Below are 45,361 nucleotides of genomic sequence, written 5' to 3'. Positions count from 1 at the left end.
TCGTCGATCACGCCGATGATCTGGCTGATCTGGCTGGAGGAGTTCTCGATCTCGCCCATGGCCGCGATGGCCGAGCCGACGATCTCGCCGGAGCGGGCCGCAACGATTTGGGCGGCGGCCACCGTTTCGCGCGCCTGGGCGGCGCCCGAGGCGGTCCGACGGACGGTGGCGGTGATCTGGTCGAGCGCCGCGGCGGTCTCCTCCAGGCCCGCCGCCTGCTGTTCGGTGCGGCGCGACAGGTCGTTCGCAGCCTGGCTGATCTGGCTGCTTTCGCCGCGCATGCCGACGGCGCCGTTAGCCACCTGGCCGATGGTCGCCTGGAGGGTCTCGATGGCGCGGTTGAAGTCGTCCTTGAGGCGCTGGGCCTTGGGCGCAACCTCGGCGCGGACGCGGTAGGTCAGATCGCCCTGGGCCACGGCCTCCAGACCCTCGCCCAGCGCGGCGAACGCGGCCGCGTCGGCCGCGGCCTCCCGCGACTGCACGGCCGCCGCTTCGGCCCGCTCGGCGTCGGTGGCCGCGCGGAGCTCGGCGGCCTCGCTCTCGAGGCGCGACTTCTCACGGGCCGCTTCCTGGAAGCCGATCACGGCCCGCGACATGGCGCCGATGTCGTCGGCCCGCGCCGCCCAGGGCACCTTGATGTCGGACGCGCCCCGGCCAAGCGCCTCCATGGCCGCGGCCAGACCCTTCAGCGGCGCGAACATCCGGCGACTGATGAACAGGCAGGCGATCACGACGATCAGCGCCGCCACGCCGCTGACGCCTGCCGTCAGCAGGTTGGCCTGAGCGACGCTGGCCAGGAAGTCGGCCTTCGGGATCCCGACGTAGAGGACGCCGATCACCTTGCCGTCCGCCGATCGGATGGGGTCGTAGGCCACGAAATAGGGCGTGCCGAGGATATCCGCCTCGCCGCGATAGGGCTCGCCCCGGCCGAGCACGGCGTCGCGCGCAGGGCCGGCGGCGAGCGTCGTGCCTACAGCGCGCGAGCCATCGGGCTTCTTGACGTTCGTGGCGACCCGCTTGTCGCCGGCGAAGATGGTGGCCGTGCCGCCCACCAGCGCCCGGACGCGGTCCACCGGCGCATAGAAGCCGTTCAGGGCCTGCCGCCCGATGTAGAGCGTCTCGCCTTCGAGCCGATAGCCTTCCCCGTATTCCTGCAGGACGGCCTGGGCCACGCGCATGTTCGATTCCTGCCGCTCGTTGGCCAGCTTGGTGGCCTCGGCCGTCATCAGGCGCATGGTGGTCAGACATAGCGCCACCGCGAGCACGGTCAGGACGACAGCGACCATGACGGCGATCTTCGTGGACAGGGACAGGCGGCTCAAAGGGCGGATCTCCGATGTCGAGACCTCGCCTTACGCACGGGAAACCTTGCAGAAGCGTAGCCCGACCGGCGCGACCGCCCTCAAGCGAGACGAACTGTCGCACGCCGAGGCGGCCCGGAAGGCCGCCTCCCGTTTACGCCGACGCCTTCTGCGGCATGCCGGCCTTGGCTGCGGGGCGGGCGCGCATGGCCTCGGCCCAGCGGGCGAGGTTGCGCAGCTCCTCCGGCGGCCGGAACTTGATCATCCGGCCGAAATCCAGGCCGATGAAGGCCACGATGTCGGCGATGGTCAGGCGGTCGGCGGCGATCCACTCGCGCCCCCCAAGCTGCCGGTCCAGCACCTTCAACGCCCGCGCGCCGCCCTGGAGGCTGTGCTCGCCCACGGCCGGAACCTGCTGCTCCAGGGCCCCCATGGCCGGATGGGTGTGCCGCACGCCGATCATCAGCGGCGTGGCGATCATCATTTCGACGCGACGCAGCCACATCTCGATGACTGCCACCTCTTCGGGTGTGCGGCCGAACAGGTTGGGTTCGGGATAGCGGCTCTCGAGGTAGCGGCAGATGGCGATGGACTCGGTGACGCAGGTCCCATCGTCCATCTCCAGCATGGGCACGTTGGCCAGGCCCGCCTTGGCCAGATAGTCCGGCGTCTTGTGCTGGCCCTCCATGAGGTTGAGCGTGATCACCTCGACGTCGGTGATCCCCTTCTCGGCCATGACCCAGCGGACCCGCCGCGGATTGGGCGCGAGCGGCGTATCGTAGACCTTCATGGGCGTCCTCCTGCCTTTCCGGAAGGCTAGCGCCCTTCCCCTCCCGTGAGGCAAGCGGCGCCGACCCGCCTAGCCGAACAGGCTGGCGGGCAACAGGCCGACGATCGAGGCGGTGAGGCAGGTCGCCAGGAAGCCGGCCATCATGGCCTTCCAGACCATGCCCACGATCTCGTTGCGCCGCTCGGGCACCAGCACCGAGAAGCCGGCCAGGTTGATGCCCACCGAGGCGATGTTGGCGAAGCCGCACAGCGCATAGGTCATCAGCACGCGGGTGCGTGGGTCCATGGCGTCCACCGGGATCGCGCCCATCTTGATGAAGGCGGTGAACTCGGTCAGCACCAGCTTCACGCCCAGCAGCGAGCCGGCGGCCGGCGCGTCGTGCCAGGGCACGCCGATGGCCCAGGCCAGCGGGGCGAAGACCACGCCCAGGCCCCGCTCCACCGACAGCGGCGCGCCCGCCACGTCGCCGAACGCGCCCAGGATGTTGTTGACCATGGCGGTCAGGGCCACGAACACGATCAGCGTCGCGCCGACGTTGAGCATGATCTGCAGCCCGTCGGTGGTGCCCTTGATCAGGGCGTCGATCGAGCTGTCGTACTTCTTGGCGGCCAGCGGATCGTAGGCCTGGGCCTGCTCGATGGCGGCGTCACGCGGCACGATGATCCGCGCCAGCAGCACGCCGGCCGGAGCTGAGACGATGGAGGCGGTCAGGACGTGGGCGGCGGCGCCTGGCAGCACGCCGGCAAGGATCGTCGCATAGGCCACCATGGTCGAGCCGGACACGCAGGCCATGCCGACGGCGATCAGCATGAACAGCTCCGAGCGCGACAGGCTGGGCAGGTAGCTGCGGATGAAGATCGGCCCTTCGACCTGACCCATGAAGACGGTGGCGGCGGTGGCCAGGGCGGGCGGGCCGCGCAGGCCCATGGTGCGCTCGAAGACAAAACCGAAGGCCTGGGTGATCCAGACCAGGATCTTCCAGTGCCAAAGCAGGGCCGCCAGGGCGCAGACCACCAGGATCACCGGCAGCACGCGGAAGGCGAACACGAACAGCGAGCCGGCGTCGGTCAGCGGATAGGGCTGGTTCGGCGTGCCGGCGAGGAAGCCGAACACGAAGGCGACGCCCGCCTGGGTGGACGAGGCCAGCCCGTCGACGGCGACACCCACGCCCTGGAGGCCCGACCGCAGGGCCGGCAGGCCGAAGAGCGCGAGGACCAGAAGGCCCTGCACCAGCATGGCGCCGATGGCCAGTTTCCACGGGAACTTCGCCCGGTTCTCCGACAGCGCCCAGCAGACCGACAGTATGACCGCCACGCCGACGAGGCTCTGGGCGTTTTCCGGACCGAACATGCATCCCCCGATGCGCCGCCGATTCAGCGGCCTAGCCGGGCAATCCACGCCGAAAGCGGTCCGGGCGCAAGCGCGGCGTCGCGCCAGCGCCCTGCAGAGCTAGAGGTTGACCATCGAAAGTCCGCGTTCGTCGTAGCGGGCGCCCTCGACCGCCGTCTCGGGCACGGCCGCCTCGATGGCGGCCAGGTCGTCCGGACCAAGGACGATATCCGCGGCGGCCACGTTCTCTTCCAGCCGCGGGATCTTGGTGGTCCCGGGGATGGGCGCGATATCGTCGCCGCGGCTCAGCAGCCAGGCGAGCGCCAGCTGGGCCGGGGTGCGCCCCTTCTCGGCGGCCAGGGCGGTCAGGGTCTCCACGAGGCCTAGGTTCTTCTGCAGCGCCTCGCCCTGGAAGCGCGGCATGAAGCGGCGGAAGTCCGGACCTTCGGCTGTGGGCTTGAAGCCGCCGGCCAGGAACCCGCGGCCCAGGGGGCTGTAGGGCACAAAGCCGATCCCGAGCTCGCGGCAGACCGGCAGGGCCGCCCGCTCCGGATCTCGCGACCACAGGGAATATTCGCTCTGCACAGCACTGACAGGGTGGACGGCATGGGCGCGGCGGATCGTATCGGGGCCGGCTTCCGACAGGCCGAAATACTTCACCTTGCCCGCCTTCACGAGGTCGCGCACGGCGCCGGCCACGTCCTCGATCGGCACGTTGGGGTCGACGCGGTGCTGGTAGAACAGGTCGATGACTTCGACGCCTAGGCGCTTCAGCGATGCGTCGGCCACGGTCCTGATGTTTTCGGGCCGGCTGTTGGTGCCGGCTGGGCGGCCGTTCTTCCTCGCGTCCTCGACATCGAAGCCGAACTTGGTCGCGATCACCACCCGGTCCAGGAAGGGCTTCAGGCCCTTGCCCACCAGCACCTCGTTCGTCTGCAGGCCGTAGATCTCGGCGGTGTCGAAGAACGTGACGCCCAGCTCCACCGCCCGGCCGAGCACGGCCAGCGCCTGCGCCTCCTCGGCGGCGGGCTGGTACACGCCCGAGAGCCCCATGCAGCCGAAGCCGATGGCGGACACCTCCAGGCCCTGGGTTCCAAGCTTGCGCGTCTGCATGGCGATCTCCTTTGCGGCGAGGTGTCCAACAGGTGGCGCGCGCGTGCGGCGGCGAAAACCGCTTGTGGCGTCATCGGTTCATTGAGCAAAATTCAGCAATGGACCGCCGCTCGATCCCCGATCTCGCCGCCTTCGCCCTGTTGGCCGAACTGCGCAGCTTCCGGCGCGCCGGCGAGGCGATGGGGGTCTCGGCCTCGGCGCTCAGCCACCGGCTGCGGCGGATGGAGACGGCCCTGGGCGTGCGGCTGCTCAACCGCTCCACCCGCGCCGTGGCGCCCACCGAGGCCGGCGAGCGGCTGCTGGCGCGCCTGTCTCCGGCGCTGGCCGACATCGAAGCCGGCCTGATGGAGGTGGCCGCGTTCCGCGAGCATCCCGCAGGGCGGTTGCGGCTCAGCGTGCCGCGCTCGGCGGCGCGCCTCGCCATCGCTCCAAGACTGGGCGGGTTCCTCAAGGCCTATCCCGATATCCGGGTGGAGGTGGTGAGCGACAACGCCCTGATCGACATCGTGGCCGGCGGCTTCGACGCCGGCATCCGCTTCGACGAGAACCTACCGGCCGAGATGATCGCCGTGCGCATCGGCAAACCCCTGCGCATGGCGGCGGTGGCCTCGCCGGAGTACCTCGCCCGCCGCGGCGTTCCGAAGACGCCGGACGACCTGGCCGGCCACGCCTGTTTCCGGCTGCGCTGGCCGTCCGGCGCCTTCTACGACTGGGAACTCGAGAAGGGCGACGACGTGCGCCGGGTGGCGGTCGACGGCCCGCTCATCGTGGACGACGCCCAGCTCCTCAAGGACGCCGCAGTGGACGGCGCGGGGATCGCCTTCGTCGCGGAGCCGTCCGTGCGCGAGGAGCTGGAGTCCGGCGCCCTCGTGCGCCTGCTGGAAGACTGGTGCCCGCCCTTTCCCGGCTACAGCATCTACTATCCCAGCCGCCGCCAGGTCTCGCCGGCGCTCCGGGCGTTCATCGACTGGATGCGCGGCGGCCCGCTCGAGCGGATTACGAAGGTTTAATCGGGGCCGCCGCATCCGCCCGATCCCCCTCGCGCCTCCTAGTCAGCGAGCGCCCTAAACGCCCCCGACGGTTGCCGGCCTTACCGCGATTTAACTGGCTCGGCAGGCCGACCGGCGGCGACATCCGCGCTCGAAGGTTGAGGGCTGTTCGTCACAATGTCTCTGGCGCTTGCAACACTGCTGTACGAGTGGCGGCGTTACACGGCCGCCGTCGTGGCGTTGGCCTTTTCCGGCCTGCTGATCCTGGCCCAGGTGGGCATGTTCACCGGCATCGTGAAGGGCGCCACCGCGACCATCGACCGGTCCCGCGCCGACATCATGATCCTGCCCGCCAAGATGGAGAGCCTGATCAACTCCGGCGGCGGCTCCCTGCCGGCGCGTCTCCAGCCGCAGATCTACATGCATCCCGAGGTGGTCGAGGTCGCCGCCTTCGATGGTGATGGCGGCCGCTGGATCAACCGCCCCAAGGACGGCAAGAAGGCCGTCACCACCTATGTGAACGTCAACATGGTCGACACGCGCCCCGGCGCCGTGAACCTGCCGACCGACTTCACCGAGGAGATCCGCACCGCCCTCCTGGAACCCTATTCGGTCGCCATCGACCAGAGCCAATTGGGCCGCCTGGGCGTGAAGCTGGGCGATGCGGCCTCGCTGAACGGCAAGACCGTCTACGTCCGCGCGATCCTCACGGGCTATCCGGACGTGAACAACGCGTCAGTGACCATGTCCCGCGACACGATGCGGATGATGGGCATGCTGACCAAGGGCGGGAAGACCGGCCCCCTGATGGTGCGCATCGCGGACCCCGCCCGGGCGGAGGTCGTCCGCGACCAGCTGAACGCCGACGCCAAGGGCGCCTACAAGGCCTGGACCCGCCAGCAACTGGCCGAGGCCAACGAAGGCGCGCTGATGAAGGAACAGATCATCGGCATCTTCCTGGGCTTCTCGGTCTTCCTGGGCTTCCTGATCGGCGTGGGCATCACCTCGCAGACGCTGCGCGGCGCCATCCTGTCGTCGATCAAGGAGTTCGCCTCGTTGCGCGCCCTGGGCGTCGGCATGGGCTCGCTCCGCCTGATCGTGGTCGAGCTGTCGTTCTGGGTGGGCCTGGTGGGCCTGGCCGCCACGGCGCTCTTCACCGGCGGGGTCTACCTGCTCGCCAGCCGCGGCGGCCTGCCGATGGGCTTTCCCGCACCGTGGGTGATCGGCGTCTCCATCCTGCTGCTCGTGATCTCGGGCGTCTCGGGGCTGCTGGCCCTGGGCGTGCTGAAGAAGAGCCAACCTGCGGACCTGCTGCGATGAGTTCTGCCAAGCCGGCCATCGTGGCCCAGGGGATCTACAAGCGCTTCAAGACCGGGCGCAGCCACATCGAGGTGCTGAAGCGCGTCGACTTCGACGCCCGGCACGGCGAGGTGACCATGGTCATGGGCCCCTCCGGCTCGGGCAAGTCGACCCTGGTGGCGGCGCTCTCAGGCCTGCTGAAGCCCGACGAGGGCAAGGTCACCGCCCTGGAACAGGACATTTGGGGCATGCGCTCCGGCCGGCTGGACCGGTTCCGTCTGGACCACTGCGGCTTCATCTTCCAGGGCTTCAACCTGTTCTCGGCCCTGACCGCCCTGCAGCAGGTCGAGATCATCCTGAAGTACCAAGGGCATTCCAAGGCGGTCGCCCGCGAGAAGGCCGCCAATGCGCTGATGGAAGTGGGCCTCGAGACCCGCATGAACCAGCGCCCGTCCGAACTGTCGGGCGGCGAGAAGCAGCGGGTCGCCATCGCCCGCGCCCTGGCCAAGGATCCCCGCCTGCTGTTCGCCGACGAGCCCACCAGCGCGCTCGACGGCGAGAACGGCCAGGTGGTGATCAAGCTGATCCAGCGGGCGGCCAAGCAGCACGGCGCCGCCGTGATCTGCGTCACCCACGACCCGCGCCTGGAAGCCTACGCCGACCGCGTCATCCATCTGGAAGACGGCCGCATCCTGGACGACCGGCGCGTGCAAACGGCCGCTCCCGCGGCTCCCGCCCAACGACAACCCGAGCTCATCGAGGCCTGACGTCCATGCCCGCCCTCCTCCGCAACCGCTTCGTCTGGATCGCCCTGGTCCTCCTGGTCCTGGGGGGCGGCGGCGCGATGTTCATGTCCAACCAGGCCAAGGCCAAGAAGGCCGAAGAGACCAAGGCCGCCGCCGCGGTGAAGCCCAGCCCCTATGCCGCCATCGCCAACGGCAAGGCCGACGTGGAAGGCGGCATCATCCAGGTGGCCGCCCGCCGGGCCGGCGTCATCCGGGACGTGCTGGTCCAGGAGGGCGACGACGTGGTGAAGGGCCAGGTGCTTGCGCGCCTGGAGGACGACGAGCCTCGCCTGGCCGCCGAACGCGCCTCGGCCGAAGTGCGCCAGGCCCGCGCCGCCCTCGCCCTGCTCCAGGTCCAGCTCTCGGCCGCCCAGCGCGAGCAGCGCCGGCTGGAGGGTCTGGCCCCCTCCAACTTCGTGGCCGCCCAGAAGCTGGACCAGGCCCGCGACGCGGTGCGCGAGGCCGAAGCCCGCATCATGGCCCAACAGGCCGTGGTCGCCACCACCCAGGCCCGGCTGAACGAGTCCCGGTACGACCAGGAGCTGTCGATCATCCGCGCCCCGGCCGACGGCCGCATCGTCCGCCGCTACGCCAATCCGGGCGCCGGGGCCTCGACCCTGAACGTCTCGAACATGTTCGACGTGGAGCCGCGCGCCGGCCGCATCGTGCGCGCCGAGATCGCCGAGGGCTCCCTGCCCTTCGTCGGCGTCGGCCAGACGGTGCAGATGTCGCCCGAGAGCGACCCGACCAAGGTCTATCCGGGCAAGGTCCTGCGGCGGGCGGCAGTGTTCGGCGCGCGCAAACTGCAGTCGGACGACCCCACCGAGCGCACCGACGACCGGGTGGTCGAGGTGGTGGTGGACTCCACCGGCGCCCCGTTCCTCATCGGCCAGCGGGTTCTGGTGAAGTTCGTCCGCGGCCAGCAGCAGGCGCAAGCGGTCGACGCGCCCCGCAGCTGACGTCCGAGGCTTGACCCCATTCCCTGACGTCGCCTTGACGCCATCCCTCCCGCGCCGCACAACGCGCGCCGATTTCGAACACCTGTTCAACGAGGGATCTCATGGCGGACATCCGCTTCGACGGCAAAGTGGCGATCGTGACGGGCGCGGGCGGCGGCCTGGGCCGGCAGCATGCGCTGGAACTGGCGCGGCGCGGCGCCAAGGTCGTGGTCAACGACCTGGGCGGCTCGATGGACGGCTCGGGCGGCGGCTCGGACGCGGCCAACAAGGTCGTGGAAGAGATCAAGGCCCTGGGCGGCGAAGCCATCGCCAACGGCTCGTCGGTGACCGATGACGCCGGCGTCGCCCGGATGGTCAAGGACGCCATGGACGCCTGGGGCCGCATCGACATCCTGATCGCCAACGCCGGCATCCTGCGCGACAAGACCTTCGCCAAAATGGAATTCGGCGACTTCAGCGTCGTGGTCGACGTCCACCTGTTCGGCACGGTCAAGCCGGTGAAGGCGGTCTGGGAGATCATGCGGACCCAGAACTATGGCCGCATCGTCGTGACCACCTCGTCCTCGGGCCTCTACGGCAACTTCGGCCAGTCCAACTATGGCGCGGCCAAGCTGGGCCTCATCGGCCTGATGAACACCCTGAAGCTCGAGGGCCAGAAGAACAACGTCCACGTCAACGCCATCAGCCCGGTGGCCGCCACGCGGATGACCGAGAACCTGGGCATGCCGCCGCAGGTGCTGGAGCAACTGAAGCCCGAGTACGTGACCCCGGGCGTCGTGTTCCTGTGCTCGGAAGAAGCCCCGACCGGCGCGATCCTGACCGCCGGCGCCGGCGCCTTCGCCCTGTCCCGCATCGTCGAGACCGAGGGCGTCTACCTGGGCAACAAGGCTTCGGTGGAAGCGGTCCGCGACAACTGGGCCAAGATCACCGACGAGACCGGCGCCAAGGCCTACATGAACGGCGGCGAGCAGACCCAGAAGTTCTTCCGCAAGATGCAGGGCGGCTAGGTTCGACCTGGCCGTTCAACACGCGCGAGACACCGGGAGGGCCATGCGGCGACGCATGGCCCTCTTTCAGTTTTGTAATCGGAAACCGCTTGCGCGCCCCTGACTGAACGCGCGTAAGTTTGCGCGGCGCCCGGTGAGAGGCGCGGCGGAGGATGGTGCTCGTGTCGGAACCCAAGGCGGCTCTTTCCGGTCATCTCACCCTGCCCGGAGTCCTGGCGTTCGCTTCGGCCAGCATCCCGATCGCCGCGCTGCAACTGGCGCTCTCCGTCCACCTCCCACGCTACTTCGCCTCCAGCATCGGGCTGGAGCTCGCCGTCGTGGGCGCCGCCTTCGGGCTGGTGCGCCTGATCGACATCCCCATCGACGCCGGTATCGGCGTGGCCATGGACCGGACGCGCACCGGGTTTGGCCGCTACCGCATCTGGATGCTGCTCGGTGCGCCGGTGCTGATGGCCGGCTTCTACATGCTGCTGGCGGCGCCGTCCGGCGTAGGCCTGGGTTACCTCGTGGGCTGGCTGCTGGTCATGTACCTCGGCTACTCGGGCGTCTACCTGGCGCACCTGGCCTGGGGCGCGCGGCTCGGACCGACCTACGAGCAGCGGTCGCGCATCTTCGGCGCCATCACCGGCCTGGGCGTGATCGGCGCCATGGCCGTGCTGCTGATCCCGATCCTGATGGGCGTCGCTGGCTACAGCGAGGCTGAGGGCATCCGCGCGATGATCTGGTTCATCATCGGCGCCGTGCCGGTCACGGTGCTGATCGTGCTGGCCTCCACCCGTGAGACCATCGCCAAGGACCACAGCACCGAATTCAGGGCGCGGGACTACCTCACCCTGATCCGCCGCGGGAACGTGCTCCGCCTCCTGGCCGCCGACTTCTTCGTGACGCTCGGGCCTGGCTGGATGGCCGCCCTCTACCTCTTCTATTTCCGCGATAGCCGGGGCTTCTCGATCGCCGAAGCCAACATCCTGCTGATGATCTACATCGCCGCCGGGTTCGCGGGCGCGCCGTTCACCGCCTGGCTCGCCAACCGGATCAGCAAGCACCGCGCGCTGATGTTCAACACCACGCTCTACTCGGTCGGGCTGATGATCCTGCCCTTCCTGCCGGCGGGCAGCTTCGTGATCTTCGCCCCCCTGATGTTCATCGTCGGCGCCATGGCGGCCGGCTTCACCGTCATGATCCGGGCGCTGGCCGGCGACATCGCCGACGAGTTGCGGCTGGACAGCGGGCGCGAGTGGATGGGGCTGGTCTACGCCGTCACCAACGCCACCACTAAGCTGGCGCAAGCCGGGGCCGTGCTGTTCACCTTCAACTTCGCCCTGACCGCGGTGGGCTACCAGGCCAAGGAGGGCGCGGTGAACACGCCCGAGGCGATCCGCGGCCTGGAGCTGGCCTATATCGTCGGCCCCATCGTCTTCGTCATGGCGGCGGGGGCCTGTTTCATCGGCTACAGACTGTCGGCCGACCGGCACGCCGAGATCCGCGAGAAACTGGCCGAACGCGACGCCCTGGCCGAGGGCGGCAGCATCGTCGAGGCGATGGCGGGGGACCCGGAGTTCCCGGCGGTGAGAACCACGACCTGATCCAGACTTAGCGTGACGCGCACGGCGCCCGGCAGTGGCGCCGGCGCAGGGAGGACAGATGACAGCCACCGCCGGGCCCAATGACAGGCGCCTCCCGCTCAGCCTCGCGCTGACCTTCGCGGCGACCAGCCTGCCGTTGCAGGCCCTGATGATCGCGGTGGCGGTGCACCTTCCGGCCTACTTCGCCGCCAGCATCGGAGTGCCGCTGGCGGTGGTCGCCGCAGCCTTCGGCACGGTGCGCCTGATCGACGTGCCCATCGAGGTCATGCTCGGCCTCGGCATGGACCGGACCCGGAGCCGGTTCGGCCGCTACCGCGTGTGGACCCTCGCCGGCGCGCCGCTGATGATGCTGGGCCTCTACATGCTGCTGACCGCCGGCCGCGGCGTCGGCACCGACTACCTCATCACCTGGCTGCTGGTGATGTATCTCGGCGTCTCGATCCTGATGCTGTCGCACCAGGCCTGGGCCTCGACCCTCGCCAAGTCCTACGACGACCGCGCCCGGCTGTTCGGGGTCATGATGGCGGTGGGTGTGCTGGGGGCGGTCAGCGTGCTGGCGATCCCGATCGTCATGGAGAACGCCGGCTACAGCGACGCCGAGGGCGTACGCGCCATGGTCTGGTACCTGATCTTCCTGACCCCCGTCGCCGTCGCGCTCGTGGTCTGGCGCACGCCTGAGACCATCGCCGCAGAGGCGCCAGGCCAGCGCTTCCGCCTGCGGGACTACTGGGAGTTGGTCACGGACCACAGCATGTCCCGCATCCTGCTCGTCGATCTGGTGGTGTCGCTGGGTCCCGGCTGGATGGCCGCGCTCTACCTCTTCTACAGCCGCGACTACATGCAGTTCACCGCCGCCGAGGCGAACATCCTGCTGGCGATCTATATCCTCGCCGGCGTGTTCGGAGCCCCGTTCCTGGCCTGGCTGGCGACGAAGATCAGCAAGCATCGTACGGTGATGCTGACCGCGGTTGGCTATTCGCTTCTGCTCGTCACCCTGCCGTTCCTGCCCAAGGGCTATGTCCTGGCGTCCCTGCCCACCCTCTTCTTCACGGGCTTCCTGGCGGCGGGATTCAACGTCCTGACCCGGGCCATGACCGCCGACGTCGCCGACGAGATCCGTCTGAAGCAGGGCAAGGAGCGCAGCGGCCTGCTGTTCGCCATGACCACCCTCACCACCAAGATCGCGGCCGGCGGCTCGATCTTCCTGACCTTCGGCGTGCTTTCCCGCGTGGGCTACGACCCTCAATTGGGTCAGCGGAACAGTCCCGAGGCGATCAACGCGCTCATGCTGTCGTTCCTCATCGGCCCGATCGTGTTCGTCATGCTGGGAGCGGCGTGCCTGATCGGCTACCGCCTGACGGCCGAGCGCGCGGCCGAGGTGCGCCGCCAGCTCGAGGCGCGGGAAGCGACCACCTTCGACCCCGCCGCCGCCCTGGAAGGTCTCACCGGCGAGGAGTTGCCAAGCCCGGCGTCCACCCGGTGACGCGCGCCGTCTAGGAGAGCTTGCGGGCCAGCTCCAGGAACGCCTGGGCCGCCGCGCTCTCGGTATTGGTCGCCACCAGCGGCCGTCCGGCGTCGCAGGCTTCGCGCAGCGGCACCTCGATCGGAATCTCGGCCAGCAGCGGCACGCCCAGCCGCTCCGCCTCCCGCCGAGCTCCGCCCTCGCCGAAGATCGGCACGCGCGCGCCGGAGCTGTCGGCGAAATAGGCCATGTTCTCGACCACGCCCAGGATCGGCGCGCCCGTCTTCTCGAACATCTGCGCCGCGCGGCGGGCGTCGATCAGGGCGATCTCCTGCGGCGTGGAGACGATCACCACCCCGTCCATCTTCAGCTTCTGCACGAGCGTGAGCTGGATGTCGCCGGTGCCGGGCGGAAGGTCGATGACGAGCACGTCCAGCGGCTCGGCCTCGGTCCCCCAGTTGGAGTTCAGCAGGCTGCGCAGGGCCGAGGAGGCCATGGGGCCGCGCCAGATATTGGCGGTGCCCGGCTCGACGATGAAGCCGATGGACATGACCTTCACGCCCCACGCCTCCATGGGGTTCAGCCGCTTGTCCGCGTCGAAGGTCGGGTCGCCGTCGACGCCCAGCATGGTCGGCGCCGAGGGGCCGTAGATGTCGGCGTCGAGGAGGCCGACCCGCTTGCCCAGCACCGCGAAAGCCGCGGCCAGGTTGGTCGAGACCGTCGACTTGCCCACTCCGCCCTTGCCGCTGGCGACCGCGATGACCTTCTTCACATGCGGCGGCCGCACCGCGTCCACCATCGGGTGGAGCTGGGCCTGAGGGTCCTCCGCGATGCGGGCGCGGCGGGCCGGCGGCGTCTCGCCAGGCTGCGGCCGGCGGGGACTGACCTTCAGTTGCGGCGCCGACGGCGCCTGAAGTTCCGAGGTCAGCACCACCTGCGCCGTCTCGACGCCGTCGGCGAGGGCCAGCACCTCCTCGGCGCGGTCGCGCACCGTGCGGTAGAGGTCGATGTCGGCCGGCGCGACCTCCAGCATGAAGGCGGCGCGGCCGCTACGCAGCACGAGGCCGCGCACCAGGCCTGCGCTGGCCAGCCCCTTCCCCGACTTGGGATCGATGACCTCGTCGAGGGCCTTCAGGATGGCCGTCCGGTCGGGGCCTGCCGCTTCGCTCATGCCGCTTTGTCTTGCTTTGCTCAGGTGGGGGTCTCATATCCGGCTGGAGGCGCCGGTTTACAAGTCCGATGGGGGCTTTAGACACGGGCGTTCAAGGGACTGAGTGAATGTCCCGAGGGAGCATGACGCGAACCACCTGATGCCCTGGAACGACAACGCCAACCCGGGACCCTGGGGTTCGCCGTCCGGCGGCGACGACAAACGCGACCAGCCACGGCGCCCCTCGGGCGGCGGCGGCGGCCCGCGCCGTCCCGGCGGCCCCGACTTCAACGCCAATTTCGATCAGATCGCCCAGCGCCTGCGGGACATGATGGGCGGCCCGGGCGGGCGGCCCAGGCGCGGATTGATCCCCATCATCGCCGGCGGCGTCTTCGCGCTCTGGGCGGCCTCGGGCATCTATCTGGTCCAGCCGGGCGAACAGGCGGTGGTGCTGACCTTCGGCTCCTATTCGCGGTCCGCCTCCCCCGGGCCCAACTACCACCTGCCCTTCCCCATCGAGCGGGTCGAGAAGGTGGCGGTCACCAAGCTCAACAACACGCTGGTCGGCGGGAGCGGCCCCGAGGCCGACTCTCCGGCCGAAAGCCAGATGCTGACGGGCGATGAGCAGATCATCGACATCGACTTCAGCGTCACCTGGCGCGTGTCGGACGCCGCCCGCTATCTGTTCGCCACGCGCGACCCCGAGGCGGCCGTGAAGGCGGTCGCCGAGAGCGCCATGCGCGAGGTGGTCGGCAAGACCCCGCTCCAGCCCATCATCTCGACGGGCCGAGGCCAGGTGCAGCAGCAGACCGCCGAGTTGATGCAGCGGACCCTGGACTCCTGGGGCGCCGGCATCAGCATCGTTGAAGTGCAGATCCGCTCGGCCAACCCGCCGCCGGAAGTGGTCGGCGCGTTCCGCGAGGTGAACAACGCCCAGCAGGACGCCGACAGCGCCGAGAACGAGGCCAACACCTATCGCAACCGCGTGATCAACGAGGCCAAGGGCGACGCCGCGCGCATCACCCAGGCCGCCCAGGCCTATCGCGAGCAGGCCGTGCGCGAAGCCACCGGCGAGGCGGCGCGGTTCAATCAGATCTACACCGAGTACCGCCGCGCCCCGGGTGTGACCCGCGACCGTCTCTACATCGAGACCATGCAGCGGATCCTGCAGTCGTCCAACAAGGTGGTGATCGACGCCAAGGGCGCCACGGCCCCGATCATCCTGCCCCCCGACGTGTTCCGGCCGCGGAGCCAGGCCCTGGCGCCCCCGCCGCAAGTCGAGGCCGCGCCGACCCAGCCCCAGTCGAAGGGCGCCCAATGACCAGCTCCCGCCATGTCGTCTACGGCCTGCTGGCCGCCGCGCTCCTGTTCACCCTGACGCAGACCTTCTTCGTGGTCGACCAGCGCCAGCAGGCGCTGGTGGTGGCCCTCGGCGATCCGGTCCGCGTGATCAACGCGCCCGGCAAGAGTGAGGCGGGCCTGCACCTGAAGGTCCCGTTCTTCCAGCAGGTCTTCAAGATGGACCGGCGCAACATCGCGCTGGAGGCCGACCAGGAGGAGATCATCACCGCGGGCCAGGAGCGGCTCGTGGTGGACGCCTTCATCCGCTACCGCATCTCCGATCCCCTGCAGTTCTACCGCACCCTGCGCGACGAGCAGACGGCGGCGGACCGGATCGAACGACTGGTGAACTCGTCCCTGCGCCAGGTGCTGGGCTCGGCCAGCGCCACCGACATCATCTCCGGCCGCCGCGCCCAGCTGATGCAGCAGGCCCGCGTCGACGTCGATCGCAGAGCCAAGGCCTCCCGCCTCGGGATTGAGGTCATCGATCTGCGCATCCGCCGCGCCGACCTGCCGGCCCAGAACCGCGAGGCGGTCTTCCGCCGCATGTCGACCTCCCGCCAGCAGGTCGCCGCCCAGCTGCGCGCCGAGGGGGAACAGAAGAAGCGCGAGATCATCGCCCAGGCCGACAAGGAGGTGGCGATCACGCTCGCCACCGCCCGTGAGCAGTCGGGCCAGATCACTGGTGAGGGCGACGCCCTGCGCACCCGGATCTTCGCCAACAGCTTCGGCAAGGACCCGTCGTTCGCGGCCTTCTTCCGCTCGATGCAGGCCTATGAGGCAAGCCTCGCCGACGGCGAGACGACCCTGGTCCTGTCCCCCGATAGCGCATTCTTCCGCTACTTCGAACGCGGTCCGACGGGACGATAGGACGCCCGCCACTTCGTGAACGCCGCGCGATGCCGGCTTGACTCAATTTGTTACGCCTGTAGAAAATTACTTGCGTAACAAATGGAGGCGTCGGTGCATCGGATAGGCATGTTGTTGCTAGCCGCCGCCGCTCTGGCGGGCGCGGCGCAAGCAGAGCCCCGTCGCGAACTTCTGATGGCGCGGGTGGTCATCAGCGACCTTGATCTCACCAGCGCGGCGGGTGCGGCTGCAATGCTGGCACGGCTCAACGGCGCCGCACGTGAGCTTTGCACCCAACCGCGATCCCAACTGTTTCCTGGTCGGGAAGGCCGCGAGTGGCGCTGTCGTCGCGAAGCCGTCGCCGCCGCGGTCGCTCGGCTGAAGGCTCCGCCGCTCACGCTCGCCTACGCCCAATGGCTCTCCGCAGAACCGGCCGAGAGGCCCCCAAGCCCATGGGTCCGGTGACTGTCCCTCCTCCCTGGTCCCGGCCGGGAGGAGGGTTTTTCTAGCCCAGCCAGGTCCGAACCTCATGCAGGTCGCGGGCGATGCGAACGCAGAGCGTCTCCATCTCCTCTGTCGGGTCCAGCATGTCCGGCACCATGACCGTCATCATCCCCGCCGCCGAGGCGGCCCGAACGCCATTGTGACTGTCCTCCAGCGCAAGGCAGTCGACAGGATCGATCCCCAGGGCCTCCGCGGCCTTCAGGAAGGGCTCGGGATGCGGCTTGCCGCGAGTCTGGACGTCGCGGGTGATCAGGGCGTGGAAGCGGTCCACCAGGCTGTGCGGCCCCAGGCTGGCGCGGACGCTCTCCAGGCTGGACGAGGTGGCGATGGCGCGCGGCAAGCCCAGGTCGTCAAGATGGTCCAGGATCTCCACCGCCCCCGCCTTGAGCGCGATGCCGGCGGCCAGCTCTTCGCGGAAGTGGGCGCTGACGGCGGCGGACCAGGCCGCCAGGTCGAAGCCGTCGCCGAAATGTTCGATCAGGATCAGGTCGCTGTGCGCGTGCTGCAGGCCGACCATGCGCTGGAAGGTGCCGAACGGCATTTCCGAGCCGATCCCGCCGGCCGCCCGCTGCATGGCCCGGTAGACCACCGTCTCGGTGTCGACCAGCAGGCCGTCCATGTCGAACACCACGGCCTTGGGGGTGCGGGGAAGCGCCATCAGTCGGTCGCGAACTGGTCGGCGCAATAGCCCTGGAAGTAGAGCAGCGCCGTGAGGTCGGCGTGGTCGACCTTGGCGTCGGCCTCAGCCGCCACGATCGGCTTGGCGCGGTAGGCCACGCCCAGTCCCGCCGCCTCGATCATGGCCAGGTCGTTCGCCCCGTCTCCAACCGCCAGGGTTTCCGATAGCGGGATGCCGAGGTTGGCGGCCTCTTCTCTCAGCGCCGCCAGCTTGGCTTCGCGACCGAGGATCGGTTCGCCAACCTGGCCCGCCAAGGCGCCGTCCGCCTCGATCAGGGTGTTGGCGCGGTTGGCGTCGAACCCCGCTGCCTCCGCCACCCGGCGCGTGAAGAAGTTGAAGCCGCCCGATACCAGGAACGCCTTGGCGCCATGGGCGGTCATGGTCCGCACCAGCGTCCGCGCGCCGGGGTTGAGCCGCACCCGCTCGTCATAGGCCCGTTGCAGGTCGGCGAGCGGCAGCCCCTTCAGCATCGCCACCCGCGCCTTGAGCGCCCCCTCGAAGTCCAGCTCGCCCCGCATGGCCCGCTCGGTGATCTCGGAGACCTGAGCCTTCACGCCGGCGAAGTCGGCCAGCTCGTCGATGCATTCGACGTTGATGATCGTGGAGTCCATGTCGGCGATCAGCAGGCGCTTCCTGCGGCCGGCGGCGGGCTGGAGGCAGGCATCCACCGCCACGTCGACCAACGCTCCCTCCACCTTCGCGCGCGCGTCGGCCGGAGCGGCGATCACCGGGATGTCCAGGGCGCCATCGCCCAGCGGGATGGGCGCCTTGACGCCCGCCCCTGCGGCTGCGAGCGCTGAAGACGCGCGATCCGCGGCTATGGCCGCCTGGGCCGGATCGGGGCCGACGAGGGTGAGGACGAGTTCCATGACGGGCCGCATCTGGCTGATCGCCGGACCGACCGCAAGCGGCAAGTCCGCCCTCGGGCAAGAGCTGGCGCGGTCGACGGGCGGCGAGATCGTCAATGCCGATTCCATGCAGCTCTACGCCGGCCTCTCGGTGATCACCGCAGGGCCGACCGCTGATGAACTGGCCGCCGCCCCGCATCACTTGTTCGGCACGGTCGATCCGGCCGATGGCTGGTCGGTGGGCCGCTGGCTGAGGGCGGCGTCGGACATCATCGCCGACGTCGGCGCACGCGGCCGCGATGCGATCGTGGTCGGCGGCACAGGCCTCTACTTCAGCGCCCTGACCAAGGGCCTGGCCGAGATCCCGGAGATCCCCGCGGAAGTCCGCCATGCCGCGGCCGCCGAGTTCGAGGCGATGGGCGAGGAGGCCTTCCGGTCCAGGCTGGCGACCGTCGACCCCGCCGCCGCGACCCGCATCGAGGTGGGCGACCGTCAGCGGCTGACCCGCGCATGGGAAGTTCATGCCGCGACCGGCGTCTGCCTCACCGATCATCAGGCGAGGGCCTCGGGCGGCCTGCCCGCCGGCTCCTGGACGGCCGTGGCGCTGGAGCCGCCGCGCGAGGCGCTGTACGCGCGCTGCGACGCGCGGCTGGAGGCGATGATCGCAACGGGCGCCCTGGACGAGGTGCGCGCCTTGATGGCCCGCGGCCTCGACCCCGCCCTGCCCGCCATGAAGGCGGTGGGCGTCCGCGAGTTGGCCGCCCATCTGCGCGGCGAGACGAACCTTCCGACCGCGCTGGCCGCCGCCCAGCAGGAGACCCGCCGCTATGCCAAGCGCCAGATGACCTGGATGCGCGGGCAGATGGCGGGCTGGCCGCGGATCGACGCCGCAGACCACCCGCACCAATGGAGGCAGTTTCTTGCGCTCCACCCCACCTTGACGGGCTAGGCAGAGCATGCGACACGCCGTTTCCTATCTTTCGCGGGAAATCTCGTGCGCAACATTCTTGTACTCGTAGGGCGGCCGTAACGGACTGACGATGGCGTCAGGACCGACCGGTCGCTTGTCCCAGGCCCCCAGAGGGCCTTTTTTATTGCCCTGAACCCCGAGCCCCACATGTCCGCCCACCAGACGATCGAAGCCCAGCAAGACACCATCTCCGGCGCCGAGATGGTCGTGCGCGCCCTTATCGACCAGGGCGTTGAGGTGCTGTTCGGCTATCCGGGCGGAGCGGTCCTGCCCATCTACGACGCGCTGTTCGCCGAGCCGCGGCTGCAGCACGTCCTGGTCCGGCACGAGCAGGGCGCGACCCACGCCGCCGAAGGCTATGCCCGGTCGACCGGCAAACCGGGCGTGGTCCTGGTCACCTCCGGTCCCGGCGCCACCAACGCGGTCACCGGCATCGTCGACGCCCTGATGGACTCGATCCCCATGATCGTGATCACGGGCCAGGTCGCCACCCACCTGATCGGCACCGACGCCTTCCAGGAATGCGACACCATCGGCATCACCCGGCCCTGCACCAAGCACAACTACCTGGTGAAGGACGTCGCCGACCTGCCGCGCGTCCTGCACGAGGCGTTCCATATCGCCACCTCGGGCCGCCCCGGCCCGGTGGTCATCGACATCCCCAAGGACGTCCAGTTCGGCAAGGGCGTCTACAAGGGCCCGGGCGAGGTGAAGCACGCCCACAACTATTCGCCCCGGACCAAGGGCGACGCCGGCAAGATCGCCGAGGCCGTCGCCATGATCGCCAAGGCGAAGAAGCCGATCCTCTACACCGGCGGCGGCGTGATCAACGCCGGCCCGAAGGCGGCCCGGCTGTTGCGCGAGTTCGCCGAACTGACCGGCGCGCCGGTGACCTCGACCCTGATGGGCCTGGGGGCCTTCCCGGCGTCGGACCCGAAGTGGCTGGGCATGCTGGGCATGCACGGCTCGTTCGAGGCCAACAACGCCATGCACGACTGCGACGTCATGGTGGCCATCGGCGCACGCTTCGACGACCGGGTGACTGGGCGCCTGGACGCCTTCGCCCCCACCTCGCGCAAGATCCACATCGACGTGGACGCCAGTTCGATCGGCAAGAACGTCCGCGCCGACATCGGCATCGTCGGCGATGCGGGCCAGGTGCTGGAGGACATGATCGCGGCGTGGAAGCAGCGGAACCTGGCCACCGATCCGGCCGCCATGAAGACCTGGTGGACGGAGATCGATGGCTGGCGAGCTCGCAACTCGTTCGGCTATGCGCCGGACAGCAAGCTGATCAAGCCGCAGTACGCCATCCAGCGCCTGTACGAGCTGACCAAGGACCGCGACACCTACATCACCACCGAGGTCGGCCAGCACCAGATGTGGGCCGCCCAGTTCTACCATTTCGAGGAGCCGAACCGCTGGATGACGTCCGGCGGCCTGGGCACCATGGGCTATGGCCTGCCGGCCGCCGTGGGCGTGCAGATGGCTCACCCGGACGCCCTGGTCATCGACATCGGCGGCGACGCCAGCGTGCAGATGACCATGCAGGAGATCTCGACGGCCGTTCAGTACGACCTGCCGATCAAGGTGTTCATCCTCAACAACGAGTGGATGGGCATGGTGCGCCAGTGGCAACAGCTGCTGCACGGCGAGCGCTATTCGCACTCCTACTCCTCGTCCCTGCCCGACTTCGTGAAGCTGGCCGAGGCCTATGGCGGCGTCGGCTTCCGCGCCGAGCACCCCGACGAACTGGACGACAAGATCCGCGAGATGGTCGAGGTCCGGAAGCCGGTGTTGTTCGACTGCCGGGTCACCAAGGAAGAGAACTGCTTCCCGATGATCCCCTCCGGCAAGGCGCACAATGAGATGATCATGGCCGAGGAAGCCCGGGATCTGGGCTCGATCATCGACGACGCCGGCAAGCGGCTGGTCTAGGATCGGGAGCCTCAGCAGGAGGCGCCCATGTCCGACCACGGCCGTTTCATCTGGTACGAGCTCATGACTCCCGACGTCGCGGGGGCCCGGGCCTTCTATGGCGACGTCGTCGGCTGGACCGCCTCGCAGATGCCGGGCGGCGACATGCCGTACTGGGTCCTGGAGGCCGACGGCTATGGCGTCGGAGGCGTCATGGCCCTCGGCGAGGACCACAAGGCCGCGGGCATCCCGCCGAACTGGACGGCCTATGTGGCGGTGGACGACGCCGACGCGGCCGCGGAGAAGGCCAGGAGCCTGGGCGGATCGGTGATGCGCGAGCCGCAGGATATCCCCGGCGTCGGCCGCTTCGCGATCATCGCCGATCCCGCGGGCGCGGTGCTGGCGGTGATGAAGCCCACGCCGCCGCCGGGCGGACGGCCGGAAGCGCCGAAGGACGCCCCGGGCCATACCGGCTGGCATGAGCTGTACAGCGGCCCCACCGACGCCACCTTCGCCTTCTACCAGGCGCTGTTCGGCTGGACGAAGGACGAGGTCCACGACCTGGGCCCCATGGGCGCCTACCAGCTGTTCAGCAACCAGGACGGCCAGGTGGGCGGCATGATGCAGAAGCCGGACAACGTCCCGGCCACGTGCTGGCTGTACTACGTCCGTGTCGGCGATATCGACGCGGCGGCCGGGCGGGTCCGGGCCGGCGGCGGCCAGGTGTTGAACGGCCCCATGGAGGTGCCCGGCGGCGACTGGGTCTTGCAGGGGATGGATCCGCAGGGCGCCATGTTCTGCCTGATGGGCAGGAAGGGCTGAAGGCGACGGCGCAGGCTTCCGGCGTGGTCCCCGCACCGGGTATCGAAAGCATCGATGAGTCGAACAACGCCCGCCACGCTGGCCCTCGATGCGGCTGGGGTCGCCTATCGCCTGGCGACCTACGACTACGATCCGAACGCCGAGCGCGTCGGCCTGCAAGCCGCTGAGGCGCTGGGGGCGCCGCCCAGCGAGGTGCTGAAGACCTTGATGGTGCGCGCCGACGGCAAGCCCGCCTGCGTGGTGCTCGCCTCGGACCGCGAGGTCAGCATGAAGAAGCTGGCGGCTGCCCTGGGCGCCAAGTCCGCCGAGATGATGAAGCCGGCCGACGCCGAGCGGATGACCGGCTATCGGGTGGGCGGGGTCAGCCCCTTCGGCCAGAAGCGCGCCGTCCCGACGGTGATCGACGCCGATGCGGCCGCGCTTCCCGAGGCCTTCGTCAATGCGGGGCAGCGCGGATTGCAGGCCAGGCTCGCCCCGGCCGACCTGGTGCGGGTGCTGGGCGCCGCGGTGGCCCGGATCAGCTGAGCTCAGCGCGCGCCCAGGCGCGCCAGCACTTCGCGCGGGATCCCATACTCGGCGATCACGGCGGCGCGGTCGCGCAGCCCCATCACCTCTCGCTGCACGAAAAAGCCCCAGACCGCGTCGGCCGCGGCCTTGACCAGGAGCAGACGGCCCTCGCCCTCCGGGTGCTCGCGCAGGGCGGCCAGCGCCGCCTCCACCTTGCGGCCGGCGCGGCCCAGGGACTGGGCCTGTTCCTCCAGGAGTTCGTGGTGCAGCACGGCGTCGCCGGCCTCGAAGTCGAGGCGGCGGCCGAGGTTGCGGGGCGGGCGAAGCGAGGACATCGGGGCCATGTTGGCGCCCGATGTCCCCAAGGCAAGCGCGGCCGTTCAGGCCCCGAAGACCTCGACCAGGTCCTCGGCCACCGACGGCAGCCGCCAGTCCCGCCCGACGTCGCGGCTGAGCGCGCGTTCCAGCTGCCAGCCGCTGCGGCCGACGTGCACGCCCAGGGCGGCGAGCTCGGCGGCGAGGGCCCGGCGCGCCTCGGGATCCAGCACCTCGTTGTTCGGCCCCTTCGCCTCCTCCAGCCGCCATCCGAAGATGGCGTCGCGGCTGATCTCGACGATCGCGCCGGTCCCGCGCGTCCACTCGTAGTAGGCCGAGAACCCGCCCACGGCGTGGGTCACCCGGGTCGCCAGGCAGTTGGCATAGCGGCGCGCGGCGGCGCGCAGGGCGGCCTTGGTGGCCAGCGGCTTCAGCGTCGCCGTGCCGGCGAACGGCGGCGCCGGCGGCTCGGGATAGAGGTCTTCCCGCACCGCGTCGAACAGCGCCGCTTCGCTCTCGGCCCCGGCCCACCGCGCGGCGGCCGCCCGCGCCACGGCCGGACTGGACCGGCACGCGATGGCGCCCGCCGCCTCGCCCAGGGCCTGGGCGGCGTCGTCGGTCAGCACCAGGGCGAGCTGCAGCGCCCGGCCCATCGGCTCGGGCAGCCGCGTCAGCCGGCCGACCGCCGCGCCGTCGATGGCTTCGGCATGGCGCAGCAGCTTGGCCGCCGCCGGGTCGGCCAGCAGATCCAGGAGCCGGCTATAGGCCGGTCCGCTCCAAGCGGTCTCGCCCAGCCGCCCAAGCGCCCGCTCCAGACCGGGGGGCGAGCGCCCGAGCGCCAGGCGGATCGCCTCGCGCAGCCGGCCGCGCAGGATCACGCCCGCCAGGGCGCCCAGGTCGCGGTCCATCGCCAGCGTCAGGCAGACGAGATGGCGGCGGGACGTGGCGGCGGTGAGGAAATCGGTGTGCGGATCCGGCCACAGGCCGGCCACGGCGGGTGCGAACTCGCCCGCCACCAGCTTCAGGAGGGCCGTGGGTTCGGTCCGCTCCGGAACCGGCGCAACGCCCGAAAACAGCTTGAACATCTTAGGCTCCGAGGGATGCGCCGTGATCCCAGGGAGCACAGCGCGGTCAGCGTCGAGTGATCGGCGCGTCCGGCCCGGCGGCGACGCGCACGCAAAGGTCCGCCCGCGGGCGATCCTTTTCCGTCATGCGATTGTGCGTCGTCATTCGAAGGCTCTCGTTCGAGAAGGAAGGCTGTCTCTCACGCCCCGCGGCCGCGCGGCAAGGCAAAGGTTAATGCCGGCTGCGCAACACCGGGCGGCTGTGGCCTCGGGGCCACGCCAGGTTGTGGCGCGGCCCCTTGGGTCAGCCCTTCACGCAGACCACCTGCCGGAGGGTGTGGACGATCTCGACCAGGTCGGCCTGCGCCGCCATCACGGCGTCGATGTCCTTGTAGGCCATCGGCGTCTCGTCGATCACGTCGGCGTCCTTCCGGCACTCGACGCCCACCGTGGCGGCCACGTGGTCGTCCAGGGTGAAGCGCCGCTTGGCCTCGGCCCGGCTCATGGCCCGGCCGGCGCCGTGCGAGCACGTGCAGAAGCTGTCCGGGTTGCCCTTGCCGCGCACGATGAACGACCGGGCGCCCATCGAGCCCGGGATGATCCCCAGTTCGCCGAGCCCCGCCCGCACCGCACCCTTCCGGGTCAGCCAGACGTCCTTGCCGAAGTGCCGCTCCTGGGTGACGTAGTTGTGGTGGCAGTTCACCGCCACCTCGGCCGTCGCCAGGTCCGGGAACACGCCCCGGAGCACGTCCAGCACCTGCCCCATCATCACTTCGCGGTTGGCCATGGCGTACTTCTGCGCCCAGCTCACCGCGCGGATGTAGGACACGAAGCCGTCCGACCCTTCCGGGAAGTAGGCCAGGTCCTTGTCCGGCAGGTGGATGAACCACCGCTCCATGTCCTTCTTCGCCTTCTCGATGAAGTAGGACCCGAACCGGTTGCCCACGCCCCGCGAGCCGGAGTGCAGCATCACCCACACGTCCCCCGCTTCGTCGAGGCAGAGCTCGATGAAGTGGTTGCCGGTCCCGAGCGTGCCCAGGTGGCCGAGCCCCCGCGGGTGCGCCGCCTTTGCGTCACGCTCGACGATGGCGTCGTAGCCGTCCTTCAGGGCGGCCCACTTCTCCAGCGCCAGCGCCGGCGGATCGCCCTGGTGGGCGCCGACGTCGTTGCGCCCGCCGTTGTCGGTCCGGCCGTGCGGGACGGCGGCCTCGATGGCGCTGCGGATGGCGGCGAGGTCATCCGGCAGATGCTCGGCCCGGATGGAGGTCTTCACCGCCATCATCCCACAGCCGATATCCACGCCCACGGCCGCCGGGATGATCGCCCCCACGGTCGGGATCACCGAGCCCACGGTCGCGCCCATTCCCCAGTGCACGTCGGGCATCACCGCGATGTGCCGGTGGATGAACGGCAGGCTGGCGACGTTTCGCAGCTGCTCGCGCGCGCTGTCCTCCAGCTGGACGCCGCGGGTCCACGCCTTGATGTGGACGCTCTTGCCTTCGATCACGTCATAGCCGCTCATCGGACTTGTCCTTTCGTTGTCCGGTCCTCCCGGCCCCCCGCGGCGGCAAAACGTCCTTCCGAAACGAAGAACCCCTCCGCGGCCGGGCCGGGAGGGGTTCTTTCGATCAGCCTCAAGGATGATGAGACCTAGTTCGAAGCATCCTCCCACGCGCGCACGCCCATCCGCTCGACCTGGCGGCCGAGGGTGGTGGCGGGCGAGTAATTGGGCTGGTGCTTCGACATGGCTCTCGTCCTTGAGGGCGGCGCAGGTAGCACGTTCGCCCGGACGGTCAAAAGCCGTGTTGCGGTCGGGAACAAGCTTGGCGGCAGGTGTGGCCGCGGAACCACGATCACCCCGGCGGGCCGGTCGCGCGCCGGTGAGCCAGCGGATCGTGCGGCGTGCGCCGCGCGGGCGATGGGGCGAGCGCCACGCTGGCGCCGGAGCCGGTCAGGCGCGCGCGGAGCGCGGTCTGCGGGCGGACGCGGGCCCGGGCAAATTCTGGGGTGGGCGCGACCTGGGCGAGGAGTTCGCGCAGGGTCGGAAGCTCGGCGGGCGGCGGCCCCGGAAGCCGGGCCGCCGCGTCGGCGACGCCCTCCAGCGTGCGCAGGAGGACAGGAAAGCTGGCGCGCTCGACATCGCGGTCGCGGTCGCGCTCGGTGTAGCGCTCGCCGGTTTCGGCGGGATCCCGCTCCAGCGGCTCGGCGCGCTCGTCTTCGCGTTCCGCCTCGCGCTCCGCCGGGACTGCGGCCTCGCGGCGCAGGCGCAGCTGCAGGGCGATCCCCACCCGAACCGAGAAGAAGGCGCGGTCGAAGGCGCTGAAAAATTCCAGCCGCCGCTCGTGGGTCTCAGCCTGCTCGGCCGCCTGGCCGAACGCCTTGCCCAGGCGGTACGCCACCTGGGTCAGCTCGGCGAGCTGGACATTGCTGGGAACGGCGTCGGCCATGGAACAAAAGTAGAACATCCGCGGAGTGCGGTCAAGTGCGGGCGTTCAATGCGGCTCTAGGACAGCGGGAGGGAGGTCGGCTTGCGACCCATTGCGGACCTTGGCAATAGGTATCACGGTGCGGTGATGGGAACGAAACTTAGTGCCGAGGAAGCCGGAGCCTACGAGGCCCTCGACCGCCTGCTATTTCGGCAATGGGATCCGATCGGCGTCTATGAAGCCGACGGGCCCGACGATGAGTATCGAGCCTATCTGCCAGGCTTTTGGGAACTCGTGCGAACCGGTTCACCGGACGCTCGGGTCGTCGAGTATCTCGCCAAGATTGAGCGCGAGCGGATCGAGTTCGAGACGAGCGACGAACATCGAATGGATGTAGCTCGAAAGGCGGCTGCCCTGGTGGCTGCCTGGCGCCTACCTGTCCGCCCGTAGCGAACTTCAGCTTTCCACCCATTGCGGAGACCGATCCGCGGACGCGCGACAAGGGCGCTCGTGATGTCAGTGTAGAGCATTCCGGCGGGTCGGCAGGGTGTAGACGGCGATGAAGGCGTCACGCCCGACCATCGGCAAAAGCTAGGCCGCCGACGCTGCCTGCGTCATCCGTCGTGGCGCAGCTTCAAGGTCCCGTCTGCTGGGTCCCGGGTCTTCGCGCTGCGCCGCGCCCGGGATGACGAACATCGGGAGCGAAGGCCGGCCCCCTCTCCCATTGCGACGCGCCCCGTCCTGTGACACCTCCTGCCCGACCGTTCAGGAACCGCGCGATGACCGACACCCAGCCTGCCTCCGTCTACGACCTCGCCCATACGGACCAGGAGGAGAGCCGCGCCACGTTCGCGGTGCTGGTGGACAACGAGCCGGGCGTCCTGCACCGGGTGGTCGGGCTGTTCGCGGCGCGCGGGTACAACATCGACAGCCTGACGGTGGCCGAGACCGACGCCAACGCCCACACCAGCCGCATCACCATCGTCACCCGCGGCACGCCCCAGGTGCTGGCGCAGATCGAGGCCCAGCTGCAGAAGATGGTCTCGACCCGGCACGTACAGGACGTGACCAAGGACCCCAACGGCATCGAGCGCGAGCTGGCCCTGGTGAAGGTGCGGGGGACGGGCGCCGAGCGGGTCGAGGCGCTGCGCGTCTCCGACATCTTCCGGGCCAAGGTGGTGGACACCACCCACGAGAGCTTCGTGTTCGAACTGACGGGCGCCTCGTCCAAGATCGACAAGTACGTGGACCTGATGAAGGGCCTGGGTCTGGTGGAGGTTTCGCGCACCGGCGTGCTGTCTCTGCAGCGGGGCGTCGAGGTCTTCTAGGGAACCGCGGCGGCGGCCCAACTCTTTCATGGCGTGTCGATACGCGTCGCCCTCGCCTGCCTGATCGCTGTCAGCGTGGCCGCCCCGGCCTCGGCGCAGCTTCCGCTGTTCGTGCCCATTCCCGGCAAGAAGGCGAAGCCGACGGTGATCGGCCCACCGCCCGGCACCCCGCCCGCGGAGGCGGAGATCTGGCCGTTCCCGCCCCCGGATCCCAAGAGCTGGTGGGAGGAGAAGCGCCTCAAAATTCCCGAGGCCGCCGACCCGCTGGGCGGCCGGCGGATCCGCCGCGGCGAGGCCCAGGCCGCCCCGGACAATGGCGTGGCGCCCTCCACCTACCGGCTCTGGGGGCTGATGCCGCTGCAGTGGCAGCTGGTGCGGGGCGACGAGATGATCCTGGAGGTCTGGACCCGGCCCTCCAACAGCGTGCGCCAGACCGTGACCCGGGTGACGGTGCGCAGCGACGGCAAGGCCTTCGTCCAAGGGCGCGCGGGTCTGGCCTGCTGCGAGGCGGTGATCGGCCGGCGCATGGGCTTCGACTCCGAGCTGCCGCCCGGCTCGGCGCAGCGGTTCCAGGCGCTGCGCGACCTGCCCCTGTGGAAGTCGCCCCGAGACGTGCGGGTGGTGGAGGCCGACGCGGCGGACGCCCTGTGCCTGCTGGGCTCGTCCTACGACGTGACGCTGGTGACGCGGGGCCAGGCGGTGACCCTTCACCGCGCCTGCGACCCGGCCGAGGTGGGCGAAGCGGCCGATGTCCTGGAGGCCGTGCTCGGGGCGGCGATGGGACACGATCCGAGGTTCGACGTGATCTTCCCGGGAGGCGCCAACTTTTCCAACGCCCGCGAAGCCTATCGTGAGCTCGTCGCCAGCGGCGGCCGTCTGAAGGTCAACCCGGACGCCCGCCTGCCGCCGCCCGGCGCCGAGCCGGCCCCCGCGCCCGAGGTCGAGCCGCCTGAGCCGGAGCCGCAGGCGCCTCCGCCGCCCATGCCGCGCGCCGCGGGTGCGGCAGAGCGCCCGGTTCTTTGAATTTCGGTGCGCTGCGCCTATATGTAGGGCGTCGGGTTCGCCCGACTATGGAGATAAACGCGCGTATAATAAGCGGACTGGACCCGGGTGCGATTCCCGGCGGCTCCACCAATCTTCCTCCGGGTTATCGCCGGAAAGTGAGGGGCCGATCAGCATCGACAGACGTGTAAAGGCGCTGCTTTCTCTCGGCTTGACCCACCGTTCCGGGTCTTAAACTAAATGCGAACGATAACTTCGCTGAGGAAGTTCGCCTGGCTGCGTAATGCGGTCCGGTAACATCCGAACCAAGTCCTAGGGGTTCAGATCCTTAGGCGGGGCCCGGGAGGCGCCTGCCAACAGAAGCCTCCCACCCAACCTTTCCGCGGCGCCTCCCATCTTCAAGTGAGAACTTGGAGGCGCCTGCCAACAGAAGCCTCCCACCTTCTTCCAAAATTGTCCCTCCGGCAGAGAAGCGCGCGACTTTCCGTCGTCTAGCCTTGCGTAAGGGCCGGCAGTCGCTACCTTCCAAACATTCGTTCTGCTTCGGAGTTTTGCGTGTGGCCCAGGATCCGCCGGTCCAGGATCTGATGAACTACGAGGCCCTGGCGCAGGATGCGTTGCGGGGCGTCGCCAAGGCCGCGCTGAAGCGCGCCGCCGCGCCCGAGGGGCTGCCCGGCTCACACCACTTCTACATCACCTTCAAGACCGACGCGGCGGGCGTCTCCGGTCCCGTGGACCTGCTGTCGAAGTACCCGGACGAGATGACCATCGTCCTGCAGCACCAGTACTGGGACCTCGCGCCCGGCGAGACCTTCTTTTCCGTGACCCTGCAGTTCGGCGGCCAGCCCAAGCGGCTGTCGATCCCCTACGCGGCCATCACGCGCTTCTACGATCCCTCGGTGCAGTTCCTGCTGCAGTTCGAGCCGCCGCCAGCCGCGCCCGCCGAGGCGAAGGCCGCGCCCGAGGCGAAGACCGACCCCAAGGCCGACGAAGCGCCCGCCAAGGCGGCGGAGGCCACGATCGTCTCCCTCGACCAGTTCCGGAAGAAATGACCGCATGAGCGACGTGGCGGCGCCCGAGCCCTCTCAGGCCGAGGACGGGGCCCTGACCGACGAGGCCATCCTCCAGCGGTTCCTGCGCACCAAGAACCAGCCGACCGGGTCCCAGACGCTTGGCTTCCGGATGGTGGGCGTCAACCAGGCGACCAAGTCCGTCGAGGTCGAGTTCGACGCCAAGGCCGAGCTGCTGCTCAACCCCATGAAGCAGATCCAGGGCGGCTATCTCTGCGCCATGCTGGACGAGGCCATGAGCGTGGCCTGCATGGTGGCCTCGGGCATGACCGCGGTCGCGCCGACGCTGGAGATGAAGACCAGCTTCTTCCGCCCCGGCCAGCCGGGGAAGATCAAGGGGATCGGCCGCGTGGTGAAGTGGGGCCGGCAGGTCGCCTTCACCGAGGGCGAGCTGTATGATCCGGAGGGCCGGCTGCTGGCCAAGGCCACGGGCACGGCGATCCCGACCCCCTTCGCCAACTACAAGAAGTAGGCGTCCCGCATGGCCCGCCTCCTCGCTTTCCTCGCGGCCTTCTGGCTGGCGGCGGCGGCGGGCGGGGCGCAGGCGGCCTCGGCCTTTTCGGACTGGTCGGCGGTGGTGGTCGCCGGCGACTGGCACGCCCACGACGGCGCGCCCTCGGAGGGCTTCGACAACGCCCGGCGCGACGTCAGCGCCGCCCTCGTCCGCGCGGGCTTCCAGCCGGGCAACATCCGGCAGTTCTCGGTGCGGCCTGAGCGCTACAAGGACACCAATCCGCAGAAGAGCGAGCTGCGCGGGATCTACGCCGCGCTGAGCGACCTCTCCGCGCGCACGGCCGGCGGGTGCCTGTTCTACATGACCTCGCACGGCCTGCCGCAGGGCGCGCAGCTGGACCAGGGCCTGCTGCGGCCCGGCGTGCTGGCCGACATGCTGGACCGCACCTGCGGCCCGCGGCCGACGGTGGTGGTGATCTCGGCCTGCTTCTCCGGCGTCTTCGTGCCGACCCTGGCCAAGCCGAACCGGATGGTGGTGACCGCGGCCCGGCCCGACCGCACCTCGTTCGGTTGCGGGCAGGACATCAAGTATCCCTATTTCGACGACTGCTTCCTGTCGGCCATGCCCCGGGCCAACGACTTCGGAACCCTGGCGGGCGCGGTGCGGGAGTGCGTACGGCGGCGCGAGATCGCCGAGAAGCTGAGCCCGCCGTCCGAGCCGCAGGTCTGGGTCGGCGCGCAACTGCGGCCGATGCTGCCGCTCTACGCCTTCGACAGCCTGCGCACGACCGACTAGGCGCGGCCGCTCCGCTCGATGCTGTGGGCGACCGGCGTTACAGGCGCCGCGACTCAACCGAGATGCTATGGTCGAGACTCATAGGGGAGCAGCCTTGAAGATGCGCAGGTTCGGCAAGGCGATCGCGGCGGCGTTGGCGCTTCTCACAGCCCCGGTCGCGCTCGCCCAGGACACGCCGCCGCCCGCGGCCGGCCTGCCGAAGGCGCCCGTGCCCTATACCAAGATCCGGCCGCAAACCCCGCCTCCCGCCAGGCCCAAGACCGTTCCCGTGGCGACCGAGGCGAGCGCGGTTCCGGCGAAGCGGCCCGACGGCGCGCGGCTGGCGGCCGGCCAGCCGATCGACCCCGCGCAACTCGAGGCGTTCGTGGACGGCTGGATCGCCGACGCCATGGCCCGGGAGCATGTTCCCGGCGCCGCGGTCTCGGTGGTCCAGAACGGCCAGGTGGTGCTGAAGAAGGGCTACGGCTTCGCCGACCTCGCGCCGCGCCGGGCGGTGGACGCCGACCGGACGCTGTTCCGCATCGGATCGATCTCCAAGACCTTCACCTGGATCCTGCTGATGAAGGAGGTGGAGGCCGGCCGAATCCGCCTGGACCGGCCGATCAACCTCTACCTGCCCGAGAGGGTGCGGCTCCCGGGCGCGTCCCGCGACGTGACCGTGGCCTCGCTGATGAACCACACCTCGGGTTTCGAAGACCGCGCCCTGGGCCAGCTCTTCGAGAACGATCCCCGGCGGGTCCGCCCGCTGGACCTCTACCTGCGCCAGGAACGGCCCAGCCGGGAGCGGCGCGGGGGCGTGATCTCAAGCTATTCCAACTATGGCGTCGCCCTGGCGGGCGAGGCCGTGTCGTTCGTCTCGGGGAAGACCTTCGAGCGCCGCGTCGAGGACGAGATCACCGTGCCGCTCGGCATGAACGCCACCACCTTCCGCGAGCCGCGCCCCGAGCGGCGCGGCCTGCCCGCCGCCATGCCCGAGCGGCTCCGCGGCGACGTCGCCGTGGGCTACGCCTGGCGGAACGCAGGCTTCTTCCCCGCCGACTATGAGTACATCGGCCACATCGCGCCGGCGGGCTCGGCCTCGTCCACAGCCGGCGACATGTCGCGCTACATGCTGATGCTGCTGAACGACGGCGTCTGGAACGGAACCGCCGTCTTCGGGCCCCGCGCCGCCCGGGCGTTCCGCTCGCCCATGCGGCAGACGCCGCCCGGCATCAACGGCTGGGCCCATGGCTTCATGGTCTTCGCCCTGCCCGGAGGCCACCGCGGCTATGGCCACCTCGGCGACACCCTGGCGTTCCATTCCGCCATGGTGCTGGTACCGGACCTGGGGCTCGGCGTGTTCGTGACCACCAACGGCGAGGGCGGCGCCAAGGTGGCCGCGGCCCTGCCCGACGCCCTGGTCGGTCAGTTCTATGCGCCGCCGACCGTCTTCCCCCGCGCCGGCTCGGCCGAGCTGCTCGCGGCGGCCAAGACCTTCGAGGGCGACTACCTCTCCACCCGGCGCGCCTATGGGGGCCTCGAGGGCTTCGTGGGGCTGATCGCCGGCGCGGCGACGGTCGAGGTCACCCCCGGGGGGCGGCTGCTGACGCGGCGCATGGGCGAGGCCCGCGCCTGGGTTCCGGACGGTCCGGCCGCCGACGGCCGGTTCGTCTCGAGCACCGGGGACGACCGCCTGACCTTCCACCTGGAGGACGGCGAGGCGGTGAGCTTCCGGTCGACCTACAACGCCGAAACCCTGCAGCGGGCCGATTTCACGCAGAGGCCCGGCATGCTGGTCCTGGCGGCGGGCCTGACGGCGTTCGCGGCGTTCGCCACCCTGATGGGCCTGGCCCTGCGCAACCGCCGCGAGCTGCGCCAGAACCAGATCCAGGCGCGGGCGGCCCTGGTGCAGAACATCCAGGCGGGCCTCTGGCTCGCGGCCATCGGGCTGTTCGGCGCCTGGGGCGCGGGCGCGTCCGACATTCCCTCCATCATGTACGGCTGGCCGGGTCCCCTGATCATCACCGCCTCGACCTGCGCCCTGGTGGCGGCCGGCCTGACCCTGGTGACGATCGCCGCGGCGCCCGCCATCTGGCAGGGCGGGCGGCGGGTGGATTCCTGGACGGCGCTTCGGAAGGTGTTCTTCACGATCACCGTGCTCATCTACGCCGGCTTCTCGGTGCTGCTGGCCATGAACGGCGCCCTGGAGCCCTGGAGCCGGTAGGCAAAAAAAGCCGACCTGCGACAGCCTGTCCCGCCCGCTACGGCTCCGCTTAAACGGCCCCTTAACCAAGGACTGGGTAAATCCTGCCTACCTGAGGGGGAGGACCGCTTTCAAAGCGCCCCTGCGTGACGGGAAGGGGCGACGGGTTGAACCAGTTCGTTGGCATGCTGCAGAGGTTCGGGATCGGCCGGCTGGCCGCCATCCTGGGCATCGGCGCCGGCCTCGCCGCCGTCCTGGCGGCCGTCTTCATGAACCTTGGTCAGCCCAAGGCCCTGCTCTATTCCAACCTGGACCTCAAGGAAGCCGGCTCGATCACCGCCGCCCTGGACCAGGCCGGCGTCAAGTACGAGGTCAAGGGCGACGGCTCCACCATCATGGTGCCCCGGGACGAGGTGGCCTCCACCCGCCTGATGCTGTCGTCCAAGGGCCTGCCGACGGCGGGCTCGGTGGGCTACGAGATCTTCGACGAGGCCAACGCCCTGGGGCAGACCGACTTCGTCCAGCAGCTGAACCGCCAGCGCGCCCTGGAGGGCGAGCTGTCGCGCACCATCCTTTCCCTGGACGGCATCAACTCCGCCCGCGTGCACCTAGTGCTCCCGAAGCGGCAGCTGTTCGAGGAGGAGGCCGAGCAGCCGTCCGCCTCCGTCACCATCGGGGTCGGCGGCCGCGCCCCGAGCGCCGAGCAGGTCCGGGCCCTGCAGAACCTGGTGGCCGGCGCCGTTCCGAACATGAAGCCGGACCGGGTCACGGTGGTGGATCAGCACGCCAAGACCCTGTCGGGCGGCGAGACCGGCACGGCCGCCGAGGCCGACGGCCGCAAGTCCGAGGTCGAGCAGCGCATCGCCAAGCAGGTCAAGAACCTGGTCGAGGGCATGGTCGGCGCCGGCAAGGCCCGGGTGAACGTCACCGCCGACCTGGAGCTGGCCCGCGTCACGGTCCAGCAGGAGACCTTCGACCCGGACGGCCAGGTCATCCGGTCGGAATCCACCACCGAAGAGAATGCGCGCGAGAATGACCGGTCCGGCTCAGGCCAGGCTTCGGTCGCCGCGAACATCCCGGGCGCGCCCGGCGACGACGAAAACAGCAACACCTCGGCCAGCGGCCGCACCGACTCCACCACCAACTACGAGATCTCCAAGACGGTCCGCACCGAGGTGCAGGAGCCGGGCACGGTGAAGCGCCTCTCCGTCGCCGTCGCCGTGGACGGCGCCACGGCCGCAGGCAAGGACGGGAAGCCGGGCGAGTACACGCCCCGCTCGGCCGAGGAGATGCAGCGCATCGAGCAGCTGGTCCGCACCGCGGTGGGCTACAACCAGGAGCGGGGCGACCAGGTCAGCGTGATCAACGTCAAGTTCCCCACCGTGGACGAGGGGGCCGGCGTGGTCGCCTCCAGTCCGCTGATGGGGTTCGACAAGAACGACATCATGCGCGCCGTCGAACTGGGCGTCCTGGCCCTGGTCGGCGTCCTGATGATCTTCTTCGTGGCCCGCCCGCTGCTGAGCGGCGGCGGCGGCAAGAAGGGCGCGGCCGGCGCCATGGGCGGCGGCGGAGCGCTGGTCGGCCCGGCCGGCCAGATCACCCGCGTGATGGTCACCCCCGACGGCCAGCCGATGCAGATCGGCGCCGACGGCAGCCAGCTGGCCCTGCCCGGGCCGGGCGGCGGCGGCGACGACGCCCACGCGCGCATCGACATGGCGCGGGTCGACGGCCAGGTCCGCGCCAGCGCGGTGAAGAAGGTGTCCGAGTTCGTGGAGCGCCACCCCGACGAGTCGGTCGCGATCCTCCGCTCCTGGTTGCATGAGACCCCCTGATGGCCGTCGCACGCAGCAATTCGAAGAGCATCGTCGACCCCTCCCGGCTGAACGGGGCGGAGAAGTGCGCGGTCATCCTGCTGGCGCTCGGCGAGGAGCACGCCCAGGTGTGGCAGGCGCTGGACGAGGAGGAGATCAAGGAGATCTCCCAGGCCATGGCCAGCCTCGGAAACGTGGCCGCCAGCGTGGTCGAGGACCTGCTGGTCGAGTTCGTGTCAGGCGCCGCCGGCACGGGCGCCATCATGGGCTCGTTCGAACAGACCCAGAAGCTGCTGGCCTCCATCATGCCGCCCGACAAGGTCGACGCGCTGATGGAGGAGATCCGCGGTCCGGCCGGCCGGACCATGTGGGACAAGCTCGGCAACGTGAACGAAGCCGTGCTCGCCAACTACCTGAAGAACGAATACCCGCAGACCGTCGCGGTGGTGCTGTCGAAGATCAAGTCCGAGCACGCCGCCCGGGTCCTGGCCTCGCTGCCCGAGGACTTCGCCCTGGAGTGCGTCATGCGCATGCTGCGGATGGAGCCGGTGCAGCGCGAGATCCTGGACAAGATCGAGCAGACGCTGCGCAACGAGTTCATGTCGAACCTGGCCCGCACCTCGAAGCGCGACAGCCACGAGATGATGGCCGACATCTTCAACGCCTTCGACCGCCAGACCGAGACCCGCTTCATCACCGCCCTGGAAGAGCGCAACCGCGAGGCGGCCGAGCGGATCCGGGCCCTGATGTTCGTGTTCGAGGACCTGTCCAAGCTGGACCCCGGCGGCGTGCAGACCCTGCTGCGCAGCGTCGAGAAGGATCAGCTCGCCCTGGGCATGAAGGGCGCCTCGGACAGCCTGCGCGAGATGTTCTTCTCCAACATGTCGGAACGCGCCGCCAAGATCATGCGCGAGGACATGGAGAGCATGGGTCCCGTTCGCCTGCGCGACGTGGATCAGGCCCAGATGGCCATCGTCCAGGTCGCCAAGGACCTCGCCAACAAGGGCGAGATCATGCTGGCCGGCTCGGGCAGCGACGATGAGCTGATCTACTGATGTCCGAAGCGCTCCAGAAATTCAGCTTCGACACCGAGTTCGACGCCAAGGGCGGCGTCGCCTATGCCGCGCCGCGGCCCAAGCGCCTGTTCCCGATCGAGGAGGTCGAGCAGATCCGCGCCGCGGCCCGGGCCGAGGGCGAGCGGGCGGCCATGGCCAGCATCGCCGCCCAGCAGGCGGCCGCGCTCGGCCAGATCGCCGCGGCCTGCGCCCAGGCCCTGCCGCGGCTGGCCGAGGTGGCGCACGAGCACCGGCAGGGCTCGGCCGCCCTGGCGCTGGCCTGCGCCCGCGCCATCGCCGATTCCGCGCTCGAGAAGTTCCCCCAGGCGCCCGTGCTGGCCGCCCTGGAGACCCTGGCCCGCGAGATCGACGCCCAGCCCCGGCTGGTGGTGTCGGCCGATCCGGCCCTGGCGGAGAACCTCCAAGCGCTGTTGGAAGACGCCGCCCGCGGCCTCGGCTTCGAGGGCGCGGTGGTGGTCAAGCCCGACGGCGCCTTCGGGCGGCACGCCTTCACCCTCGATTTCGGCGACGGCCAGGCGGCCTTCGATCCCGCCCAGGCCGCCGGCCGAGTGACCCTGGCCCTGGAGGCGGCGCTCGCCGCCGAAGGGCTGCACGCCGAACCCCTGATCCCCGGCAGCGAAAGCTAGACCCATGGCCGAAGACGACCTGAAACTCGACGAATTCGCCCCGGAGGCCGACGCCGACAACGTGCTGGCGAACCTGCTCGGCGAGGAGCGCACCGCCGGAGACCTGGCGCCGGTCTTCGACGTCCCCGTGGCGATCTCGGCCGTGCTGGGCCGCTCGTCCATGTCGGTGGCCCAGCTGCTGCAGCTCTCCCAGGGCTCGGTGCTGGAGCTGGACCGCAAGGTGGGCGAGGCGATCGACATCTACGTGAACAACCGCCTGGTGGCCCGCGGCGAGGTCGTGATCGTCGACGAGCGGCTGGGCGTGACCATGACGGAAATCATCAAGGACGGCGACGCCCAGGTCTGAGACCGGCGTTTGAAGGAGTAGGGATATGCGGCTTCTGGTCGTCGGAAAACTGAGTGGGCAGCTCTCCACCGCCGTGAAGATGGCGATGAGCGCGGGGGCGAAGGTCAGCCACGTGGAGACCATCGAGGCGGCGACGCACGCCTTGCGGGCCGGCCAGGGCGCCGACCTCCTGATGGTCGACTACGACCTCGACATCGCGGGCCTGATCGCCGCGAACGAGGCCGAGCGGATCCGGGCGCCGGTGGTGGCCTGCGGCATCGCCGCCGACCCCAAGCGGGCCGCCGACGCCATCCGCGCCGGGGCCAAGGAATTCATCCCCCTGCCGCCGGACGCGGCCCTGATCGCCGCCGTGCTGGCCGCGGTCAGCGACGACAACCGCCCGATGGTGGTGCGCGACCCGGCGATGCAGTCGGTGATCCAGCTCGCGGACCAGGTCGCGCCCTCCGACGCCTCGATCCTGATCACCGGCGAGAGCGGCGTGGGTAAGGAAGTCATCGCGCGCTACGTCCACCAGAAGTCGCGCCGCGCGAACCGGACCTTCATCTCGGTCAACTGCGCCGCCATCCCCGAGAACCTGCTCGAGAGCGAGCTGTTCGGCCACGAGAAGGGCGCCTTCACCGGCGCGCTGGCCCGCCGGATCGGCAAGTTCGAGGAGGCCAACGGCGGCACCCTGCTGCTGGACGAGATCAGCGAGATGGACGCGCGCCTGCAGGCCAAGCTGCTGCGGGCGATCCAGGAGCGCGAAATCGACCGGGTCGGCGGCTCCAAGCCCGTGAAGGTGGACATCCGCATCCTCGCCACCTCGAACCGCGACCTGGCGCAGGCGGTGAAGGAGGGTACGTTCCGCGAGGACCTGCTCTATCGCCTGAACGTCGTGAACCTGCGCATTCCGTCCCTGCGGGACCGCCCGGGCGACGTGCTGGCGATGGCCGAGTTCTTCGTGAAGAAGTACGCCGCCGCCAACGGCATGCCCGAAAAGCCGCTGTCGACCGAGGCCAAGCGCCGGCTGGCCGCCCACCGCTGGCCCGGCAACGTCCGCGAACTCGAGAACGCCATGCACCGCGCGGTGCTGCTGGCCGTGGGTCCGGAGATCGACGAGAACGCCATCCGCCTGCCGGACGGCCAGCCGCTGGCTCCCGCCGACGCCCACGCGCGAACGGCCCAGGCCGCGGCCAGCGCCGCCGACATCGCCACCCGCTCGTTCGTCGGCCAGACCGTGGCCGAGATGGAGCAGCAGCTGATCATCGACACCCTGGAGCACTGCTTCGGCAACCGCACCCACGCGGCCAACATCCTGGGCATCTCGATCCGGACGCTGCGCAACAAGCTGAAGGAATACACCGAGGCCGGCGTGCCCGTGCCCGCCCCGCAGATGGGCGCGAGCGCGGCCTGAAAAGGCCGCGCCGGTCATCTTCGTTAACCATATCGGCGCCCCGCCGCGCCGATAACGTCTGCAGGGTCGACGACCGCCTCTTGGAGCATCACGGCTGATGGCCGACACCGGCTTCTCCTCCCGCATGACCACCGCCCCCTCCGGCAAGGAGATGATGGGCTGGGTGATGCGCGGCGAAGTGGCCATGGCGCTGGGCGTCATCGGCGTCGTCGTCCTGATGATCCTGCCGATCCCGGCGTTCATGCTGGACGTCTTCCTCTCGATCTCGATCGCCATGTCGATCCTGATCCTGATGACCGCGCTCCTGATGAAGCGGATCCTGGACTTCACCGCCTTCCCCACCGTCCTGCTGGTGGCGACCCTCTACCGGCTGGCGCTGAACATCACGACGACCCGCCTGATCCTCAGCCACGGCCACGAGGGCGCGCATGGCGCGGGCCACGTCATCGAGACGTTCGGCCGGCTGATGATGGGCGGCAACTTCATCATCGGGGTGATCGTGTTCGCGATCCTGGTGGTCGTGAACTTCGTCGTCATCACCAAGGGCTCGGGCCGGATCGCCGAAGTGGCGGCCCGCTTCACCCTGGACTCCATGCCCGGCAAGCAGATGGCCATCGACGCCGACCTGTCGAGCGGGCTTATCGACCAGGACGACGCCAAGAAGCGCCGCAAGGAGCTGGAGCAGGAAAGCACCTTCTTCGGCGCCATGGACGGCGCCTCGAAGTTCGTGCGCGGCGACGCCATCGCCGGCCTGATCATCCTGGCGATCAACATCATCGGCGGCATCCTGATCGGCGTGATGCAGCATAAGGTGCCGCTCGGCGAAGCCTTCTCGACCTACACCATCATGTCGGTCGGCGACGGCCTGGTGAGCCAGATCCCGGCGCTGATCATCTCGATCGCGGCCGGCTTCCTGGTGTCGAAGGCGGGCGTCGAGGGCTCGGCGGACAAGGCCCTGGTCACCCAGCTCGCCACCAATCCGGTGAGCCTGGGCATGGTCTCGGCCGCCGCGGGCGCCCTGGCCGTCATCCCCGGCATGCCGATCATCCCGTTCGCCCTGCTCTCGGTGGGCGCCGGCGTCCTGGCCTGGCGGCGGTCGCACGCCCCGCCGGAGACGGAGGTGGTGGACATCGCCCCCGCGCCGGCCGAGGCCGAGGACGAGCCGATCGCCCAGACCCTCGCCATCGACGAGATCAAGATCGAGCTGGGCTACGGCCTGCTGCCGCTGATCAACGACCTGGAGGGCCGCCGGCTCACCGACCAGATCAAGGCGCTGCGGCGCACCCTGGCCACCGACTTCGGCTTCGTGATGCCCAGCGTCCGCATCCTGGACAACATGCGCCTCCCCTCGCAGGGCTATTGCCTGCGGATCAAGGAGATGGAAGCCGGCGCGGGCGAGGTCCGCATCGGCCAGCTCATGGCCATGGATCCGCGCGGCGCCCAGGTGGAGCTGCCCGGCGAGCACATGAAGGAGCCGGCGTTCGGCCTGCCCGCCACCTGGATCGACGACGGCCTGCGCGAGGAGGCCACCTTCCGCGGCTACACGATCGTCGACCCGGCCACGGTTCTCACCACGCACCTGACCGAGGTGCTCAAGGAGAACATGCCGGACCTCTTGACCTACGCCGAGGTCCAGAAGCTGATCAAGGACCTGCCGGCCGAGCAGAAGAAGCTGGCCGACGACCTGATCCCCAGCGTGGTCACCGCCACCACGGTCCAACGCGTGCTGCAGTCGCTGCTGCGCGAGCGGATCTCGATCCGCGACCTGGGCGCCATCCTCGAAGGCATCGGCGAGGCCGCGCCGCACACCAGCTCCATCACCCTGCTGGTCGAGCAGGTCCGCGGCCGCCTGGCCCGCCAGCTCTGCTACGCCTACCGCGGCGACGACGGGGCCCTGCCGATCGTGACCCTGTCGGCAGACTGGGAGAACGCCTTCGCGGACGCCCTGGTCGGGACGGGCGACGAGAAGCAGCTGGCGCTCGCCCCCTCGCGGCTGCAGGAGTTCATCCGCGGCGTGCGGGAAACCTTCGAGCGCGCGGCCCTGGCTGGCGACAGCCCCGTGCTGCTGACCAGCCCCACCGTCCGCCCGTATGTCCGCTCGATCATCGAGCGGTTCCGCGGCCAGACGCCCGTGATGAGCCAGAACGAAATCCACCCCCGCGCCCGCCTGAAGACCGTCGGCGCGATCTGACCGACGTTGCAGCCCGCCCGTTCGGCTGATAGCGGTTCGGGCCTGACCGGCGCCTCGCCCGGTTTTTGAGTCTCGGATTTCGGATGCGCCGACCCCTCCAGCGACCCCAGAGCACGAACGGCCAATTCCTCTGGGACCTGCTGACCTTCGAGCGCCTGATCACAGGCAGCGTCGTCCACCTGGTCTACTGGGCGGGCCTGGGGATCATCGGCGTGCTGGCGTTCGGGGTGCTGGGCGCCTCGGTGGGCGTGGCGATCCGCGAGGGCGGCTGGGGCATCCTGCTGGCCGTCGGCGTCCTGGGCGTGGGCATGCTGGGCGTCTTCATCGCCGTCCTGCTGTGGCGGGCGTTCTGCGAGTTCTACGTGACGATCTTCAAGATCAGTGAAGACCTCCACGTCCTGCGCCAGGACGTGGAAGCCGAACGCGCCCGCCAGGGGAAGTAGGCCCTATTTCGCCGTAGCCGGCGCGAGCGCCGGCAGGGTCGCCCACACCCGCTCGTCGTGGGCCGGCACGACCACCAGATCCGGCTGCGCCGCCTTCAGGGCATGCAGCTTTTCCAGCATCGCCTTGGTCGCTGCGGCGTCCTCGTCCGCGAACCGGGTCAACAGCGGCTTCTGGGCCGGCAAAGCGACCCCTTCGGCCTGCCAAGCCGTGTCCCCGATCAACGCGTAGCGCTGGCCATCGGGCGTGTTGACGAAGGCCACGATCGAGCCGGGCGTGTGGCCAGCGGCCGGGACCAACACGACGCTGCCGTCGTCGAACACGTCCCAGCTCCGGGTGAACCCGGCGTAGGAGCCGTCCGGGAAGTCGAAGGCGCGGTAGTCCTTCAGGCCCAGGTTCCGCGCCAGCGTTCCGCCGTCCTTGCCGCTCTGGATGAAGGCCAGCTCGGCCGCGCTCGCCCAGACCGGCACGCCCGGCATGTCGGCGACACCACTCACGTGGTCCCAATGGGCGTGCGTGAGGACGATGGCCTTGAGGCTGGACAGCGGGATTCCCGCCGCCGTCAGCTGCGCCGCCACGGTTTGGGTCAGAACAGGCTTCAGCGACATCTGCATGATCTTGGGCGCGGTCTTGAAATGCTCGACAAGATCGCGGCCGTAGCCCGCGTCGAACAGCAGTCGCCCCTTCGGATGATCCACCAGGATCGCACCGGCCACGAAGGTCCGCCGGTCGTCGCTCCTGCCGCCCTCGTACGCCATGGCTGCGGACGACTGGGTGGACCCCGAAGACAGGGCCGCGATGCGCATGCCAGCCGGCGGATGGGCCGCCGGGGGAGTTGGCGCGGCGAGTTCGGCCGCGACGGGCGGCGCCTGGCAGGCGGTCATCAGAAGGCCCGCGACGAAGGCGGCCAGGGGCAAGGTGAGCTGTTGGAAAGGCATGGGGTTCTCCTGAACGCCCCACCCTTGCGCAGAGAACGATATTCGTAAAATATGGATTTCAAACCGTTCACATAGGTATAGACTATGGAACTGCGCGAGCTACGCTACTTTCTGGCCGTGTACGAGACCGGAAGCGTCACCGCGGCGGCGCGACGCTGCTTCATCTCGCAGCCTTCGATCTCGACCGCCCTCGCCGCGCTTGAGCGCGAGCTCGAGACGGTGCTCTTCGTGCGCCATCGCAAAGGCGTGGCCGCCACCGCGGCGGCGGAGGCGCTATACGCCCGGGCCCGGCGGCTGGTGGACGACGCGTTGGCGCTGAAAAGCCTCTTCGCCGCGCCGCCAGCCGCTCGGATCGTCGTGGGCCTGATGTCGAGCCTGGACATCTCCCGCACGCTCGGCGTGCTGAAGCCGCTCTCCGATGACCCGACCGTCAGGCTGTCGCTGGTCGGCGCCGACGAGCCCTGCGATGCGCGGATCATCGCGCGCAGCATGGCGAGCGAAGAGGAGGCGTTCGCGCCGCTCTGGTCGGAGGCCTATGTGGTCGCGTTACCCCCGCGGCATAAGCTGAGGTTCAAGCCGACGTTGTCCCTGGAGGACCTGAAGGGGCTGCCTCTCATCGCCCGTTGCAACTGCGAGAACGCGGCCGGCGCCGCCGACCTGGGCTTCAAGCCGGAGATCGCCGCCGTGGCGACGACCGAGGAATGGGCCATCGCGCTGGTCGAGGCCGGGATCGGCGCCACCGTGCTGCCCGAAGGCGTGGTCCCCGCGTCGACGCCCGCGATCGTACGGCCGATCAGCGACCTGAGACTGCGGCGCGAGGTTGGCGTGGCCTATCGGCGAGCGGAGGTCGGGGCGCCGGCCACGACGCGGATCCTGGACGCGGTGGCGGATCGGACCGCGCGCGCCGCCTAACCGGCCTTCTTGCGGAGGCCCAGTTCGTCCAGGGCGGCGGAATCCAGCCGGCCCTGCGCCTTGCGCGCCTCCAGCTTGAGGTTCTCGGCGATGTGCTCGTATTTCTTCTGGGTCTCGAAGGCCTCGGCGAGCGCGTCGCGGGCGCCCTGCTCCTCGATCAGGATGACGTCGATCTCGGACTGGATCTTGGCCTTGCGGAGCTTGAGACCTTCGAAGAAGCCCGCGCGGTAGATGCCGGCGGTGGCCTCCTGGGCCGAGAACATGGCCTCCGCCTCGCCTTCCGCCTCCAGCATCGCCAGCCGCATCTCGACGGCGACGCGGCGATCCACGATCTCGGCGAGGCGCTTCTGCAGGACCTCCGCCTCATAGGTGGAGAGCTTGATCAGCGACTCTGCCCAACTCACGCGGCGGCTCCGTTCAGGATATCGGCGAGGCCGGCGAAGGAGTCTTCGAGGCCGGTGGCGTCGTTGGGATCCTGCGAGAGGAACCCTTCGACCGCCGGATTGAGGGCGATGGCCCGGTCGATCAGCGGATCGGCGCCGGCGCGGTAGGCGCCGATGCGGATGAGCTCTTCCATGTTCGAATAGGCCGACAGCGCCTCGCGCGCCTGGCGGACGACGACCCGTTCCTCGGGCGTCTGGCAGCCGGGCATGGTGCGGCTGATAGACTTCAGCACGTTGATCGCCGGGAAGCGGCCGCGCTCGGCGATGGCGCGCTCCATGACGATGTGGCCGTCCAGGATGCCGCGGACGGCGTCGGCGATGGGCTCGTTGTGGTCGTCGCCGTCCACCAGGACGGTGAAGAGGCCGGTGATGGGGCCCGCCTTGGTGCCGTCGGGACGGATCGGACCGGGGCCGGCCCGCTCCAGCAGCTTGGGCAGTTCGGTGAAGACCGTGGGGGTGTAGCCCTTGGTGGTGGGCGGCTCACCGGCGGCCAGGCCGATTTCCCGCTGGGCCATGGCGAAGCGGGTCACCGAGTCCATCAGGCAGAGGACTTCCATGTCCTGGTCGCGCAGGAACTCGGCGATGGCCATGGTCATGTAGGCGGCCTGGCGGCGCTTCAGGGCCGGCTCGTCCGAGGTGGCGACTACGACGATGGCGCGGCGCAGGCCCTCCTCGCCCAGGGTCTCCTCGATGAACTCGCGGACCTCGCGGCCCCGCTCGCCGATCAGGCCCACCACCACCGCGTCGCAGTCGGCGTTCTTGGCCAGCATGGAGAGCAGCACCGACTTGCCGACGCCCGAGCCGGCGAAGACGCCCAGGCGCTGGCCGCGGCAGCAAGTGGTGAAGACGTTCATGGCCCGCACGCCCAGGTCCAGCCGCTCGCCGACGCGGGCGCGGGCGTGGGCCGACGGGGGCGAGGCGCGGAGCGGATAGGCGGCGATGCCCTGCGGCAGCGGTCCCTTGCCGTCGATGGGCTCGCCGAAGGCGTCGACGATGCGGCCCAGCCACGCCTTGGTGGGGCGCACGGCCGAGCCCAGGGGCTGGATGCGGATCTCGGCGCCGGGCGCGACGCCCTCGACGGGGCCGAACGGCATCAGGAGGGCGCGGTTCTCGCGGAAGCCCACCACCTCGGCCGCGACGGGCTTTTCGGCGAAGCGGTCGATCTCGGCGCGCGCGCCGACCGCCAGACGCGACAGGCCGCCGCGGGCCTCGATGAGGAGGCCGTTGACGGCGGCCACCCGCCCGGAAACCGTCAGAGGATCAAGCCGCTCGACCGCGGCCACCAGGCTCTTCACGCACGCCCCTCAGCTACGCTGGGGACATTGCCTCTTCAGGCTTAAGGGGGTGTGAAGAACAGGCTTCAGTGTAGCTCCGGCGTGGTCGTTTCGGGTGCGGCGCGACGACGCGTCCGAGCCTTGGCGACAACCGCCTCGCCGGTGGTCTTGGCCTGTTCGATCAGTTCCTCGCCCTTGGTGCGGGCCTCTTCGATCAGGGCCTGGCCCTTGGCGCGGGCGTCGTCGATCACCGGGCTGGCCGCGGTGGCGATCCGCTCGCGGTTGCGCCAGGCCAGCACGCCGGCCACGCCGACCACGGCGGCGCCGATCAGGAACAGCGGGTTCCTCGGAACATACCTAAGCATCGGGGTTAGCGCGCCGAGCTGCTTCACCTGGTCGCGCCGCCACGGCATGCGGTACGGGGCAAGGGTTTCGGGGTGGTCGGTCATGGGGATCTCCGGCCTCTATTGTCCAGGTCAGAACCCCTTGCGGCGCGAGGCGTTCCCACCCGCGCTTCGCGGCCGCCGTCCAATCACGAAAGATTCAACACGTCCGCGACTCGCCCGAAGGCCGGCCCAGCTTGAGTCGGATTCCGAAATCAGATTAACGATTCGGAGGTCGGGACCAGCGACCATTAACCTGTCTTAAAGGACGGTAGGGCAGGTTAACGGCGAGGCATAACGCGGATTCACCAGAATTCGTGGGGGAATGCGGGGACGCGGCAGGAGAGGCCAATGCGCGTATTGTTGATCGAGGACGACAGCGCCACCGCGCAGAGCATCGAACTGATGCTCAAGTCGGAAGGTTTCAACGTCTATACGACGGATCTGGGCGAGGAAGGCGTCGATCTGGGCAAGATCTACGACTACGACCTGATCCTCCTGGACCTGAATCTGCCCGACATGAGCGGCATGGACGTCCTGCGGACGCTGCGCGTCGGCAAGATCAATACCCCGATCATGATCCTGTCGGGCACGGCCGAGATCGAGACCAAGGTGAAGACCTTCTCGGGCGGCGCCGACGATTACATGACCAAGCCGTTCCACAAGGACGAGCTGGTCGCCCGC

Annotated in this window: 45 protein-coding genes and 1 other RNA gene; 31 read left to right on the top strand and 15 right to left on the bottom strand. The window is 69.7% G+C overall.

The window, feature by feature from the left end; genetic code table 11:
• The 4 genes from AX721_RS04065 to AX721_RS04050 form a co-directional block, all read right to left on the bottom strand.
• The coding region (locus AX721_RS04065) for a methyl-accepting chemotaxis protein (RefSeq protein ID WP_068874750.1) at positions 1-1,322 on the bottom strand (1,322 nt) is incomplete at its 3' end.
• A gap of 133 nt (positions 1,323-1,455) precedes the next feature.
• A complete protein-coding gene (locus AX721_RS04060) occupies positions 1,456-2,091 on the bottom strand; it encodes a glutathione S-transferase family protein (RefSeq protein ID WP_068874749.1) in 636 nt (211 codons plus the stop codon).
• Between the two features lie 69 nt (positions 2,092-2,160).
• Positions 2,161-3,441, bottom strand: coding sequence for a NupC/NupG family nucleoside CNT transporter (locus AX721_RS04055; RefSeq protein WP_068874748.1), 1,281 nt, complete (start codon positions 3,439-3,441; stop codon positions 2,161-2,163).
• Positions 3,442-3,540: 99 nt separating this feature from the next.
• A complete protein-coding gene (locus AX721_RS04050) occupies positions 3,541-4,533 on the bottom strand; it encodes an aldo/keto reductase (protein ID WP_068874747.1) in 993 nt (330 codons plus the stop codon).
• A 98-nt stretch (positions 4,534-4,631) separates the two neighbouring features.
• On the opposite strand from AX721_RS04050, the gene AX721_RS04045 reads away from it, so the two are divergent.
• The 7 genes from AX721_RS04045 (at position 4,632) to AX721_RS04015 (ending at position 12,641) form a co-directional block, all read left to right on the top strand.
• Entirely contained in the window at positions 4,632-5,543 is a 912-nt protein-coding gene (locus AX721_RS04045) for a LysR family transcriptional regulator (RefSeq protein ID WP_068874746.1), read from the top strand.
• A gap of 156 nt (positions 5,544-5,699) precedes the next feature.
• On the top strand, positions 5,700-6,842 hold the full coding sequence (locus AX721_RS04040) for an ABC transporter permease (protein WP_068874745.1): 1,143 nt from the start codon (positions 5,700-5,702) through the stop codon (positions 6,840-6,842).
• Positions 6,839-7,588 (top strand): ABC transporter ATP-binding protein, encoded by a 750-nt coding sequence (locus AX721_RS04035; protein WP_068874744.1) that lies wholly within the window; start codon positions 6,839-6,841, stop codon positions 7,586-7,588. The genes AX721_RS04040 and AX721_RS04035 overlap by 4 nt, the downstream gene beginning before the upstream one ends.
• Before the next feature lie 5 nt (positions 7,589-7,593).
• Positions 7,594-8,565, top strand: a complete 972-nt coding sequence (locus AX721_RS04030; RefSeq protein WP_068874743.1) for an efflux RND transporter periplasmic adaptor subunit — start codon at positions 7,594-7,596, stop codon at positions 8,563-8,565.
• Positions 8,566-8,666: 101 nt separating this feature from the next.
• Positions 8,667-9,572 (top strand): SDR family NAD(P)-dependent oxidoreductase, encoded by a 906-nt coding sequence (locus AX721_RS04025; protein WP_068874742.1) that lies wholly within the window; start codon positions 8,667-8,669, stop codon positions 9,570-9,572.
• A gap of 161 nt (positions 9,573-9,733) precedes the next feature.
• Positions 9,734-11,158, top strand: coding sequence for an MFS transporter (locus tag AX721_RS04020; protein ID WP_197422455.1), 1,425 nt, complete (start codon positions 9,734-9,736; stop codon positions 11,156-11,158).
• A 58-nt stretch (positions 11,159-11,216) separates the two neighbouring features.
• Positions 11,217-12,641, top strand: a complete 1,425-nt coding sequence (locus tag AX721_RS04015; protein WP_068874740.1) for an MFS transporter — start codon at positions 11,217-11,219, stop codon at positions 12,639-12,641.
• 10 nt (positions 12,642-12,651) lie between these two features.
• Here AX721_RS04015 and AX721_RS04010 read toward each other — a convergent pair whose 3' ends face one another.
• A complete protein-coding gene (locus AX721_RS04010) occupies positions 12,652-13,791 on the bottom strand; it encodes an Mrp/NBP35 family ATP-binding protein (protein WP_068874739.1) in 1,140 nt (379 codons plus the stop codon).
• 139 nt (positions 13,792-13,930) lie between these two features.
• Here AX721_RS04010 and hflK point away from each other — a divergent pair, with 139 nt between their 5' ends.
• From hflK to AX721_RS28730, 3 genes are all read left to right on the top strand, one after another.
• Positions 13,931-15,091, top strand: coding sequence for an FtsH protease activity modulator HflK (hflK, locus tag AX721_RS04005; protein ID WP_068874738.1), 1,161 nt, complete (start codon positions 13,931-13,933; stop codon positions 15,089-15,091).
• Positions 15,088-15,981, top strand: coding sequence for a protease modulator HflC (hflC, locus tag AX721_RS04000; protein ID WP_068874737.1), 894 nt, complete (start codon positions 15,088-15,090; stop codon positions 15,979-15,981). Before hflK ends, hflC begins: the two co-directional genes overlap by 4 nt.
• A gap of 81 nt (positions 15,982-16,062) precedes the next feature.
• Positions 16,063-16,425 (top strand): UrcA family protein, encoded by a 363-nt coding sequence (locus AX721_RS28730; RefSeq protein ID WP_082765382.1) that lies wholly within the window; start codon positions 16,063-16,065, stop codon positions 16,423-16,425.
• Positions 16,426-16,465: 40 nt separating this feature from the next.
• Here AX721_RS28730 and AX721_RS03995 read toward each other — a convergent pair whose 3' ends face one another.
• Both AX721_RS03995 and serB read right to left on the bottom strand, forming a co-directional pair.
• Positions 16,466-17,122 (bottom strand): HAD family phosphatase, encoded by a 657-nt coding sequence (locus AX721_RS03995; RefSeq protein ID WP_068874736.1) that lies wholly within the window; start codon positions 17,120-17,122, stop codon positions 16,466-16,468.
• The gene (gene serB, locus AX721_RS03990) at positions 17,122-18,012 is read right to left on the bottom strand and encodes a phosphoserine phosphatase SerB (protein ID WP_156466996.1); all 891 of its coding nucleotides are present in this window, start codon (positions 18,010-18,012) and stop codon (positions 17,122-17,124) included. The genes AX721_RS03995 and serB overlap by 1 nt, the downstream gene beginning before the upstream one ends.
• Here serB and miaA point away from each other — a divergent pair.
• The 4 genes from miaA to ybaK all read left to right on the top strand — a co-directional run bounded on the left by miaA (position 18,011) and on the right by ybaK (position 22,225).
• Entirely contained in the window at positions 18,011-18,940 is a 930-nt protein-coding gene (miaA, locus tag AX721_RS03985; protein ID WP_068874735.1) for a tRNA (adenosine(37)-N6)-dimethylallyltransferase MiaA, read from the top strand. The genes serB and miaA overlap by 2 nt on opposite strands.
• Positions 18,941-19,108: 168 nt before the next feature.
• The gene (locus tag AX721_RS03980) at positions 19,109-20,899 is read left to right on the top strand and encodes an acetolactate synthase 3 large subunit (RefSeq protein ID WP_068874734.1); all 1,791 of its coding nucleotides are present in this window, start codon (positions 19,109-19,111) and stop codon (positions 20,897-20,899) included.
• A gap of 27 nt (positions 20,900-20,926) precedes the next feature.
• Positions 20,927-21,700: a VOC family protein gene (locus AX721_RS03975; protein ID WP_068874733.1), complete on the top strand. Its 774-nt coding sequence runs from the start codon at positions 20,927-20,929 to the stop codon at positions 21,698-21,700.
• A gap of 54 nt (positions 21,701-21,754) precedes the next feature.
• Positions 21,755-22,225 (top strand): Cys-tRNA(Pro) deacylase, encoded by a 471-nt coding sequence (gene ybaK, locus AX721_RS03970; RefSeq protein ID WP_068874732.1) that lies wholly within the window; start codon positions 21,755-21,757, stop codon positions 22,223-22,225.
• 2 nt (positions 22,226-22,227) lie between these two features.
• Here ybaK and AX721_RS03965 read toward each other — a convergent pair whose 3' ends face one another.
• From AX721_RS03965 to AX721_RS03950, 4 genes are all read right to left on the bottom strand, one after another.
• Positions 22,228-22,551, bottom strand: a complete 324-nt coding sequence (locus AX721_RS03965) for a DUF6665 family protein (RefSeq protein WP_197422453.1) — start codon at positions 22,549-22,551, stop codon at positions 22,228-22,230.
• Positions 22,552-22,587: 36 nt separating this feature from the next.
• Positions 22,588-23,607: a hypothetical protein gene (locus tag AX721_RS03960; RefSeq protein ID WP_068874731.1), complete on the bottom strand. Its 1,020-nt coding sequence runs from the start codon at positions 23,605-23,607 to the stop codon at positions 22,588-22,590.
• 283 nt (positions 23,608-23,890) lie between these two features.
• On the bottom strand, positions 23,891-25,108 hold the full coding sequence (locus AX721_RS03955; protein WP_068874730.1) for an RtcB family protein: 1,218 nt from the start codon (positions 25,106-25,108) through the stop codon (positions 23,891-23,893).
• Positions 25,109-25,439: 331 nt separating this feature from the next.
• On the bottom strand, positions 25,440-26,033 hold the full coding sequence (locus AX721_RS03950) for a hypothetical protein (RefSeq protein ID WP_156466995.1): 594 nt from the start codon (positions 26,031-26,033) through the stop codon (positions 25,440-25,442).
• Between the two features lie 81 nt (positions 26,034-26,114).
• On the opposite strand from AX721_RS03950, the gene AX721_RS27220 reads away from it, so the two are divergent.
• The 15 genes from AX721_RS27220 to AX721_RS03880 all read left to right on the top strand — a co-directional run bounded on the left by AX721_RS27220 (position 26,115) and on the right by AX721_RS03880 (position 40,729).
• On the top strand, positions 26,115-26,462 hold the full coding sequence (locus AX721_RS27220; protein ID WP_156466994.1) for a hypothetical protein: 348 nt from the start codon (positions 26,115-26,117) through the stop codon (positions 26,460-26,462).
• Between the two features lie 329 nt (positions 26,463-26,791).
• Entirely contained in the window at positions 26,792-27,340 is a 549-nt protein-coding gene (gene ilvN / locus AX721_RS03945; protein ID WP_068874728.1) for an acetolactate synthase small subunit, read from the top strand.
• A gap of 33 nt (positions 27,341-27,373) precedes the next feature.
• Positions 27,374-28,363, top strand: a complete 990-nt coding sequence (locus AX721_RS03940) for a hypothetical protein (RefSeq protein ID WP_068874727.1) — start codon at positions 27,374-27,376, stop codon at positions 28,361-28,363.
• Positions 28,355-28,714: a transfer-messenger RNA gene (gene ssrA / locus AX721_RS03935) on the top strand. Before AX721_RS03940 ends, ssrA begins: the two co-directional genes overlap by 9 nt.
• Before the next feature lie 215 nt (positions 28,715-28,929).
• Positions 28,930-29,394 (top strand): SspB family protein, encoded by a 465-nt coding sequence (locus AX721_RS03930; RefSeq protein WP_369796614.1) that lies wholly within the window; start codon positions 28,930-28,932, stop codon positions 29,392-29,394.
• Between the two features lie 4 nt (positions 29,395-29,398).
• Positions 29,399-29,884 (top strand): PaaI family thioesterase, encoded by a 486-nt coding sequence (locus tag AX721_RS03925; RefSeq protein WP_068874725.1) that lies wholly within the window; start codon positions 29,399-29,401, stop codon positions 29,882-29,884.
• 9 nt (positions 29,885-29,893) lie between these two features.
• Positions 29,894-30,661: a C13 family peptidase gene (locus tag AX721_RS03920; RefSeq protein ID WP_068874724.1), complete on the top strand. Its 768-nt coding sequence runs from the start codon at positions 29,894-29,896 to the stop codon at positions 30,659-30,661.
• A gap of 100 nt (positions 30,662-30,761) precedes the next feature.
• Positions 30,762-32,864: a serine hydrolase gene (locus AX721_RS03915; protein ID WP_082765385.1), complete on the top strand. Its 2,103-nt coding sequence runs from the start codon at positions 30,762-30,764 to the stop codon at positions 32,862-32,864.
• A 146-nt stretch (positions 32,865-33,010) separates the two neighbouring features.
• Entirely contained in the window at positions 33,011-34,675 is a 1,665-nt protein-coding gene (fliF, locus tag AX721_RS03910) for a flagellar basal-body MS-ring/collar protein FliF (RefSeq protein ID WP_082765383.1), read from the top strand.
• Positions 34,675-35,709: a flagellar motor switch protein FliG gene (fliG, locus tag AX721_RS03905; protein WP_068874722.1), complete on the top strand. Its 1,035-nt coding sequence runs from the start codon at positions 34,675-34,677 to the stop codon at positions 35,707-35,709. Before fliF ends, fliG begins: the two co-directional genes overlap by 1 nt.
• Positions 35,709-36,356 carry a flagellar assembly protein FliH gene (locus tag AX721_RS03900; protein ID WP_068874721.1) on the top strand — a complete coding sequence of 216 codons (648 nt, stop codon included), beginning with the start codon at positions 35,709-35,711 and terminating at the stop codon, positions 36,354-36,356. The genes fliG and AX721_RS03900 overlap by 1 nt, the downstream gene beginning before the upstream one ends.
• 4 nt (positions 36,357-36,360) lie before the next feature.
• A complete protein-coding gene (fliN, locus tag AX721_RS03895; protein WP_068874720.1) occupies positions 36,361-36,702 on the top strand; it encodes a flagellar motor switch protein FliN in 342 nt (113 codons plus the stop codon).
• Positions 36,703-36,727: 25 nt separating this feature from the next.
• The gene (locus AX721_RS03890) at positions 36,728-38,095 is read left to right on the top strand and encodes a sigma-54-dependent Fis family transcriptional regulator (RefSeq protein ID WP_068874719.1); all 1,368 of its coding nucleotides are present in this window, start codon (positions 36,728-36,730) and stop codon (positions 38,093-38,095) included.
• A gap of 124 nt (positions 38,096-38,219) precedes the next feature.
• Positions 38,220-40,286, top strand: a complete 2,067-nt coding sequence (gene flhA / locus AX721_RS03885) for a flagellar biosynthesis protein FlhA (protein WP_156466997.1) — start codon at positions 38,220-38,222, stop codon at positions 40,284-40,286.
• An 83-nt stretch (positions 40,287-40,369) separates the two neighbouring features.
• Positions 40,370-40,729, top strand: a complete 360-nt coding sequence (locus tag AX721_RS03880) for a DUF4282 domain-containing protein (protein ID WP_068874717.1) — start codon at positions 40,370-40,372, stop codon at positions 40,727-40,729.
• Between the two features lie 3 nt (positions 40,730-40,732).
• Here the strand turns inward: AX721_RS03880 and AX721_RS03875 are convergent, their stop codons facing one another.
• Complete coding sequence (locus tag AX721_RS03875) at positions 40,733-41,665, bottom strand: MBL fold metallo-hydrolase (RefSeq protein WP_068874716.1); 933 nt, start codon at positions 41,663-41,665, stop codon at positions 40,733-40,735.
• Positions 41,666-41,749: 84 nt separating this feature from the next.
• Between AX721_RS03875 and AX721_RS03870 the strand changes: the two genes are divergently transcribed.
• Complete coding sequence (locus AX721_RS03870; protein WP_068874715.1) at positions 41,750-42,577, top strand: LysR family transcriptional regulator; 828 nt, start codon at positions 41,750-41,752, stop codon at positions 42,575-42,577.
• Here the strand turns inward: AX721_RS03870 and AX721_RS03865 are convergent.
• The 3 genes from AX721_RS03865 to AX721_RS03855 all read right to left on the bottom strand — a co-directional run bounded on the left by AX721_RS03865 (position 42,574) and on the right by AX721_RS03855 (position 44,743).
• The gene (locus AX721_RS03865) at positions 42,574-42,981 is read right to left on the bottom strand and encodes a flagellar export protein FliJ (protein WP_068874714.1); all 408 of its coding nucleotides are present in this window, start codon (positions 42,979-42,981) and stop codon (positions 42,574-42,576) included. The two genes, AX721_RS03870 and AX721_RS03865, sit on opposite strands and share 4 nt — an antisense overlap.
• Entirely contained in the window at positions 42,978-44,315 is a 1,338-nt protein-coding gene (fliI, locus tag AX721_RS03860; RefSeq protein WP_068874713.1) for a flagellar protein export ATPase FliI, read from the bottom strand. The genes AX721_RS03865 and fliI overlap by 4 nt, the downstream gene beginning before the upstream one ends.
• A 65-nt stretch (positions 44,316-44,380) precedes the next feature.
• Positions 44,381-44,743, bottom strand: coding sequence for a hypothetical protein (locus AX721_RS03855; protein ID WP_068874712.1), 363 nt, complete (start codon positions 44,741-44,743; stop codon positions 44,381-44,383).
• Between the two features lie 285 nt (positions 44,744-45,028).
• On the opposite strand from AX721_RS03855, the gene AX721_RS03850 reads away from it, so the two are divergent.
• A partial coding sequence (locus tag AX721_RS03850) for a response regulator (RefSeq protein WP_156466992.1) occupies positions 45,029-45,361 on the top strand: 333 nt, incomplete at its 3' end.

This window comes from Phenylobacterium sp. CCH9-H3 (assembly GCF_001557235.1).
Taxonomy (GTDB): Bacteria; Pseudomonadota; Alphaproteobacteria; order Caulobacterales; family Caulobacteraceae; genus Phenylobacterium.
This window is presented reverse-complemented; position numbering and strand designations above follow the sequence as displayed.

Coding starts and splice junctions, on each gene's coding strand:
- AX721_RS04045 (WP_068874746.1), top strand. CDS start 4,632: ATGGACCGCCGCTCGATCCCCGATCTCGCCGCCTTCGCCCTGTTGGCC.
- AX721_RS03955 (WP_068874730.1), bottom strand. CDS start 25,108: ATGAGCGGCTATGACGTGATCGAAGGCAAGAGCGTCCACATCAAGGCG.
- AX721_RS04030 (WP_068874743.1), top strand. CDS start 7,594: ATGCCCGCCCTCCTCCGCAACCGCTTCGTCTGGATCGCCCTGGTCCTC.
- AX721_RS03975 (WP_068874733.1), top strand. CDS start 20,927: ATGTCCGACCACGGCCGTTTCATCTGGTACGAGCTCATGACTCCCGAC.
- AX721_RS03870 (WP_068874715.1), top strand. CDS start 41,750: ATGGAACTGCGCGAGCTACGCTACTTTCTGGCCGTGTACGAGACCGGA.
- AX721_RS03900 (WP_068874721.1), top strand. CDS start 35,709: ATGTCCGAAGCGCTCCAGAAATTCAGCTTCGACACCGAGTTCGACGCC.
- AX721_RS04050 (WP_068874747.1), bottom strand. CDS start 4,533: ATGCAGACGCGCAAGCTTGGAACCCAGGGCCTGGAGGTGTCCGCCATC.
- fliN (WP_068874720.1), top strand. CDS start 36,361: ATGGCCGAAGACGACCTGAAACTCGACGAATTCGCCCCGGAGGCCGAC.
- AX721_RS03925 (WP_068874725.1), top strand. CDS start 29,399: ATGAGCGACGTGGCGGCGCCCGAGCCCTCTCAGGCCGAGGACGGGGCC.
- AX721_RS03995 (WP_068874736.1), bottom strand. CDS start 17,122: ATGGCGCTTCCCCGCACCCCCAAGGCCGTGGTGTTCGACATGGACGGC.
- AX721_RS03915 (WP_082765385.1), top strand. CDS start 30,762: ATGCGCAGGTTCGGCAAGGCGATCGCGGCGGCGTTGGCGCTTCTCACA.
- AX721_RS03875 (WP_068874716.1), bottom strand. CDS start 41,665: ATGCCTTTCCAACAGCTCACCTTGCCCCTGGCCGCCTTCGTCGCGGGC.
- miaA (WP_068874735.1), top strand. CDS start 18,011: ATGACGGGCCGCATCTGGCTGATCGCCGGACCGACCGCAAGCGGCAAG.
- AX721_RS03920 (WP_068874724.1), top strand. CDS start 29,894: ATGGCCCGCCTCCTCGCTTTCCTCGCGGCCTTCTGGCTGGCGGCGGCG.
- AX721_RS03880 (WP_068874717.1), top strand. CDS start 40,370: ATGCGCCGACCCCTCCAGCGACCCCAGAGCACGAACGGCCAATTCCTC.
- AX721_RS04015 (WP_068874740.1), top strand. CDS start 11,217: ATGACAGCCACCGCCGGGCCCAATGACAGGCGCCTCCCGCTCAGCCTC.
- AX721_RS04010 (WP_068874739.1), bottom strand. CDS start 13,791: ATGAGCGAAGCGGCAGGCCCCGACCGGACGGCCATCCTGAAGGCCCTC.
- AX721_RS03980 (WP_068874734.1), top strand. CDS start 19,109: ATGTCCGCCCACCAGACGATCGAAGCCCAGCAAGACACCATCTCCGGC.
- AX721_RS04040 (WP_068874745.1), top strand. CDS start 5,700: ATGTCTCTGGCGCTTGCAACACTGCTGTACGAGTGGCGGCGTTACACG.
- AX721_RS03890 (WP_068874719.1), top strand. CDS start 36,728: ATGCGGCTTCTGGTCGTCGGAAAACTGAGTGGGCAGCTCTCCACCGCC.
- hflC (WP_068874737.1), top strand. CDS start 15,088: ATGACCAGCTCCCGCCATGTCGTCTACGGCCTGCTGGCCGCCGCGCTC.
- AX721_RS03950 (WP_156466995.1), bottom strand. CDS start 26,033: ATGGCCGACGCCGTTCCCAGCAATGTCCAGCTCGCCGAGCTGACCCAG.
- ilvN (WP_068874728.1), top strand. CDS start 26,792: ATGACCGACACCCAGCCTGCCTCCGTCTACGACCTCGCCCATACGGAC.
- AX721_RS04055 (WP_068874748.1), bottom strand. CDS start 3,441: ATGTTCGGTCCGGAAAACGCCCAGAGCCTCGTCGGCGTGGCGGTCATA.
- AX721_RS04035 (WP_068874744.1), top strand. CDS start 6,839: ATGAGTTCTGCCAAGCCGGCCATCGTGGCCCAGGGGATCTACAAGCGC.
- AX721_RS03855 (WP_068874712.1), bottom strand. CDS start 44,743: ATGACCGACCACCCCGAAACCCTTGCCCCGTACCGCATGCCGTGGCGG.
- fliG (WP_068874722.1), top strand. CDS start 34,675: ATGGCCGTCGCACGCAGCAATTCGAAGAGCATCGTCGACCCCTCCCGG.
- AX721_RS04025 (WP_068874742.1), top strand. CDS start 8,667: ATGGCGGACATCCGCTTCGACGGCAAAGTGGCGATCGTGACGGGCGCG.
- AX721_RS03930 (WP_369796614.1), top strand. CDS start 28,930: ATGAACTACGAGGCCCTGGCGCAGGATGCGTTGCGGGGCGTCGCCAAG.
- ybaK (WP_068874732.1), top strand. CDS start 21,755: ATGAGTCGAACAACGCCCGCCACGCTGGCCCTCGATGCGGCTGGGGTC.
- AX721_RS03960 (WP_068874731.1), bottom strand. CDS start 23,607: ATGTTCAAGCTGTTTTCGGGCGTTGCGCCGGTTCCGGAGCGGACCGAA.
- hflK (WP_068874738.1), top strand. CDS start 13,931: ATGCCCTGGAACGACAACGCCAACCCGGGACCCTGGGGTTCGCCGTCC.
- serB (WP_156466996.1), bottom strand. CDS start 18,012: ATGGAACTCGTCCTCACCCTCGTCGGCCCCGATCCGGCCCAGGCGGCC.
- flhA (WP_156466997.1), top strand. CDS start 38,220: ATGACCACCGCCCCCTCCGGCAAGGAGATGATGGGCTGGGTGATGCGC.
- AX721_RS28730 (WP_082765382.1), top strand. CDS start 16,063: ATGGAGGCGTCGGTGCATCGGATAGGCATGTTGTTGCTAGCCGCCGCC.
- AX721_RS03965 (WP_197422453.1), bottom strand. CDS start 22,551: ATGGCCCCGATGTCCTCGCTTCGCCCGCCCCGCAACCTCGGCCGCCGC.
- AX721_RS04060 (WP_068874749.1), bottom strand. CDS start 2,091: ATGAAGGTCTACGATACGCCGCTCGCGCCCAATCCGCGGCGGGTCCGC.